57 protein-coding genes (2 of these 57 running past the window's edge) are annotated in these 54,645 nt (G+C 66.4%); 35 read left to right on the forward strand and 22 right to left on the reverse strand.

Features of this window, described 5'->3' with window-relative positions:
• Window positions 1-432 carry the 5' portion of a hydroxyacylglutathione hydrolase gene (gene gloB / locus PVW49_RS06485; protein WP_274590156.1) on the reverse strand. The gene continues 339 nt to the left of window position 1, outside the view, so 432 of the gene's 771 nt are visible here — the first part of the coding sequence; it begins with the start codon at window positions 430-432; the stop codon falls past the left edge of the window.
• A gap of 63 nt (window positions 433-495) precedes the next feature.
• Between gloB and PVW49_RS06490 the strand changes: the two genes are divergently transcribed.
• From PVW49_RS06490 to metG, 8 genes are all read left to right on the forward strand, one after another.
• Complete coding sequence (locus PVW49_RS06490; protein WP_048529818.1) at window positions 496-1,242, forward strand: methyltransferase domain-containing protein; 747 nt, start codon at window positions 496-498, stop codon at window positions 1,240-1,242.
• A gap of 273 nt (window positions 1,243-1,515) precedes the next feature.
• Window positions 1,516-2,082 (forward strand): F0F1 ATP synthase subunit delta, encoded by a 567-nt coding sequence (locus tag PVW49_RS06495; RefSeq protein WP_048529820.1) that lies wholly within the window; start codon window positions 1,516-1,518, stop codon window positions 2,080-2,082.
• Window positions 2,083-3,621: a F0F1 ATP synthase subunit alpha gene (gene atpA, locus PVW49_RS06500; RefSeq protein WP_048529822.1), complete on the forward strand. Its 1,539-nt coding sequence runs from the start codon at window positions 2,083-2,085 to the stop codon at window positions 3,619-3,621.
• 12 nt (window positions 3,622-3,633) lie between these two features.
• Window positions 3,634-4,518: a F0F1 ATP synthase subunit gamma gene (locus PVW49_RS06505; RefSeq protein ID WP_048529824.1), complete on the forward strand. Its 885-nt coding sequence runs from the start codon at window positions 3,634-3,636 to the stop codon at window positions 4,516-4,518.
• Between the two features lie 16 nt (window positions 4,519-4,534).
• Window positions 4,535-5,959, forward strand: a complete 1,425-nt coding sequence (gene atpD, locus PVW49_RS06510; RefSeq protein WP_048529828.1) for a F0F1 ATP synthase subunit beta — start codon at window positions 4,535-4,537, stop codon at window positions 5,957-5,959.
• Window positions 5,960-6,031: 72 nt separating this feature from the next.
• Window positions 6,032-6,466 (forward strand): F0F1 ATP synthase subunit epsilon, encoded by a 435-nt coding sequence (locus PVW49_RS06515; RefSeq protein WP_048529829.1) that lies wholly within the window; start codon window positions 6,032-6,034, stop codon window positions 6,464-6,466.
• 223 nt (window positions 6,467-6,689) lie between these two features.
• Window positions 6,690-7,922 carry a tryptophan synthase subunit beta gene (gene trpB / locus PVW49_RS06520; protein WP_048529830.1) on the forward strand — a complete coding sequence of 411 codons (1,233 nt, stop codon included), beginning with the start codon at window positions 6,690-6,692 and terminating at the stop codon, window positions 7,920-7,922.
• Window positions 7,923-8,131: 209 nt separating this feature from the next.
• Window positions 8,132-9,850, forward strand: a complete 1,719-nt coding sequence (metG, locus tag PVW49_RS06525) for a methionine--tRNA ligase (RefSeq protein ID WP_274590157.1) — start codon at window positions 8,132-8,134, stop codon at window positions 9,848-9,850.
• 122 nt (window positions 9,851-9,972) lie between these two features.
• Here metG and PVW49_RS06530 read toward each other — a convergent pair whose 3' ends face one another.
• The gene (locus PVW49_RS06530) at window positions 9,973-10,407 is read right to left on the reverse strand and encodes an FKBP-type peptidyl-prolyl cis-trans isomerase (RefSeq protein ID WP_048529833.1); all 435 of its coding nucleotides are present in this window, start codon (window positions 10,405-10,407) and stop codon (window positions 9,973-9,975) included.
• A gap of 310 nt (window positions 10,408-10,717) precedes the next feature.
• On the opposite strand from PVW49_RS06530, the gene PVW49_RS06535 reads away from it, so the two are divergent.
• The 7 genes from PVW49_RS06535 to PVW49_RS06565 all read left to right on the forward strand — a co-directional run bounded on the left by PVW49_RS06535 (window position 10,718) and on the right by PVW49_RS06565 (window position 17,207).
• A complete protein-coding gene (locus PVW49_RS06535) occupies window positions 10,718-11,404 on the forward strand; it encodes a haloacid dehalogenase type II (RefSeq protein ID WP_048529835.1) in 687 nt (228 codons plus the stop codon).
• Between the two features lies 1 nt (window position 11,405).
• On the forward strand, window positions 11,406-12,230 hold the full coding sequence (locus PVW49_RS06540; RefSeq protein WP_274565673.1) for an alpha/beta fold hydrolase: 825 nt from the start codon (window positions 11,406-11,408) through the stop codon (window positions 12,228-12,230).
• A complete protein-coding gene (locus tag PVW49_RS06545) occupies window positions 12,227-13,201 on the forward strand; it encodes a threonine ammonia-lyase (protein ID WP_274565672.1) in 975 nt (324 codons plus the stop codon). Before PVW49_RS06540 ends, PVW49_RS06545 begins: the two co-directional genes overlap by 4 nt.
• An 81-nt stretch (window positions 13,202-13,282) precedes the next feature.
• On the forward strand, window positions 13,283-14,488 hold the full coding sequence (locus PVW49_RS06550; protein WP_074834342.1) for an endonuclease/exonuclease/phosphatase family protein: 1,206 nt from the start codon (window positions 13,283-13,285) through the stop codon (window positions 14,486-14,488).
• 39 nt (window positions 14,489-14,527) lie between these two features.
• Complete coding sequence (gene pcaD / locus PVW49_RS06555; protein WP_274590158.1) at window positions 14,528-15,319, forward strand: 3-oxoadipate enol-lactonase; 792 nt, start codon at window positions 14,528-14,530, stop codon at window positions 15,317-15,319.
• Entirely contained in the window at window positions 15,312-16,022 is a 711-nt protein-coding gene (locus PVW49_RS06560; RefSeq protein ID WP_274590159.1) for an alpha/beta fold hydrolase, read from the forward strand. Before pcaD ends, PVW49_RS06560 begins: the two co-directional genes overlap by 8 nt.
• 90 nt (window positions 16,023-16,112) lie before the next feature.
• Window positions 16,113-17,207, forward strand: coding sequence for a zinc-binding dehydrogenase (locus tag PVW49_RS06565; RefSeq protein ID WP_074834348.1), 1,095 nt, complete (start codon window positions 16,113-16,115; stop codon window positions 17,205-17,207).
• Window positions 17,208-17,210: 3 nt separating this feature from the next.
• On the opposite strand, the gene PVW49_RS06570 is transcribed toward PVW49_RS06565, so the two are convergent.
• Window positions 17,211-17,639 carry a GNAT family N-acetyltransferase gene (locus tag PVW49_RS06570; protein WP_170850484.1) on the reverse strand — a complete coding sequence of 143 codons (429 nt, stop codon included), beginning with the start codon at window positions 17,637-17,639 and terminating at the stop codon, window positions 17,211-17,213.
• A 27-nt stretch (window positions 17,640-17,666) separates the two neighbouring features.
• Here PVW49_RS06570 and PVW49_RS06575 point away from each other — a divergent pair, with 27 nt between their 5' ends.
• Together PVW49_RS06575 and PVW49_RS06580 are read left to right on the forward strand one after the other, a co-directional pair.
• Complete coding sequence (locus tag PVW49_RS06575) at window positions 17,667-18,899, forward strand: mandelate racemase/muconate lactonizing enzyme family protein (protein WP_048529851.1); 1,233 nt, start codon at window positions 17,667-17,669, stop codon at window positions 18,897-18,899.
• A gap of 103 nt (window positions 18,900-19,002) precedes the next feature.
• The gene (locus tag PVW49_RS06580; RefSeq protein ID WP_048529853.1) at window positions 19,003-19,281 is read left to right on the forward strand and encodes an ArsR/SmtB family transcription factor; all 279 of its coding nucleotides are present in this window, start codon (window positions 19,003-19,005) and stop codon (window positions 19,279-19,281) included.
• Here PVW49_RS06580 and PVW49_RS06585 read toward each other — a convergent pair.
• Window positions 19,278-20,432, reverse strand: a complete 1,155-nt coding sequence (locus PVW49_RS06585) for a hypothetical protein (protein WP_274590160.1) — start codon at window positions 20,430-20,432, stop codon at window positions 19,278-19,280. The two genes, PVW49_RS06580 and PVW49_RS06585, sit on opposite strands and share 4 nt — an antisense overlap.
• 67 nt (window positions 20,433-20,499) lie before the next feature.
• Entirely contained in the window at window positions 20,500-21,123 is a 624-nt protein-coding gene (locus PVW49_RS06590) for an ImuA family protein (RefSeq protein WP_274590161.1), read from the reverse strand.
• A gap of 168 nt (window positions 21,124-21,291) precedes the next feature.
• Between PVW49_RS06590 and PVW49_RS06595 the strand changes: the two genes are divergently transcribed.
• Window positions 21,292-22,335 (forward strand): aldo/keto reductase, encoded by a 1,044-nt coding sequence (locus tag PVW49_RS06595; protein ID WP_274590162.1) that lies wholly within the window; start codon window positions 21,292-21,294, stop codon window positions 22,333-22,335.
• A 63-nt stretch (window positions 22,336-22,398) separates the two neighbouring features.
• The gene (locus tag PVW49_RS06600; RefSeq protein ID WP_274590163.1) at window positions 22,399-23,070 is read left to right on the forward strand and encodes a thermonuclease family protein; all 672 of its coding nucleotides are present in this window, start codon (window positions 22,399-22,401) and stop codon (window positions 23,068-23,070) included.
• Between the two features lie 125 nt (window positions 23,071-23,195).
• On the opposite strand, the gene scpA is transcribed toward PVW49_RS06600, so the two are convergent.
• Window positions 23,196-25,325: a methylmalonyl-CoA mutase gene (gene scpA / locus PVW49_RS06605; protein WP_074834355.1), complete on the reverse strand. Its 2,130-nt coding sequence runs from the start codon at window positions 25,323-25,325 to the stop codon at window positions 23,196-23,198.
• Window positions 25,326-25,454: 129 nt separating this feature from the next.
• Here scpA and PVW49_RS06610 point away from each other — a divergent pair, with 129 nt between their 5' ends.
• Entirely contained in the window at window positions 25,455-26,003 is a 549-nt protein-coding gene (locus PVW49_RS06610) for a DUF4174 domain-containing protein (protein ID WP_083415904.1), read from the forward strand.
• A 172-nt stretch (window positions 26,004-26,175) separates the two neighbouring features.
• Here PVW49_RS06610 and PVW49_RS06615 read toward each other — a convergent pair whose 3' ends face one another.
• The 7 genes from PVW49_RS06615 to PVW49_RS06645 all read right to left on the reverse strand — a co-directional run bounded on the left by PVW49_RS06615 (window position 26,176) and on the right by PVW49_RS06645 (window position 32,853).
• Complete coding sequence (locus tag PVW49_RS06615) at window positions 26,176-27,009, reverse strand: hypothetical protein (protein WP_139211147.1); 834 nt, start codon at window positions 27,007-27,009, stop codon at window positions 26,176-26,178.
• 7 nt (window positions 27,010-27,016) lie between these two features.
• Complete coding sequence (locus PVW49_RS06620) at window positions 27,017-29,062, reverse strand: acetyl-CoA carboxylase biotin carboxylase subunit (protein ID WP_274565665.1); 2,046 nt, start codon at window positions 29,060-29,062, stop codon at window positions 27,017-27,019.
• Window positions 29,063-29,627: 565 nt separating this feature from the next.
• The gene (locus PVW49_RS06625; protein WP_048529869.1) at window positions 29,628-29,987 is read right to left on the reverse strand and encodes a hypothetical protein; all 360 of its coding nucleotides are present in this window, start codon (window positions 29,985-29,987) and stop codon (window positions 29,628-29,630) included.
• 66 nt (window positions 29,988-30,053) lie between these two features.
• On the reverse strand, window positions 30,054-30,197 hold the full coding sequence (locus tag PVW49_RS06630; protein ID WP_170850485.1) for a hypothetical protein: 144 nt from the start codon (window positions 30,195-30,197) through the stop codon (window positions 30,054-30,056).
• Between the two features lie 214 nt (window positions 30,198-30,411).
• Window positions 30,412-30,783 carry a DUF6497 family protein gene (locus PVW49_RS06635; protein WP_274590164.1) on the reverse strand — a complete coding sequence of 124 codons (372 nt, stop codon included), beginning with the start codon at window positions 30,781-30,783 and terminating at the stop codon, window positions 30,412-30,414.
• Window positions 30,784-30,899: 116 nt separating this feature from the next.
• Window positions 30,900-31,256: a hypothetical protein gene (locus tag PVW49_RS06640; RefSeq protein ID WP_074834360.1), complete on the reverse strand. Its 357-nt coding sequence runs from the start codon at window positions 31,254-31,256 to the stop codon at window positions 30,900-30,902.
• Between the two features lie 64 nt (window positions 31,257-31,320).
• Window positions 31,321-32,853, reverse strand: a complete 1,533-nt coding sequence (locus PVW49_RS06645) for an acyl-CoA carboxylase subunit beta (RefSeq protein ID WP_274590165.1) — start codon at window positions 32,851-32,853, stop codon at window positions 31,321-31,323.
• Window positions 32,854-33,082: 229 nt separating this feature from the next.
• Here PVW49_RS06645 and PVW49_RS06650 point away from each other — a divergent pair, with 229 nt between their 5' ends.
• Together PVW49_RS06650 and PVW49_RS06655 are read left to right on the forward strand one after the other, a co-directional pair.
• Window positions 33,083-34,300 carry a multidrug effflux MFS transporter gene (locus PVW49_RS06650; protein ID WP_274590166.1) on the forward strand — a complete coding sequence of 406 codons (1,218 nt, stop codon included), beginning with the start codon at window positions 33,083-33,085 and terminating at the stop codon, window positions 34,298-34,300.
• Between the two features lie 96 nt (window positions 34,301-34,396).
• Window positions 34,397-35,803, forward strand: a complete 1,407-nt coding sequence (locus tag PVW49_RS06655; protein ID WP_274590167.1) for a helix-turn-helix domain-containing protein — start codon at window positions 34,397-34,399, stop codon at window positions 35,801-35,803.
• A 22-nt stretch (window positions 35,804-35,825) separates the two neighbouring features.
• Here the strand turns inward: PVW49_RS06655 and nhaA are convergent, their stop codons facing one another.
• On the reverse strand, window positions 35,826-37,019 hold the full coding sequence (nhaA, locus tag PVW49_RS06660; RefSeq protein WP_048529879.1) for a Na+/H+ antiporter NhaA: 1,194 nt from the start codon (window positions 37,017-37,019) through the stop codon (window positions 35,826-35,828).
• A gap of 231 nt (window positions 37,020-37,250) precedes the next feature.
• Here nhaA and PVW49_RS06665 point away from each other — a divergent pair, with 231 nt between their 5' ends.
• The 8 genes from PVW49_RS06665 (at window position 37,251) to PVW49_RS06700 (ending at window position 42,630) form a co-directional block, all read left to right on the forward strand.
• Window positions 37,251-38,258 carry an endonuclease/exonuclease/phosphatase family protein gene (locus PVW49_RS06665; RefSeq protein ID WP_274590168.1) on the forward strand — a complete coding sequence of 336 codons (1,008 nt, stop codon included), beginning with the start codon at window positions 37,251-37,253 and terminating at the stop codon, window positions 38,256-38,258.
• Between the two features lie 74 nt (window positions 38,259-38,332).
• A complete protein-coding gene (locus PVW49_RS06670; RefSeq protein ID WP_274590181.1) occupies window positions 38,333-39,223 on the forward strand; it encodes a carbon-nitrogen hydrolase family protein in 891 nt (296 codons plus the stop codon).
• A gap of 71 nt (window positions 39,224-39,294) precedes the next feature.
• Window positions 39,295-39,513 carry a translation initiation factor IF-1 gene (gene infA, locus PVW49_RS06675; RefSeq protein ID WP_011455993.1) on the forward strand — a complete coding sequence of 73 codons (219 nt, stop codon included), beginning with the start codon at window positions 39,295-39,297 and terminating at the stop codon, window positions 39,511-39,513.
• An 11-nt stretch (window positions 39,514-39,524) separates the two neighbouring features.
• Window positions 39,525-40,106, forward strand: a complete 582-nt coding sequence (locus PVW49_RS06680; RefSeq protein ID WP_048529882.1) for a Maf family protein — start codon at window positions 39,525-39,527, stop codon at window positions 40,104-40,106.
• Window positions 40,103-41,122 (forward strand): ribonuclease E/G, encoded by a 1,020-nt coding sequence (locus tag PVW49_RS06685; protein ID WP_274590169.1) that lies wholly within the window; start codon window positions 40,103-40,105, stop codon window positions 41,120-41,122. Before PVW49_RS06680 ends, PVW49_RS06685 begins: the two co-directional genes overlap by 4 nt.
• A complete protein-coding gene (locus PVW49_RS06690) occupies window positions 41,119-41,301 on the forward strand; it encodes a DNA gyrase inhibitor YacG (protein WP_274590170.1) in 183 nt (60 codons plus the stop codon). Before PVW49_RS06685 ends, PVW49_RS06690 begins: the two co-directional genes overlap by 4 nt.
• A gap of 113 nt (window positions 41,302-41,414) precedes the next feature.
• Window positions 41,415-41,735: a hypothetical protein gene (locus PVW49_RS06695; RefSeq protein WP_074834370.1), complete on the forward strand. Its 321-nt coding sequence runs from the start codon at window positions 41,415-41,417 to the stop codon at window positions 41,733-41,735.
• A gap of 109 nt (window positions 41,736-41,844) precedes the next feature.
• A complete protein-coding gene (locus tag PVW49_RS06700) occupies window positions 41,845-42,630 on the forward strand; it encodes an inositol monophosphatase family protein (RefSeq protein WP_074834372.1) in 786 nt (261 codons plus the stop codon).
• A gap of 6 nt (window positions 42,631-42,636) precedes the next feature.
• Here PVW49_RS06700 and PVW49_RS06705 read toward each other — a convergent pair whose 3' ends face one another.
• A complete protein-coding gene (locus PVW49_RS06705; RefSeq protein WP_274590171.1) occupies window positions 42,637-43,641 on the reverse strand; it encodes a zinc ABC transporter substrate-binding protein in 1,005 nt (334 codons plus the stop codon).
• An 84-nt stretch (window positions 43,642-43,725) separates the two neighbouring features.
• Between PVW49_RS06705 and PVW49_RS06710 the strand changes: the two genes are divergently transcribed.
• From PVW49_RS06710 to PVW49_RS06720, 3 genes are read left to right on the forward strand one after another with little or no spacing between them, the layout of a single operon-like run.
• Complete coding sequence (locus PVW49_RS06710) at window positions 43,726-44,208, forward strand: transcriptional repressor (protein WP_048529893.1); 483 nt, start codon at window positions 43,726-43,728, stop codon at window positions 44,206-44,208.
• Entirely contained in the window at window positions 44,205-44,960 is a 756-nt protein-coding gene (locus tag PVW49_RS06715) for an ATP-binding cassette domain-containing protein (protein ID WP_048529895.1), read from the forward strand. Before PVW49_RS06710 ends, PVW49_RS06715 begins: the two co-directional genes overlap by 4 nt.
• On the forward strand, window positions 44,957-45,769 hold the full coding sequence (locus PVW49_RS06720) for a metal ABC transporter permease (RefSeq protein ID WP_274565657.1): 813 nt from the start codon (window positions 44,957-44,959) through the stop codon (window positions 45,767-45,769). The genes PVW49_RS06715 and PVW49_RS06720 overlap by 4 nt, the downstream gene beginning before the upstream one ends.
• Here the strand turns inward: PVW49_RS06720 and PVW49_RS06725 are convergent.
• On the reverse strand, window positions 45,766-46,686 hold the full coding sequence (locus PVW49_RS06725; protein ID WP_274590172.1) for a phytanoyl-CoA dioxygenase family protein: 921 nt from the start codon (window positions 46,684-46,686) through the stop codon (window positions 45,766-45,768). The two genes, PVW49_RS06720 and PVW49_RS06725, sit on opposite strands and share 4 nt — an antisense overlap.
• Before the next feature lie 387 nt (window positions 46,687-47,073).
• Here PVW49_RS06725 and groES point away from each other — a divergent pair, with 387 nt between their 5' ends.
• Both groES and groL read left to right on the forward strand, forming a co-directional pair.
• Entirely contained in the window at window positions 47,074-47,361 is a 288-nt protein-coding gene (groES, locus tag PVW49_RS06730) for a co-chaperone GroES (protein ID WP_048529901.1), read from the forward strand.
• Window positions 47,362-47,421: 60 nt separating this feature from the next.
• Window positions 47,422-49,074 (forward strand): chaperonin GroEL, encoded by a 1,653-nt coding sequence (gene groL, locus PVW49_RS06735; protein WP_048529903.1) that lies wholly within the window; start codon window positions 47,422-47,424, stop codon window positions 49,072-49,074.
• 68 nt (window positions 49,075-49,142) lie between these two features.
• Here the strand turns inward: groL and PVW49_RS06740 are convergent, their stop codons facing one another.
• The 6 genes in view from PVW49_RS06740 to PVW49_RS06765 are tightly spaced (at most 58 nt apart) and all read right to left on the reverse strand, a layout consistent with a single transcriptional unit that may run on beyond the window.
• On the reverse strand, window positions 49,143-50,216 hold the full coding sequence (locus PVW49_RS06740; RefSeq protein WP_274590173.1) for a DUF1513 domain-containing protein: 1,074 nt from the start codon (window positions 50,214-50,216) through the stop codon (window positions 49,143-49,145).
• The gene (locus PVW49_RS06745; RefSeq protein ID WP_274590174.1) at window positions 50,216-51,199 is read right to left on the reverse strand and encodes an imelysin family protein; all 984 of its coding nucleotides are present in this window, start codon (window positions 51,197-51,199) and stop codon (window positions 50,216-50,218) included. The genes PVW49_RS06740 and PVW49_RS06745 overlap by 1 nt, the downstream gene beginning before the upstream one ends.
• Window positions 51,199-52,743, reverse strand: a complete 1,545-nt coding sequence (locus PVW49_RS06750; RefSeq protein WP_274590175.1) for a di-heme oxidoreductase family protein — start codon at window positions 52,741-52,743, stop codon at window positions 51,199-51,201. The genes PVW49_RS06745 and PVW49_RS06750 overlap by 1 nt, the downstream gene beginning before the upstream one ends.
• Before the next feature lie 52 nt (window positions 52,744-52,795).
• On the reverse strand, window positions 52,796-53,281 hold the full coding sequence (gene bfr, locus PVW49_RS06755; RefSeq protein WP_274590176.1) for a bacterioferritin: 486 nt from the start codon (window positions 53,279-53,281) through the stop codon (window positions 52,796-52,798).
• A complete protein-coding gene (locus PVW49_RS06760) occupies window positions 53,268-53,522 on the reverse strand; it encodes a (2Fe-2S)-binding protein (protein WP_074834382.1) in 255 nt (84 codons plus the stop codon). Before PVW49_RS06760 ends, bfr begins: the two co-directional genes overlap by 14 nt.
• A gap of 58 nt (window positions 53,523-53,580) precedes the next feature.
• Window positions 53,581-54,645 carry the 3' portion of an imelysin family protein gene (locus tag PVW49_RS06765; protein ID WP_274590177.1) on the reverse strand. The gene runs 198 nt beyond the window's last position, so the window shows 1,065 of its 1,263 coding nt (coding positions 199-1,263); its start codon lies off the right edge, out of view — the gene reads right to left on this strand; its stop codon occupies window positions 53,581-53,583.

The following is a 54,645-nucleotide window of genomic DNA, read 5'->3' on the forward strand; positions in this document are numbered from 1 at the left end:
GAACAGCCGGCCACAGCCCAGGTGCATCAGGCTGTCCATCGTCACCAGGATGGCCGAGGTCGGCAGGTGGTAGGCGACATGGCCGGTGGTATGGCCCGGCACCTCGATCACCTCGACGCTTTCGCCGCCAAGCGGCACCACATCGCCCTGGCCGACCTGCTGGTCGAGCGAGGGCAGGCGGTGGGCATCGGCGGCGGCGCCGATGACCCGGGCCGGCGCCTTGGCCAGAAGATCGGCGGTGCCCTGCACGTGGTCGGGGTGATGGTGGGTCAGGAAGACATGGCTGAGGCGCCAGCCGCGCGCCTCCAGCGTCTCCAGGATCGGCCCGGCTTCGGGCACGTCGAACACCGCCGTTTCGCCGCTTTTGTCGTCGTGCACGAGATAGGCGTAATTGTCCGACAGACAGGGGATGGTCACAAGCTCAAGGGGCATGGCAATTCGCGGCTCCGTTGCTAGAGTGGCCCTCAAGTCTGACCCAAGCCGACGCGGATCGCAATGCACCTGGATGTACAGGACCTGAGGAATTTCTATTACCGCAGCGCGCTTGGCCGTGCGGCGCAGCGGGCGGTGAGCACCCGGATGCTGCGGCTCTGGCCCGAGGCCAAGGGCCAGACGGTGGCGGGCTTCGGATTTGCCGTGCCGCTGCTGCGGCCCTATCTGGCCGAGGCGCGCCGGGTCATGGCGCTGATGCCGGGGCCGCAGGGGGTGATGCGCTGGCCGGCCGGGATGCCCAATGTCTCGGTGCTGACCGAAGAAACCTCCTGGCCGGTCGAGACCGGGCGGATCGACAAGCTGGTGGTGATGCACGGGCTGGAAACCTCGGAGCGGCCCTCGGTGCTGCTCGAGGAATGCCATCGGGTGCTGGGGCCGGGGGGCAAGATCCTCTTTGTCGTGCCCAACCGCGCCGGGCTCTGGTCGCGCAGCGATGCCACGCCTTTCGGCTATGGCCGGCCCTACACGCAGAGCCAGCTCGAGACCCAGTTGCGCAGCCATGGCTTCATGCCGGAAAAACATGCCTCGGCGCTGTACCAGCCGCCGTCGCCACGGCGGTTCTGGATGAAGACCGGGCGGCTCTGGGAAAGTTCGGGCCAGCGCTTTGGCCTGCCGCTGCCCGCGGGGGTGCTGATGGTCGAGGCCTCCAAGCGCGTGCAGGCGCCGCATGACCCCGGTCTGCGGGTCCGGGTGCCCAGCCCGCTCGACGTCCTCAGCCCGAAGCCCGCAAAAGAGGCAAAGCCCGTTTAGGCGCTAACAGCGGAAAATCCACCCCGGGAATCGTCGCAGTTCACGAAAATGAAAGATTTTTGAGACGCTTGCAGGTGCGCATTCGGTCGCACATGCGGCAAGCTGCTGATAACACTTATTTATCCACGCGGCTTAAAAACCCTCAAGTATGTTGCGGGGTTGAGAAGGCTCTGCTACATCCGGCGTGATTTAGCGCCTTGAGAGATGTCAGGGCCGGGAAACGTCCCCGGACGCCACAGGAATGCGGCAAACCGGGGCCAGACAGTCGGAAGGGTGGACGTGTCCGAACCAGCTTCGATTTCCTCGGGTATTGCCGATCGCTATGCGTCGGCCGTGTTCGAGATTGCCAACGAGAACGGCACTATCGCCGAACTTGAAACCAGCCTCGACGATCTGGCTGCCGCACTCGACAGCAGCGAGGAACTGCGCGACCTGATCGGCAACCCGCTGTATTCCCGCGACGATCAGCAGAACGCCATCATCGCCATCGGTCAGAAGATGAAGCTCCTCCCGGTGCTCGTCAATACCATGGGCCTGATGGCGGCCAAGCGCCGCCTGTTCGTCCTGCCTCACCTGGTCGCCCGGCTGCGCGCCAAGATTGCCGCCCACAAGGGCGAAGTGACCGCGGATGTGACCAGCGCCACGGCCCTGAGCCCGGCGCAGGCCGATGCCCTGGCGGCATCGCTGAAGAAATCCGTGGGCAAGGATGTCAAAGTAAATGCGACCGTCGATGAGAGCCTCATCGGCGGTCTTGTTGTCAAGGTGGGCTCGAAGATGATCGATACCTCGATCCGCTCGAAGCTCAATTCCCTCCAGAATGCAATGAAAGAGGTCGGATAAATGGGTATCCAAGCAGCCGAGATTTCTGCGATCCTAAAGGAGCAGATCCAAAACTTCGGGCAAGAAGCCGAAGTCGCCGAAGTGGGCCGCGTGCTCAGCGTCGGTGACGGTATCGCGCGGGTCTATGGCCTCGACAGCATCCAGGCGGGTGAAATGGTCGAGTTCCCCGGCGGCATCATGGGCATGGCGCTGAACCTCGAGACCGACAACGTCGGTGTGGTGATCTTCGGTTCCGACCGGGACATCAAGGAAGGCGACACCGTCAAGCGCACCAATTCGATCGTGGACGTCCCCGCCGGCCCCGAGCTGCTCGGCCGCGTGGTCGACGGCCTCGGCAACCCTCTGGACGGCAAGGGCCCGATCAAGGCGTCCGAGCGTCGCATCGCCGACGTCAAGGCGCCGGGCATCATCCCGCGTAAATCCGTGCATGAACCGATGGCGACCGGCCTCAAGGCCGTCGACTCGATGATCCCGATCGGTCGTGGCCAGCGCGAGCTGATCATTGGCGACCGTCAGACCGGCAAGACCGCCGTCGCGCTCGACGCGGTTCTGAACCAGAAATCCTACAACGACGCCGCCGGCGATGACGACAGCAAGAAGCTGTACTGCGTCTATGTCGCGATCGGCCAGAAGCGGTCCACCGTGGCGCAGCTGGTGAAGCGTCTCGAGGAATCTGGCGCCATCGACTATTCGATCGTCGTCGCCGCGACCGCCTCCGACCCGGCGCCGATGCAGTTCCTGGCGCCCTATGCCGCGACCGCAATGGCCGAGTACTTCCGTGACAACGGCAAGCACGCGCTGATCATCTACGATGACCTCTCCAAACAAGCCGTGTCCTACCGCCAGATGTCGCTGCTGCTGCGTCGTCCGCCGGGCCGTGAAGCCTATCCGGGTGACGTTTTCTACCTCCACTCGCGCCTGCTCGAGCGTTCGGCCAAGCTGAACGAGGACAACGGCGCCGGCTCGCTGACCGCGCTGCCGATCATCGAAACCCAGGGTGGTGACGTTTCGGCCTTTATTCCGACCAACGTGATCTCGATCACCGACGGCCAGATCTTCCTTGAGACCGAGCTGTTCTATCAGGGCATCCGCCCCGCCGTGAACACCGGTCTGTCGGTCTCGCGGGTGGGTTCGTCCGCTCAGACCAACGCGATGAAATCGGTCGCCGGTCCGGTGAAACTGGAACTCGCTCAGTACCGCGAAATGGCGGCCTTTGCGCAGTTCGGTTCCGACCTCGACGCCGCGACCCAGCAGCTGCTGAACCGTGGTGCGCGTCTGACCGAGCTGATGAAGCAGCCGCAGTATTCGCCGCTGACCAACGCCGAAATCGTCTGCGTGATCTTCGCCGGCACCAAAGGCTACCTCGACAAGATCAAGGTGTCCGAAGTGGGCCGCTTCGAGAAGGGCCTGCTGCAACACCTGCGTTCCAAGCACGCCGATCTTCTGGATTACATCACCGAAGAAGACCCGAAGATCAAAGGTGAAGCCGAGGACAAGATCCGCGCCGCACTGGACGAATTCGCCGCCGACTTCGCATAAGGAGATAAGGCTATGCCAAATCTCAAGGACTTGAAAAACAGGATCGAGTCGGTCAAGTCGACCCGCAAGATCACCAAGGCCATGCAGATGGTGGCCGCCGCGAAACTGCGGCGGGCACAGGAAGCGGCCGAGATGGCGCGCCCCTATGCCGAACGGTTCAATGCCGTGATGGCCGGGCTCGCCCAATCGGTGGGTGACAGCGACAGCGCGCCCAAGCTTCTGTCGGGCACCGGCAGTGACGACGTGCATCTGCTCGTCGTCATGACCGCCGAGCGCGGCCTCTGCGGTGGCTTCAACGGCAATATCGCCAAGCTGGCCAAGACCCGCGCCCGGGAGCTTCTCGACAAGGGCAAGACGGTCAAGATCCTGACCGTCGGCAAGAAGGGCCGCGACGTGCTCAAACGCGACTTCGGCGACCATCTGGTCGGCCATGTCGATCTGAGCGAGGTCAAACGCGTCGGCTATGTCAACGCGCAGGAGATCGCCAAGGACGTTCTCGGCCGCTTCGATGCGGGCGAGTTCGATGTGGCGACGCTGTTCTATTCGAAGTTCCAGAACGTGGTGACCCAGATTCCCACGGCGCAACAGATCATCCCCGCCAGCTTCGAGGCTGACGAGGACGGTGAAGAGACGGGCACCAGCACGCTCTACGATTACGAGCCCAGCGAAGAGGCCATCCTGGCCGATTTGCTGCCGCGCGGGGTGGCCACCCAGATCTTTGCCGGTCTGCTGGAAAACGCCGCGTCGGAGCAGGGCGCGCGGATGTCCGCCATGGACAACGCGACGCGCAATGCCGGCGACATGATCGACAAGCTGACCATCGAGTACAACCGCTCGCGTCAGGCCGTCATCACCAATGAACTGATCGAAATTATCTCGGGCGCGGAAGCGCTCTAAGAACCGGAGACGAAACATGGCAAACGCAACTGGCAAAGTGACTCAGGTCATCGGCGCCGTGGTCGACGTGCAGTTCGACGACCATCTGCCGGCGATTCTGAACGCGCTGACCACCGACAACAACGGCAACCGTCTGGTTCTGGAAGTGGCACAGCACCTGGGCGAAAACACCGTCCGCACCATCGCGATGGACGCGACCGAAGGTCTGGTCCGGGGTCAGGAAGTGGTTGACACCGACGGCCCGATCTCGGTGCCGGTGGGCAACGCCACCCTGGGCCGCATCCTCAACGTCGTGGGCGAGCCCGTGGACGAAGGCGGCCCGGTCTCGGCCTCCGAGACCCGCGCCATCCACCAGCCGGCGCCGGAGTTCTCCGAGCAGTCGACCGAGTCGGAAATCCTCGTCACCGGCATCAAGGTCGTCGACCTGCTGGCCCCCTACGCAAAAGGCGGCAAGATCGGCCTCTTCGGCGGCGCCGGCGTGGGAAAGACCGTTCTCATCATGGAACTGATCAACAACATCGCCAAGGTGCACTCGGGCTACTCCGTGTTCGCCGGTGTTGGTGAACGGACCCGTGAGGGCAACGACCTCTACCACGAGATGATCGAATCCAACGTCATCAAGCCCGACAATCTGGAAGAGAGCCAGGTGGCACTGGTCTACGGCCAGATGAACGAGCCTCCGGGGGCGCGTGCCCGTGTTGCGCTGACCGGCCTGACCCTGGCCGAGCAGTTCCGCGACCAGTCCGGGACCGACGTTCTGTTCTTCGTCGACAACATCTTCCGCTTCACCCAGGCGGGCTCCGAGGTGTCGGCGCTTCTGGGCCGTATTCCTTCGGCGGTGGGCTACCAGCCGACGCTGGCCACCGACATGGGCGCGATGCAGGAACGCATCACCTCGACCAAGCAGGGCTCGATCACATCGATCCAGGCCGTCTACGTTCCCGCGGACGACCTGACCGACCCGGCACCGGCAACCACCTTTGCCCACCTCGACGCCACGACCGTTCTGTCGCGCGCCATTTCCGAGCTGGGCATCTACCCGGCGGTGGATCCGCTGGACAGCTCGTCGCGCCTGATGGACCCGGCGATCGTGGGTGAAGAGCACTACAAGGTGGCCTCGGATGTGCAGAACATCCTCCAGCGCTACAAGTCGCTTCAGGACATCATCGCCATCCTCGGCATGGACGAACTGTCGGAAGAGGACAAGCTGACCGTGGCCCGCGCCCGGAAGATCCAGCGGTTCCTGTCGCAGCCGTTCGACGTGGCGAAGGTCTTCACCGGCTCCGACGGTGTGCAGGTGCCGCTCGAGGACACGATCTCGTCCTTCAAGGCGGTTGTCGCCGGCGAATACGATCACCTGCCCGAAGGCGCCTTCTACATGGTTGGCGGCATCGAAGAGGTGAAAGCCAAAGCCGAGAAGATGGCTGCCGACGCGGCCTGAGGAAACGGCCGGTCGCCCCGATGAGGGCCCGCAGGGGCCCGCAAAGGGGCGACCTCTCCAAAGGAGAAGAACATGGCAGACGAAATGCAATTCGACCTGGTCAGCCCCGAGCGGAGCCTCGCTTCGCAAAAGGTGACCGCGGTCCAGATCCCCGGTGCCGACGGTGACATGACGGCAATGGCCGATCACGCGCCGACCATCACCACGCTGCGCCCCGGCGTTCTGCGGATCGAGGGGGCCGAGACGGCGGAATATGTCGTCACCGGCGGCTTCGCCCAGATCAAGGCCGACGGCGTGACCGTGCTGGCCGAACGCGCGATCCCGCGTGCCGACATGACGCAGGAGCTGCTCGACGAGATGATCGCCGAAGCCGCCTCCGTGCACAAATCGGCCAAAGAGGCGAAAGAGCCCGACAGCAACGCCGTCGACGACGCGGTCAAGCTGGTGGCGGACATGGTCGCCATGGGCGGCGAGATCGGCCTGTCCTCGCAACAGCCGAGCCTCTGAGCCGCACCGGCCCGAGAGTTTGAAACGGCGCGCCTCCGGGCGCGCCGTTTGGGTTTCCGGCGCCCCGCGCGCGGGACCTGATCCGGGGCCCCCGGCGTGCGGCAGGAGGTCCCGGGGCGGGCCCGGGACGGGCGGGGCATGTGGGCAAAGGGCGCCGCACAAAGGCTTTCCTTCCGGGCGTCGCGGCTATATTCAGGGCGGCGAAACCGACACGGGGTGCAGCATGTCCAACGATCTTTTCAATTCCTTCATGACCGGCCCCGACGAAAAGGGCCGCTTCGGCAATTACGGCGGCCGCTTCGTCTCGGAAACGCTGATGCCGCTGATCCTGTCGCTGGAAGAGGAATACGAAAAGGCCAAGACCGACCAGAGTTTCTGGGACGAGATGGACCACCTGTGGAAACACTACGTCGGCCGGCCGAGCCCGCTCTATTTCGCCGAGGGTCTGACCGAGCGCCTGGGCGGTGCCAAGGTCTATCTCAAGCGGGACGAGCTGAACCACACCGGCGCGCACAAGATCAACAACGTGCTGGGTCAGATCCTGCTGGCGCGGCGCATGGGCAAGACCCGGATCATCGCCGAGACCGGCGCCGGCCAGCATGGGGTGGCAACGGCGACGGTCTGTGCCAAGTTCGGGCTGAAATGCGTGGTCTACATGGGTGCGCATGACGTCGAGCGGCAGAAGCCCAACGTCTTCCGCATGCGGCTCCTGGGCGCCGAGGTGGTGCCGGTGACCTCCGGCCGCGGCACGCTGAAGGATGCAATGAACGACGCACTGCGCGACTGGGTCACCAATGTGCGCGACACCTTCTACTGCATCGGCACCGTCGCCGGGCCGCACCCGTACCCGGCGATGGTGCGTGATTTCCAGGCGATCATCGGCAAGGAAGCCAAGGAGCAGATCCTCGAGGCCGAGGGCCGTCTGCCCGACACGATCATCGCCGCCATCGGCGGCGGGTCGAACGCCATGGGACTGTTCTATCCCTTCCTCGACGACAAGGATGTGCGCATCATTGGCGTCGAGGCCGGCGGCAAGGGGGTGACCGAGAAGATGGAGCATTGCGCCTCGCTCACCGGCGGCCGGCCCGGCGTGCTGCATGGCAACCGCACCTATCTGTTGCAGGATGACGACGGGCAGATCCTCGAGGGCTATTCCATTTCCGCCGGGCTCGACTATCCCGGCATCGGGCCGGAGCATTCCTGGCTGCATGACACCAAGCGCGCCGAATATGTGGCGATCACCGACAAGGAGGCGCTGGCGGCCTTCCAGCTCTGCTGCGCCGCCGAAGGCATCATCCCGGCGCTCGAGCCCAGCCATGCGCTGGCGCATGTGATGAAGATCGCGCCGGAGCTGCCCCGGGACCACCTGATCGTCATGAACATGTGCGGCCGTGGCGACAAGGACATCTTTGCGGTGGCCAAGCATCTGGGTTTCGACATGGAAGAGGCCGACTGAGGCCTGCGGGCCGGCGGCGACCGCCCCGGCAGGTTTCGCGGCCGGCCTTGACGGAGGGTGTCGGGGGCTTCGCCCCCCGGCCTGCGGCCGCCCCCCAGGATATTTCCGGCCAGAAGAAGCACCGGATCCGCCAGAGCGCGGTGGTGCTGGCTCTGGCCCCTTGTGCCGGCCTGCGTTAAAGGGAGCGAAACGGTTTTTCGGGGACGCTCATGACACGCCACCTCATCACATCTGCCATTCCCTATATCAACGGGATCAAGCATCTGGGCAATCTCATCGGCTCCCAGCTGCCGGCCGATCTCTTTGCCCGCTACCAGCGTGCCCGCGGGCAGGAGGTGATGTTTCTCTGCGCCACCGACGAACACGGCACCCCGGCCGAACTCGCCGCGGCCAAGGCGGGCCAGCCGGTGGCGGACTATTGCGCCGAGATGCATGGCGTGCAGGCCGAGATCGCCCGCGGTTTCCGCCTCAGCTTCGATCACTTCGGCCGCTCCTCGAGCCCGCAGAACCGTCGGCTGACTCAGCATTTCGCCGGCCGGCTGGCCGAGGCCGGGCTGATCCGCGAGGTCAGCGAGAAACAGGTCTATTCGAACGCCGACGGCCGGTTCCTGCCCGACCGCTACATCGAGGGCACCTGTCCGAACTGCGGCTACGACCGTGCCCGGGGCGACCAATGCGAGAATTGCACCAAGCAGCTCGACCCGACCGATCTTGTCGAGCCGCGCAGCGCGATTTCCGGCTCCACCGATCTCGAGGTGCGCGAGACCAAGCACCTCTACCTGTGCCAATCCGGCATGCGCGACCAGCTGAACGACTGGATCGACAGCAAGGCGGATTGGCCGATCCTGACCACCTCGATCGCCAGGAAATGGCTGAACGACGGCGACGGTTTGCAGGATCGCGGTATCACCCGCGATCTGGATTGGGGCATTCCGGTGAAAAAAGGCGATGCCGACTGGCCCGGCATGGAAGGCAAGGTCTTTTACGTCTGGTTCGACGCGCCGATCGAATATATCGCCTGCGCCGGCGAATGGGCCGAGGCCAGCGGCAAATCCGAGGCCGACTGGGAGCGCTGGTGGCGCACCGACAAGGGCGCCGCGGATGTGCGCTATACCCAGTTCATGGGCAAGGACAATGTGCCGTTCCACACCCTGAGCTTTCCGGCAACGATCCTGGGTTCGGGCGAGGACTGGAAGCTGGTCGATTACATCAAGTCGTTCAACTACCTCAATTACGACGGCGGCCAGTTCTCGACCTCGCAGGGCCGGGGGGTCTTCATGGATCAGGCGCTGGCGATCCTGCCCTCGGACTACTGGCGCTGGTGGTTGCTGAGCCATGCGCCGGAAAGCTCCGATGCCGAGTTCACCTGGGAGAACTTTCAGGCCTCGGTCAACAAGGACCTCGCCGATGTGCTGGGCAACTTCGTCAGCCGGGTGACGAAATTCTGCCGCTCGAAGTTCGGCGAAGCGGTGCCGGAGGGGGGCGGCTGGGGGCCGCGCGAAGACGCGCTGATCGACGATTTGACCCGCCGCCTGCGCGCCTATGAGGCGCATATGGAGGCCATCGAGGTGCGCAAGGCGGCGCAGGAGCTGCGCGCTATCTGGGTTGCGGGGAACGAATACCTTCAGGATGCGGCGCCCTGGTCGACCTTCAAGCAGGACCCGGAGGCGGCGGCGGCGCAGATTCGGCTGGCGCTGAATCTGATCCGGTTTTACGCGGTGATTTCGAGCCCGTTCATTCCCGATGCCTGCGACCAGCTGATGCTGGCGATGCAGAGCGACGACACCGCCTGGCCCGAAGACGTCAAAGCCGCGCTCGAGGGGCTTGCGCCCGGCCACGGCTTCAGCGTGCCGGATGTGACCTTTCGCAAGATCGCCGACGACGAGCGCGTGGCGTGGCAGGAGAAATTTGCCGGCACCCGCGACTGACGGCAGCTGTCGCGGGTGCCCGGGAAACGATCGTCAAGATCGGCCGCGCGATCAACGCGGCGCAGGAAAAAGGCCCGCCGGTGCGCACCGGCGGGCCTTTTCCGTCGCATATGCGGGCGCGCTCAGGCGGCCTTGATCTCGACCAGCTCGATGGCGAACGTCAGATCCTTGCCGGCCAGCGGGTGATTGGCGTCCAGTGTCACCTGTTCGTCGGTCACCTCGATCACGGTCACGGGCATTGCCTGGCCGGTGGGCGTCTGCACCTGCAACTGGGTGCCGATGTCGAGCGGGATGTCGGCCGGAATATCGGCGCGCGGCACCGCCTGGCGGGCGTTGGGATCGGCCTGGCCATAGGCTTCGTCGGCGGGCACGTCGACAACCTTCTTGTCGCCCACTTCCATGCCCGGGATGGCCTTGTCGAGACCCGGAATGATCTGGCCGGAGCCGACGGTGAATTCCAGCGGATCGCGCCCTTGCGAGCTGTCGAAGGTGGCACCGTCGGCAAGGGTTCCGGTATAGTGAATGGCAACGGTGTCGCCCGATTTGACCTGGGTCATGAAAGCTCCGAGATATGGGGGAATGAGAAGGGGAGGCCGCCGCTCTGACGGGTGCTCCGGGTTTATGACGCGACACCCTAGCGTTTTGCGCCCGGATTGGCAAACAGACGGCTGGCCCCCGGTTTGAGCGAGCTGCGGCGACCCGGCCCGCAGCTCGTGCGTATCGTCGAAGTTGACGGCGCAGGGGGATACGATTTTCGTGGTCCGTCGAGCATTTCAGCCTGCCGGCCTGAAACCGGCGCCGCAGGGCTGGCAATTGCCGGCCCTATCGGCATGATGGCCGCATTCACGCACGACGGAAGGCGCCACCATGACCATCACAACCTGCATCTTCGACGCCTATGGCACCTTGTTCGACGTGGCCGCCGCCGCGCGGCTTGCCGCCGAAGAGCCCGGACAGGACGATTGGGCCGCGAAATGGCCGGCGCTGGCCGCCGACTGGCGGGCGAAACAGCTACAATACACCTGGCTGCGCGCGATCACCGGCGAGCATTGCGATTTCTGGCAGGTCACCCGCGACGGGCTCGACTGGGCGCTGGAACGGCAGGAGCTTGACGGCAATCCCGAGCTGCGTGAGCGGCTTCTGGCGCTGTACTGGGAGCTTCAGGCCTATCCCGAGGTGCCCGAGATGCTGGCGGCGCTGAAATCCGCCGGGCTGAACACCGCGATCCTGTCGAACGGATCGCCCGACATGCTGAACGGCGCGGTGGGCAGCGCCGGGCTGGAGGCGCTGCTCGACGATGTGCTCTCGGTCGAGAGCGTCGGCATCTTCAAGCCGGCCCGCCAGGTCTATGATCTTGTCGGCCAGCGGTTCGGCTGCACGCCGGAGCAGGTGCTGTTTGTCTCGTCGAACGGCTGGGACGCGGCCGGGGCCTCGGGCTATGGCTTCCGCACCGTCTGGGTCAACCGTGCGGGCGAGCCGGTGGACCGGCTGCCGGCCCGCCCCGGCGAGGTGCTGAGCGATCTGACCCGTATCCCCGATCTCGCAGGGGCCTGAAATGGCGACTTTCACCACCTCCGACGGGCTGTCGCTCTATTACGACGACCGGGGCGAGGGCCTGCCGCTGCTCTGTCTTTCGGGGCTGACCCGCGACAGCCGCGACTTCGAATATGTCATGCCGCATCTGACCGGCTGTCGGGTCATCCGGCTGGATTATCGCGGCCGCGGCAAGTCCGATTTCGCCGAAGACGCGCTGAGCTACACGATTCCGCGCGAGGCGCAGGATGTGCTGGAGCTGCTGGCGCATCTCGGGCTGGCGCGCGTGGCGGTGCTGGGCACCTCGCGCGGCGGTCTGGTGGCAATGGCGCTGGCGATGGGCGCGCCGGATGCGCTCATCGGAGTGGCGCTGAACGACATCGGGCCGGCGATCGCGCCCGCGGGGCTCGAGGTGATCATGGGCTATCTCGGCCGGCAGCCGGTGTGGAAAACCTATGACGAAGCCGCCGCCGCCCGACCCGGGGTGATGGCCGGCTTTGCCAATGTGCCCGAGCGCCGCTGGCGCGCCGAGGTCGAGAAGTTCTATGACCAGACCGACGATGGCCTCAGGATCACCTATGACCCGAAGCTGCGCGACGCGGTGATTGCCGCCGGGGCGCAGCCGGTGCCCGACCTCTGGCCGATGTTCGATGCGCTGGAGGGCAAGCCGCTGGCACTCATCCGTGGCGCCAATTCCGATCTGCTGTCACCCGAGACCCTGGCCGAGATGCAGGCCCGCCGGCCCGATGCGCATGTTGCGGTGGTGCCCGACCGCGGCCATGTGCCGTTTCTCGATGAGCCCGAGGCGCTGACCGCGCTGGGCGCCTGGCTGAAGGACATGGCATGAATATCGACCGGATCAACGCCGCCCACGCCCGCATTTCGGGGGCGATCCGCCGCACGCCGCTGCTCTCGGCGCCGCTGCTGGACGAGATCGCCGGCCGCCGGGTGCTGGTCAAGCCGGAGTGTCTGCAACTCACCGGAAGCTTCAAGTTTCGCGGCGGCATGTCGGCGGTTTCGGCGCTGCCGCAAGAGCTGCGCGCCCGCGGCGTCATTGCCTTCTCTTCGGGCAATCATGCCCAGGGCGTGGCGCTGGCCGCGCGGCGGTTCGGCGTGCCTGCGGTGATCATCATGCCGTCCGACGCGCCGCAGATGAAGATCGCCAACACCCGGGCCTATGGCGCCGAGGTGGTGCTCTACGACCGCGGCCGCGAAGACCGCGACGAACTCGGTGCGCGGCTTTCGTCCGAGCGCGGGCTGACCCTGATCCGCCCCTTCGACGAACCCGAGGTGATTGCCGGGCAGGGCACCTGCGGGCTGGAGATCGCCGAACAGGCGGCCGAACTGGGCATTGCCGAGGCCGAGGTGCTGGTCTGTTGCGGCGGCGGCGGGCTGACTTCGGGCATCGCCCTTGCGCTCGAGGCGAAGGCCCCCGGCCTGCGCGCCCGCCCGGTCGAGCCGGAGGGCTATGACGACACCGCCCGGTCGCTGCGCTCGGGCACGCGCGAGCGCAACCGGTCCGAGGCCGGCGGGCTTTGCGATGCCATCCTGACGCCAAGTCCCGGCCAGCTCACCTTTCCGATCATGAATCGGCTCTGCGGCCCCGGCCTGGTGGTGAGCGAGGAGGACGCCCTGCGGGCCATGGCGCTGACCTTTGCCCATCTCAAGCTGGTGGCCGAACCCGGCGGCGCGGTGGCGCTGGCGGCGGCGCTCTTTCATGGCACGGAGCTCGCGGGCGACACGGTGATCTGCACCATCTCGGGCGGCAATGTCGATCCGCAGGTCTTTGCGCGGGCGCTGGAGCGGGGGCCGGGCTGAAGCCGGGCCTACGGCCGCAAACGGGGCTTGCGCGCCGCGGCGGCGGGTGCTTCCCTCGGCCTGGAGCCATGGGAGCGCGCGATGAGAGACTTCACGATTGCCTCGTTCAACGTCAAGAACCTGATCGGGCCGGACCGGGAATACTATCGCTTTCAAAGTTACACCCCCGAGGAATTCGCCTGGAAGAAGGACTGGCTGGCCGATCAGCTGCTGACCATGGATGCCGATATCGTGGGCTTCCAGGAGATCTTCGAGGAAGAGGCGCTGACCGAGGTGATCGAAGAGGCCGATGCCCGCGGCGCGGCGCTGAACGCCGCCGCCATCCCCGATGCCTCGCGGCGCTACCACAAGAAGGCGATCTTTCGGAAGCTGGCCTATCGCGCCTATGAGGATGCGTCGCTGGCCTTCGCGCCCAATGCCGCCGACGCGGGCATTGCCGGCCAGCGCCGGCCCGGCGTGGCGATCCTGTCGCGCACGGGTTTTGCCGAAGAGCCGGAGGTGATCCAGGATCTCGACACCCCGCTCACCATCCCCTTTCACCCGCTGCGCGGGCTCGAGGGCGGTGAAAGCGGCGCCTTCACCCTGCACCGCTTGTCCCGCCCGATCCTCAAGGCGCGCATTCCGGTCGGCGATCAGGTGATCACCGTCTTCAACTGTCACCTCAAGTCGAAGCTGGGCGAATATGTCACCCCCGAGGGCGCCGGTTTCGCGCCGGAACAGGACCTCACCCGGTATGACCCGCTGGGCCGGGTGATGGGCAGTCTGCGCGCTGCCACCCGCCGCATGGCCGAGGCCTGGGTGCTGCGCCGCGAAATCCTCATCGAGCTTGACGCCGGGCACCCGGTAATGGCGCTGGGCGATTTCAACGACGGCGAACATGCGGTCAGCTCCGAGATCGTCACCGGCGAGGTGCCGTTCCGCAATTATGCCTGGATGTTGCGCCACGATGCCCGCCACCATTCCGACCGTTACAGCGCCGAGGAAGCCCGACGGATCACCGAGGATGTCGAACGTGTCCGCCTGCATTCGGCGGAAAAGCTGTTTGTCCGCAAGAGTCTGCGCGACATGGTCTATACCGCGGCCTTTGGCGGCAATTTCGAGTCGATCGATCAGATTTTCCTGTCGCGGCATTTTCACCCCGATCACCCGGGGCGCATCGGAGAGATGGACTATTTCAGCGTGCTCAACGATCATCTGACCGACGGCAGCCACCCCGAAGCCCCCTACAACAAGCTCGCGTCCGACCATGGCCAGATCATCGCCCATATGCGGCTGAACGACGGCTGAGAAGGCGCGGCCATCCCGCCGCCCGCGAAGGAGACCCAAATGCGCCATTTCATCGAGGCCAATGGCATCGGCCTGCACATTGCCGACACGGGGCCGAAAGACGCCCCGGCCGTCGTCTTCGGCAATTCTCTGGGCTGCGACATGCGGATCTGGGACGGGGTGCTGCCGCATCTGCCCCGGGGGCTGCGGCTGATCCGCTATGACAGCCGCGGTCACGGGCTTTCCGACTGTCCCGCGGGCCCCTACGCCATGGGCACCTTGGTGCGCGATGCCGAGGCGCTGCTCGATGCACTCGAGGTAAGTGATGCGGTCTTTGTCGGGCTGTCGTTGGGTGGCATGGTGGCGCAGGGCCCGGCGGTCAAGCGGCTCGATCTGCTGCGCGGCATCGTGCTGTCGCATACCGCCGCCAAGATCGGCACGCCGGAGCAATGGCAAGAGCGGATCGATACGGTCAGGGCGAGCGGGCCGGAGGCGCTGACCGAGGCGCTGATGCCGCGCTGGTTCACCCGCGCTTTCCGCGATGGCCCGGAGGCGCGGATGATCCGCAACATGGTGGCGCGCCAGCCGGCCGAAGGCTATGCCGGCGCCTGCGCCGCCATTTCCGGCACCGATTTCTACACCCCGACCTCCGGCCTGCGTCTGCCCTGCCTCGGGATCGCCGGCAGCGACGATGGCTCGACCCCGCCGGACCTGGTGCGCGAGACGGTGGACCTGATCCCCGGCGCCCGCTTCGAGCTGATGCGCCGTGCCGCGCATCTGGCACCGGTGGAACAGCCCGAGGCCTATGCGGCGCTGCTCTCGGGCTTCCTCAAAGACATCGGCCATGTCTGACATCCTGCTGATCCATGGCTCCTGTCATGGTGCCTGGTGCTACGAGGGGCTGATCACCGAGCTGACGGGTCTGGGCCACAACGCGCGTGCCATCGACCTGCCGGGTACGGGCCAGGACACCACGCCGTACCCCGCGGTCACGCTCGACAGCTATGCCGAGGCGATCTGCGACGCGCTTGGCCCCCGCACCCTGCTGCTGGGCCATTCCGCTGCCGGTTTCGCGATCACCGCCGCCGCCGAACGGCGGCCCGAGCGGATTGCGCGGCTGGTCTATCTCTGTGCCTATGTGCCGGCGCCGGGCCGCACCATGCTCGATCTGCGTCGGGCCCAGGCGCGCCAGCCGCTCAGCGGCGCGCTGGTCAAGCGGGACGACGGGCTGAGTTACACGCTTCGCCCAGAGGTGGCCGCGCGGGTGTTCTATCAGGATTGCAGCGAGGAACAGCGGCGTTTCGCCCTTGCGCGCCTCGGGCCGCAGCCCATCGCGCCACAGTCCGCCGTGGTGCGCGTGAGCGACGCCTCGCAATCGTTGCCACGCAGCTACATCCTCTGCCGCGACGATCAGACCATCCCGCCGGAGTTCCAGGCGCAGATGACCGCCGACTGGCCGCGCGAGGATGTGCATGTTTTCGACGCCGGCCATTCGCCATTTCTTGCAGCCCCCGCAGCGCTGGCCGCACTGATCGACCGGCTGGCCGAAACATGACCTGACGTCACGGCCCGGCACAGGCGTTTTTCCGGCTTTTCACATCCCGCCCGGTTTGATTGGGTGAAGCCTTCAACGAGGAGGTGGGACATGCCGCAAATCAAAGCCGCCGTGCTCAGGGCCTTTGGCGCGCCCCTGGCGATCGAAGAGGTGACGCTGCGCGACCCCGAGGCCGGCGAGATCGAGGTCACGCTCGACGCCGTGGCGATCTGTCATTCCGACATTTCCTTTGCCGAAGGTGGCTGGGGCGGGGCGCTGCCGGCGGTCTATGGCCACGAGGCAGCCGGGCGGGTGAGTCGCCTCGGGGCCGGAGTGACCGGGTTGGCCGAAGGCGATTTCGTCGTCGTCACCCTGATCAAGCCCTGCGGCACCTGTCCCAGCTGTGGTTCCGGCAAGCCCACGATCTGCGAAACCCCGACGATCGAGCCGCCCAAGCTGACCGACGCCGAAGGCACCAGCATTGGTGCGGCGATGAACTGCGGTGCCTTTGCGGAACGTGTGGTTGTCAGCGCCAGTCAGGTGGTGGCGCTGCCCGATGACCTGCCGGCCGACAGCGCGGCGCTGCTGGCCTGCGGCGTCATCACCGGCGTCGGCGCGGTGGTCAATGCCGGCCGGCTGCACGCCGGCGAGGATGTGGTGGTGATCGGTGCCGGCGGTGTCGGGCTCAATGCCATCCAGGGCGCGCGCATCGCCGGCGCGCGCCGCATCGTCGCCGTCGACATGAGCGAGCAAAAGCTCGCAATGGCGCGCGACTTCGGCGCCACCCATGGCGTTCTGGCGACCGGCGAAGCACCATGGAAAGACGCGATGGCGGCGCTGGGCGGGCGCGGGGCGGATGTGGTGGCGGTGACCGTCGGCGCGACCCGGGCCTATGACGAGGCGCAGCGCTATCTCGGCTGGGGCGGGCGGATGATCATGGTCGGCATGCCGCACACCGGAGCGATGGCGCAATATGAACCGGCGGTGAATGCCTATATGGGCTCGTCCATGGTGGGCTCGAAGATGGGTGACGTGGTGATCGGCCGCGATATTCCCTGGATGGCCGATCTCTACCGGCAGGGGCGGCTCAAACTTGACGAGCTGGTGTCGGGTCGCTGGCGGCTCGATCAGATCAACGAGGCGATCGCCGACACCAAATCCGGCGCCGCGCGGCGCAATGTCATCCTTTTCGACCGCGAGAGCTGAGGACTAATCGAGATCGAAGGCGCCATCCCAGCCGAAGCCCGCTATGACCTGTTCCGCGCCGCCGAGCGCGCGGTAGAGCGCCAGCGCGGGGACATTGTCGGGCTCGGTTCCGAGCCAGATGCCGTTGCAACCCATCGCGCGGACATGGGCGAAGAGCGCCTCGGTCACCGCCCGGGCCAGTCCCCGGCGCCGGTGGCTCTCGCGGGTGCCGACCTCGTTGACGAAGACCCCCGGCGGCTTGTCGGGATGCAGGAGCACGGTGCCGGATGCAAAGGACACCAGATCGCCGCCCGCGATTGCCGCGGCCATCACATGCAGCGGGCTGCCAAGGAAGGCGCGCGCCTGATCGGGCCGGACCGGGTGATCGAAAAGCCCCGGGGTGACATTCTGCAACAGCGCGATATCTTGCGCGCCAAGGACACGAACCTCCATCGCCAATCCCCCAACTGAGAACATGCCATGAAACTCGCCGATCTCGACGTGATTGTCACTGCGCCCCCTGCGCCGGGCTGGGGCGGCCGCTACTGGATTCTGGTCAAGCTGACCACGGCCTGCGGCATCACCGGCTGGGGCGAATGTTACGCCGCCTCGGTCGGGCCCCGGGCGATGGAAGCGGTGATCCGCGACGTCTTCGAGCGCCACATGGCCGGCGACAGCCCCGAGAATGTCGAGCGGATGTTCCGGCGCGCCTATTCCTCGGGCTTCACCCAGCGCCCGGACCTGACCGTCATGGGGGCTTTCTCGGGCCTGGAAATCGCCTGCTGGGACATTCTCGGCAAATCGCGCGACCGGCCGGTCTGGGCGCTGATGGGCGGCATGATGAACGAGCGGTTGCGCGCCTATTCCTACCTCTACCCGCTCGAGCGCCACGCGCTGCCGGAGTTCTGGGTCTCGCCCGAGATGGCGGCGGAAAGCGCGCTCGACTTGGTGGCGCGGGGTTATACGGCGGTCAAGTTCGACCCGGCCGGCCCCTATACCATGCGCGGCGGCCATCAGCCGGCGCTCTCCGACATTTCGATGTCGATGAGCTTTTGCGAGGCGATCCGCGAGGCGGTGGGCGACCGCGCCGACCTGCTGTTCGGCACCCACGGCCAGTTCAACACCGGCGGCGCAATCCGACTGGGGCAGGCGATCGAGGAATACCAGCCGCTGTGGTACGAAGAGCCGATCCCGCCGGACAACCTGCTCGAGTTCCGCAAGGTGGCCGAGGCGGTGCGCATTCCGTTGGCCACCGGTGAACGGCTGACCACCCGGGCCGAGTTCGGCACCCTGTTGCAATCCGGCGGGGCGAGCATCCTGCAACCGGCGCTGGGTCGCGCCGGCGGGCTCTGGGAGACCCGGAAGATCGCCGCCCTGGCCGAGCATTTCAATGCCCAGGTGGCGCCGCATCTCTATGCCGGGCCGGTGGAATGGGCCGCCAACATCCATCTGGCCGCGACGATTCCCAACCTGCTGATGATCGAGACCATCGAGACGCCGTTCCATGACGCGCTGATCTCCGGCGCGCTGACGGTCGAAGAGGGCTTCGTCACCCCGCCCACCGCGCCCGGCCTCGGCATCGAGGTCGACGAGGCGCTGGCGCGGGCGCATCCCTACGAGGGCGACGGGCTGCATCTCGAGATGCGGGAAGCGCCCTGCGATTATGTTTCGGGCAATGTCTTTGCCGGCGGCGCACCGGTTCGGGAAAGCTGATTGCCGCTGGGTAAGGCGCCATGGTAGGCGTGAACCGATTTCACCTTTCAGATACGAGTTGTGCCTCGTGAGCGACACATCCCCCGACCCGAGCCCCCGCGACATGGCCGAAAGCGCCAAGGCCGCCGCGGGCTATCTCAAGACCCTGGCGCATGAAGGGCGGCTGATGATTCTGTGCCATTTGGGGCAGGGCGAGATGTCGGTCGGCGCGTTGGAAGAGACGTTGGGCATACGGCAGGCGGCTGTCAGCCAGATGCTGGCCCGTCTGCGCGACGAGGGGCTGGTGGTCACCCGGCGCGAGGGCAAGACGATCTATTATTCCCTGGCCGATGAACGGACCCAGCGGATGATCGGCCTGCTGTACGAGTATTATTGCAGCTAGGTTTCGGTCCAGAGTCCGAAGACGGGGCTGAAATCGCCCTCGGCCAGCGCCCGGAGCGGCAGGCAGATCTCGAGCGCATCGGCGCCCCAATCCCATCCCGCATGCGGCAGGGACGGCAGGCGCAGCAGCACCGCGACCGGACCGTCGCCGGTGCTGCGGACATCGCCCATGCTCACCGGTTCGGCCGCGTCGCGGGATTGCACCTGCGCCGTCCAGAAGGCGCGGGCGGCGGGGGCCATCGTTTCGGGTGCGGAATGCACCAGGGCGCAGGCGCGCGTGGCCAGCTCGGCCTGCCAGTCCTCGGCCCAGGGGCTGCTTGGCGCGCCTTCGGGGCCCCGCGCCGAGCGGCTGGCGGGGACATTGCGCTGATAGATGCGCAGCGGCGCAGGCGCGCCGTCCGTGGCCGGAACATCGGGCGCGGCTTCGGCGAGAAAGAACGGCAGCTCGACATGGGCCAGGGCGGCCGCGATCAGGGCCGGTGCCTCGGGCGGCAGGGCGCTGTGCAACCGGTCCAGCGTCTCGAACAGCCGGTCGAGCACGGCCTGGGCGGCGGCAATGTCCTTGCGGCCTGTGACAAGGATGCCGGGATTGGCGATGACGCGCGGTGTCGGGCGCGGCGCGGGCCGGCTGCGCAGCATGCGGCCCCAGATGCCGTTTGATCCGGCCGGGTCCGGCGTGGCGGGCCGGGCTTCGGCCTCCAGCCTGTCGAGCACCGCCGCCGACGCGGCCAGCTCATTGCAGAGCCGTCCCAGCAGATCGAGCGCCGTCGACAGATCGACCGGCTGAGAGCGGGGGTGGCCGAGATCATAGCCGAGATCGGTCGGAGCCACCGGGGCGGCCTGTCGCGGCGTCGGCGTCAGCCGCCAGAGCGGCACGCGCGAGCGCACCGGCCCGCGGGCCGCGGCGCTGTAGAACACCACCGGTTCGCCCAGGGCGTCGAGGGACAGACGCAGCCAGCCGCGGCGGGGGCCATAGCCGCGCCAGAGCGTCTCGGGCAGGGCGCCGAGATCGATCTCGGCGGCCAGGCGCGGTGGGCTGTCGGAGGAGGGGGCGGCCTCGGCCCGGACCCAGCCGACGCTGTCGGCGGGCACTCCGGAACCCGGGTGCAACCAGATGATGGCTTCCTCGAATGCGCGCGCCTGCTGTTCCATTGCCCTCTCCCTTTGGGAGACCGGTTAACCATCCGATTGCGGAGGAATTGCGGCATTGCCGTGGCAATCAGCCGGTGGCCCCGGCCAGTTCCGGTCCGGCCGCGCCCTGCCGCACCTGCCAGTCACGGACGGGCGCGGTGCGCGCCCGGAGCCGGGTCAGCCGCCAGCCCGCCGCCTCCGGCCGATGCGCCGGATCGAGCCGCCAGCGGCTCTCCACCCCCGGGGCGCCGCCCGCCTGGCCCGGCGTCAGCAAGAGCCCCAGCGGCCGGCCGCCCGAGGCCGCGGCCCCGGTTTCGGCCGCCAGATGCAGGCGCCGCACCTGGGTCAGCCCGGGCAGGCCCGGCAGATCGCCCACCACCAGCGGTGCCGCGCCCGACCGCAGCACCTCTTCCAGCGTCCAGAGCACATCCTCGGGGCGCGTGGGATGGACAAAGACAAAGCGTTCGGACGCACAGAGCCCGGCCAGCCCCGGCGCAAAGAGCGCATCCTTTTCCCAGGCCGGCGCGACCCAGATCACCGGGCCGGGCGCGGCCGCCTGCACCGCGCCCGCCACCCAGGCCGCCAGGGTGCGCCGCGCCCGGCCGCAGAGCTCATGCACCCGCATCTGGGCAAAGGACAGCTCGCCCATCACCGACAGGGGCGGGCGCGCCTGATGCGGCGCACGGGTCAGAAGGGCATGGGGACGACTCATGCCTCCATTGTAAATGTTCGCTCTATGTTCTCAAGGGCGGCGGGGCGCCCGGCGCCAGATTTGTCGTTTTGCAAGGAAAGGCGCGAACCCGGCCGCCGCCGCGATCCGGGGTTTAACTTTCCGGCGCGGGCGTTAGGTTCCGGCGCAACTGAACGGGGAAAATGATCGATGAAGATGACCACGCTGGGCCGCACCGGGCTCTCGGTTTCGCAGCTGTGCCTTGGCACGATGACCTTTGGCACCCAGACCGCGCCCGAGGTGGCCCATGCCCAGATCGACCGGGCGCTGGCGCGCGGGGTCAATTTCATCGACACCGCCGAGATGTATCCGGTCAATCCCAAGTCGCCCGAAACCGTGGGCCGCACCGAGGCTATTCTCGGCGACTGGATCGCCGCCAGCGGCCGGCGGCAGGAGGTGGTGCTGGCCACCAAGCACCTGGGCAACGGCTCCGACCAGTCGCCCGACGGCGGGCCGATCACCGCAAAGACCATCCCGCGGTCGATCGAAGGCTCGCTCAAGCGGCTGAAGACCGATGTGATCGATCTCTATCAGTTCCACTGGCCCAACCGCGGCTCCTACATGTTCCGCAAGAACTGGCACTTCGATCCCACCGGTCAGGACCGCACGGCGGTGATCGCCGACATCGAGGAGTGCCTCGGTGCCTTGCAGCGCGAGGTCGAGCGCGGCACGATCCGCGCCTTCGGTCTCTCGAACGAGAGCGCCTGGGGCACGGTGCAATGGATCGAAGCGGCAAAACGGCTCGGCGGGCCGCGCGTCGCCACGTTGCAGAACGAGTATTCGCTGATGTGCCGGCTGGCCGATACCGATGTGGCCGAAATGTGTTGGAACGAGGATGTCGGGTTCTTGCCGTTCTCGCCTTTGGCCTGCGGTTATCTGACCGGCAAATACAGCGGGGGCGCGGTGCCTGAGGCCTCGCGCATGACGCTCAACCCCGACATGGGCGGACGGCAGGGCGACCGGGCGCTGGCGGTGGCGGATGCCTATGTGGCGCTGGCGCGCAAACACGGCATCGACCCGGTGCACATGGCGCTGGCCTGGACGGTGCAGCGGCCCTTCGTGGCCGCCGCGATCTTTGGCGCGACGACGCTGGCACAGCTCGACCATGCGCTCGACGCCGCCGATGTCACCCTGTCTGACGATCTGCTGGCCGAAATCGACGCGCTGCACCGCGCCAACCCGATGCCCTACTGAGGGGGCGGACCTTTCTGGACAAACCGGCTTGTGCGGCCCGGGTTTCCGCCGCACATTCGCCGCATGTTAAGATTTTGTTTACCTTTTGCGCTCCTGGCGGCGGCGCTTTTGCCGTCGCCGCCCTCGGAGGCCGCCCAGGCCGAGATCACCGGCATCGCGCGGGTGATCGATGGCGACACGCTCGACCTCGGCGACACCCGCATCAGGCTGTTCGGCATCGACGCGGTCGAACGCGACCAGACCTGCCGCCATCCCACCCGCGGCGACTGGCCCTGCGGTGCCGAGGTGGCCCAGGAGGTGGCCTTCTGGCTCAACGGCGAACGCCTCACCTGCACGCCCGAAGACCGCGACCGCTACGGCCGCGTGGTGGCCACCTGTTACCTGCGCGACGCGGATGTCGGGGCGGTGCTGGTCGAGGCCGGGCTGGCCTTTGCCTACAGCAAGTATTCCCCCCGGTACGAGGCGCTCCAGGCCCGCGCCCTGGCGGCCGGACGCGGGCTCTGGACCTCGGTGGTTGTGCGGCCCGAGCGCCATCGCCGAGGCGAGGATCCGGTGGTGCCGGCCCAGGCCGGCTGCCGGATCAAGGGCAATATCTCGTCGAAGGGCGTGCGCATCTATCACCTGCCGGGACAGGCGTGGTACGCCAAGACCAGGATCTCCCCCGGGAAGGGCGAGCGCTGGTTCTGCTCCGAGGCCGAGGCCCGCCGCGCCGGCTGGCGCAAGGCACGCCGCTAGGCCACCTCAAACCCGACGGGGCTCTCCTCGCCACGCCCCCTGCTTCCTCTTGCTCAAAATACCCTCGGGGGGCGGCCGCAGGCCGGGGGGCAGAGCCCCCAAGCCCCGCCCCGCCGCCCGGCGCCTCAGCCCCGGGCATCGCGGATCAGCCGCAGGATATCCTGGGCCGCCGTGGGAATATTCGTCCCCGGCCCGAAGATCGCCTTGACCCCGGCGGATTTGAGGAATTCGTAATCCTGCTGCGGGATCACCCCGCCGCAGATCACGATGATATCGCCGGCATCATTGGCCTTGAGCGCCTCGATCAGCTGCGGCGCCAGAGTCTTGTGGCCAGCCGCCTGGGACGAGATGCCCACCACATGCACATCATTGTCGACCGCGTCCTGTGCCGCTTCTTCCGGGGTCTGGAACAGCGGCCCGACATCGACGTCGAAGCCGATGTCGGCAAAGGCGGTGGCGATCACCTTGGCGCCCCGGTCATGCCCGTCCTGGCCCATCTTGACCACAAGCATGCGCGGCCGCCGGCCTTCTTCCGCGGCGAAATCCTCGACCGATTTCTGGATCGCGGCAAAGCCTTCGTCGCCCTCGTAAGCCGCGCCATAGACGCCGGCGAGGGTTTTCACCTCGGCGCGGTGCCGTCCGAATACCTTTTCCATCGCCATGCTGATTTCTCCCACGCTGGCCCGGGCCCGGGCGGCTTCGACCGCCGCTTCCAGAAGGTTGCCGCCCTCGCCGGCGCGGCGGCTGAGTTCCGCCAGCGCGGCATCGCAGGCGGCCTGATCGCGCGTGCCGCGGATGCGTTCGAGCCGGGCGATCTGGCTGTCGCGCACCTTGACATTGTCGACATCCAGAATGTCGATCGGGTCTTCGCGGTCCTTGCGGTATTTGTTGACGCCGACGATCACCTCGTCGCCCCGGTCGATCATCGCCTGCCGCGTGGCGGCGGTTTCTTCGATGCGCAGCTTGGGCATGCCCGAGGCCACGGCCTTGGTCATGCCACCCATCTCCTCAACCTCCTCGATCAGCGCCCAGGCCTTGTCGGCCAGCTCCGCCGTCAGGCTCTCGACATAGTAGGAGCCGGCCAGCGGATCGACGACATTGGTCACGCCGGTCTCTTCCTGAAGGATCAGCTGGGTATTGCGCGCGATCCGGGCCGAGAAATCCGTGGGCAGGGCAATCGCCTCGTCCAGCGCATTGGTGTGCAGCGACTGGGTGCCGCCCAAGACCGCCGACATCGCCTCATAGGCGGTGCGGATGACGTTGTTGTAGGGGTCTTGCTCTTGCAGGCTGACGCCCGAGGTCTGGCAGTGGGTGCGCAGCATCTTGGAGCGGTCGTTCTTGGCCCCGAATTCACTCATGATCCGGTGCCAGAGCAGGCGGGCGGCGCGCAGTTTCGCGGCCTCCATGAAGAAGTTCATGCCGATGGCAAAGAAGAACGACAGCCGCCCGGCAAACTTGTCGACGTCCATCCCGGCCTCGATGGCGGCGCGCACGTATTCGCGGCCGTCGGCCAGCGTATAGGCCAGCTCCTGCACCAGGTTCGCGCCGGCCTCCTGCATGTGATAGCCGGAGATCGAGATCGAGTTGAACCTGGGCATCTCGGTCGAGGTGAACTCGATGATGTCCGAGATGATCCGCATCGAGGGTTCGGGCGGATAGATATAGGTGTTGCGGACCATGAACTCCTTGAGGATGTCGTTCTGGATGGTGCCCGACAGCAGCGCCTTGTCATGACCCTGTTCCTCGCCCGCGACGATGAAGCTGGCCAGGATCGGGATCACCGCGCCGTTCATCGTCATCGACACCGAGACCTGATCCAGCGGGATGCCGTCGAAGAGGATCTTCATGTCCTCGACCGAATCGATGGCCACGCCCGCCTTGCCGACATCGCCCACCACGCGCGGGTGATCGCTGTCATAGCCGCGGTGGGTGGCCAGATCGAAGGCGACCGAGACGCCCTGTTGCCCGGCGGCCAGGTTGCGGCGATAGAAGGCGTTCGATTCCTCGGCGGTGGAAAAACCCGCGTATTGCCGGATCGTCCAGGGCCGGCCGGCGTACATCGTCGCCTTGGGGCCGCGGGTGAAAGGCGCAAAACCCGGCAGCGACCCCATGTGCGGCAGATCGGCGGTATCCGCTTCGGTATAAAGCGGGCTGACGTCGATCCCTTCCAGCGTTTTCCAGGTCAGGTCGTCGAGCGGGCGGCCGCGCAATTCCTTTTCCGCCAGGGCCTTCCAGTCGTCCTTCGTCTGGCTCATCACGTTGTCCTTTCCTCTGCGGCAGGGCGGCGGGCGCGCCTGCGAAATCCGTTGCATTGGCGCGGGCTCACGCCATTCTCAGTCGTAATCGGGTGGCAATTGCCTATATGCTGGGTACGAGGAGGACCCATGGCCCAGATGTACCGCGTTCTGACGATGATCTTTGCCGCCGCCGCCAGCACGGGCGCGGCACAGGAAGTGGCCGTCGCCCAGGGCGAGCCGGTGGCCGAAGAGGCGCCCGGGGCGGCCGAAGAGCCACCAGAGGTCGCCGTCGAGGCGCCGGAAACGGCGGTCGAGCAGGAAGTCGCGGCGGAGCCGGTGATCCAGCCGGCCGGGGTGCATGAGCTCGAGGAATACCTCTGGCTCAAGCGGCCGGTGGTGGTCTTTGCCGACAGCCCCAACGATCCGAGGTTTCGCCAGCAGATGGACCTGATCGAGGACCGGCTGGACGACCTGGCCGACCGCGATGTGGTGGTGCTGACCGATACCGATGCCTCCGTGCTCACCCCGATGCGCGAAAAGCTGCGGCCGCGCGGCTTCATGCTGGTGCTGATCGGCAAGGACGGCTCGGTGTACCTGCGCAAGCCCTTTCCCTGGTCGGTGCGCGAAATCGGCCGCTCGATCGACAAGATGCCGCTGCGCCAACAGGAGATCCGCGACCGGCGCACCGGGAACTGAGCGCTGTCTTCATTGATTTTCCGGCGATATATGCCTATATATGCGGTGTATCCCGCGCGTGTCGCGGGCCAACCAGATGAGGTGCGCGGATGCTGAAAGCGCGGTATCAGCCGAAACAGCCCGAAAAGACGCCCGGCGGCCCCGGTGGCGGCGGCGATTTCTGATCGCGCGGTCATAGCGTCACATCCTCGTTCTTGCCCGACCGCGGAATCGCTTCCGGATTCGGCACGCCGATCTTCAGATTGATGTCCTCCAGCGCCCGCAGCCCCCAATAGAGGGTCGCGCGTCTTTGCTGTGTCAGCTCCTTGTGCAGGGTGATGCGCCGCCGGGCTTCTAGCCGGGGGAATTCGGCGCGGTGGGTGTCGGCGACCATGGTGCCCAGTTCCGAAAAGGCCGCATAGAACCGCAGGACCGGTTCCAGCGTCGCGGCATTGATCACATGCAACTGGCCCGACACGGCGTCATAGACCGTGGCCGGGCTTTCCGAGGCGGAAAACGGAAAATAGGCCCCCGTCGGATCATCGCCGCCCATGGCGATATTGCGCTCCACCTCTTCCGCCTGCCGGGTGATCGGGTGCTTGTCGAGCTTTTCGACGATGGTAAAGACCTCGCTGCGCAGCGCCATCAACAGGTCAAGCTCCTGCTCGCTGCGGTCGCGCTGGCGGCGTTCCTCCTGAAAGATGAAGGTGGCCAGCCAGCCGGTGACGATGATCAACCCGGCCAGCGCCGCCTGCCGCAACCGCACGTCCAGCCCGTCGCCGGAGAACACCAGAACGATCGGCACCAGTGCCGCCAGCAGGATCGGCAGGAGCACCATCCCGCCGCGTCGCAACATGCGCAACAGGTCGACCTCGCCGCGCCACCGGTAGACCGCCAGCAACGCAACCAGCAAGAGCAGAACGGCCGCCAGCAGCGCCATGGGGTCGGGCAGCGCGATGCCGGTGGTGGTGGCGCTCAGCGCCAGCCAGACCGCCAGAAAGATCGCTATCCACCCCAAAGCAGACATGGCCGGGTTACTCGAATTCCATGATCACGTCGTCCACCGCCAGGCTGTCGCCGGCGCCGGCATTGATCTTGGACACCACGCCGCTGCGTTCGGCGCGCAGGATGTTCTCCATCTTCATCGCCTCGACGGTGCAGAGTGCCTGACCCTCCTGGACGTCCTGCCCGACCTCGACATCGACCTTCACGATCAGCCCGGGCATCGGGCAGAGCAGCATCTTCGAGGTGTCCGGCGGCAGTTTCTCGGGCATCAGCGCGGCCAGCTCGGCCTGACGGCGCGAGCGCACATGCACCTTCATGTCGGCGCCACGCGAGCGGATGCGGAAGCCATGTGTGATCTTGTCGACCTTGAGCACCAGCGGCTTGCCGTCCACGGTCATTTCGGCCAGCGTCCTGCCCGGGGTCCAGTCACCTTCGACCCGCAGCGAACCGCCGTCTTCAAAGCTGACATCGGCACCGCCGGAGTAGGGGGCGATGGTCACGTTGTAGGTCTGGCCCTGAAGCGTGACCGTGGCCTGATTGTCGACCCGGCGCTCGTGGTTGTCGAGCCGGCCGGACACGCGGGTGCGGCGGATTTCGGCAACCCGGTTCATCGCCGCGGTGCAAGCCGCGATCTGGCGCAGGGCGGCGTCCTCCAGCGTCACACCGGCGAAGCCGTCGGGATATTCCTCGGCAATGAAGGCGGTGGTCATCTCGCCCGAGACGAACTTGGGGTGATCCATCACCGCGCTGAGGAAGGGGATGTTGTGGCCGATGCCCTCGACCTCGAAGCTGTCGAGCGCCACCCGCATCGCCTCGATCGCCTCGGCCCGGGTCGGCGCCCAGGTGCAGAGCTTGGCGATCATCGGGTCGTAATACATGGAGATCTCGCCGCCCTCGAAAACGCCGGTGTCGTTGCGCACCGCATTGGGCCCCGAAGGCGCCTCGCCCTGCCATGTGTCATTGGCCAACAGCGGGCCGGCGGCCACCTCGGCCGGCGGGCGGTAGCGGGTCAGGCGGCCGATCGAGGGCAGGAAATTGCGGTAGGGGTCTTCGGCATAAAGCCGGCTTTCCACCGCCCAGCCGGTCAGCTTCACGTCCTCCTGGGTGATCGACAGCTTCTCGCCGGCGGCGACGCGGATCATCTGTTCCACAAGATCGACGCCGGTGATCAGCTCGGTCACCGGGTGTTCGACCTGAAGCCGAGTGTTCATCTCGAGAAAGTAGAAGTTCTTGTTGCCGTCGACGATGAATTCCACGGTGCCGGCGCTGGCGTAGCCCACCGCCTTGGCCAGGGCGACGGCCTGTTCGCCCATCGCCTTGCGCGTGGCCTCGTCGAGAAAGGGCGAGGGCGCCTCTTCGATGACCTTCTGGTTGCGGCGCTGGATCGAGCATTCCCGCTCGCCCAGATAGACCGCGTTGCCATGGCCGTCGGCCAGCACCTGGATTTCGATGTGACGCGGCTGGGTGACGAATTTCTCGATGAAGATGCGGTCATCGCCAAAGCTCGAGGCGGCTTCGTTCTTGGATGACTGGAAGCCCTCGCGGGCCTCGTCGTCATTCCAGGCGATGCGCATGCCCTTGCCGCCACCGCCGGCGGAGGCCTTGATCATCACCGGATAGCCGATCTCGTTCGAGATCTTCACCGCCTCCTCGGCGTCCTCGATCAGCCCCATATAGCCCGGCACGGTCGAGACATCGGCCTCCTGGGCGATCTTCTTCGAGGTGATCTTGTCGCCCATCGCTTCGATCGCGCCCTTGGGCGGGCCGACAAAGGCCACCCCGGCGGCGTCGAGCGCCTCGGCGAATTTCGGGTTCTCGGACAGGAAGCCATAGCCCGGGTGCACCGCCTGGGCGCCGGTCGCCTTGATCGCGGCCATGATCTTGTCGATCACGATATAGGACTGGTTGGCCTGCGGCGGGCCGATGTGCACGGCCTCGTCGGCCATTTTCACATGCAGCGCGTGCTTGTCGGCATCGGAATAGACGGCCACGGTCTGGATGCCCATCTTGCGGGCCGATTTGATGACACGGCAGGCAATCTCGCCACGGTTGGCGATCAGGATCTTGTTGAACATGGGTGGTCCTTCTTGGTCTGGCTGAACACGGCAAAACGGCCTCGCGGCGCATCAGACGCCGGAGGCCGTGCAAAGGTGGTGAGAGGAGACGGAATTAACGGTGCAGCGACCCGGTCATCGCATGGCTGCACGCCGATGGCATGGCCACTGCGGACACCAATACCACAATCAACTGACTCTGTCTGACCGCTCTCATGTCTTGCCTCTTTTGCCAGAAGCTTCTGACACGGGAGAGTAACGAGATTACTGCGCCACGTAACCCTTTGCGTGTGCAAAGCGCGCCGAAGTGATGCTGATTGGCGACAGGCAGGGCGGGGCCCTGTGCCTGGGGTCGCGGCAAATCGGGCCGGGGCAAAAGACGCGGGCGGTTGCGAAGGGGACACGCAAGACCGCCCGCAGGTCAAAGGGTAACGGTGATCTGCCGGGAACGATTGGACACCCGACCACACAGTTATCCCGGCGACACTGCGGCGGGCCCGCGCCGGTGCCAAGGGCCGGGGCGCCGGTCGGCGGTGATCGGCAAGGCTCCGCGCGTTTGCGGCCGGGGTGCGCGTAAAGACGCTCATCACCAGGTGCCGCCGTCTTCGAAGGCGTCGGGAAAGGCGCGTCGGGCGGCCTCTTCGTCGATGATCAGGCGGGCCTCGTAGTCCTCGGGGTCGAACGGATCGTCATAGGGCAGCACCTCGCGGCCGAAGAGCCAGCTCAGCCGGCCGGCGTCGAGGTTGCCGCGTTCGAAAGGTTCGGCGCCGAATTGCTGCCAGAGCGCGGCAAGAAACCACAGATCGGCGCGCCGGTCGGGGGCGCGGCGGTCGCGGTAGCGTTCGCGCCGGATGATCGGCGTTGCGCCCTTGGGATTGGGGCGGCGGACGGTAAACTGAAAATCGGTGCCGGGAAGGCGGCCGGGGAAACCGCGATGCTTGATCATGCCGCGCCCTCCCGGAAAGAGGCGGGCAGAAGCGGAACAGGCCCGGGGGCCTGTTCCGATCGTGTCTTACTTGTATTTGCCGGTATAAACGGGCTCGACCGAAATCGGCTCCGGATCGACAACGATGAATTCCTCTTCCTGCTGCTGGGCGCATGCCGCGACAACGGTGAAGAGGCCAAGTGCTGCGATGAGCTTGAGGCTCTTGGACATAAATTTCTCCTGTCAGTCACAACGGCAGGGATCCGCGCACACGGCGAGGCCCCATACCGACACAAAGGTAAGGTCACTTGGGTGTAACCCGTCTTAACTTTAGTAGATAACATCCCGGAAATATACGGGTTTTCGACGGGTCCACACTCATGTGGCGAGAAAGCCGCAATATCGGGGAACTTCTGCGAGGACTCCGCAAGATATAGTAGGCGCATCAGAACAACTCCCAGATGCAGGTGGCATCCTCGATGGAGTAGCTCTCGAAGAACTGTGCCACATCGGGTGCGATTGTGCCGAATTCGAGCGGCTCGGAACTAAGTGATACGACGACGCGTTGGGCGGGGAGGCTGCGGGTTGCGAGCTCGGGCAGGGCGACCGTATTGCAGAGGTATTCCATGTCGGAAAACACCGCTTCCATGGTCTCGGCGGCCTGCTCGAGATCGGGGGCGACGAATCGGGCGCGGAAGATGGCGAGCGGTGTATCGGTCTCGTCGCGGTAGTCCTGAAGCACGACCCGAAGCCCTGACGGCGCCTCGATCTGCGTCGGATCGGTAGCGGCGGCCGGGGCGGTGGTGGCCCAGAGCATTGCAATCGCGGGTAAAATCAAGTGGCAGCCCCGCCCTCGTTTCCGAGCTCCTCCCGGCGGGGCTGCGCGGCGTGTGGTTCCCCCTCGCGCCGCAGTAAACTTGACGTGAATAAAGGTCATATCAGAACTTTCCCCCCGGTCAACAGGGCACATCGTTGCCAGCGCGCCCGCAGTTCGGGGTCGTGCAGCAAGTCTCCGATCTGTGCTTCGGTCCGCGCCTTGGGAAAGGCCGCGGTGACGCTGCCGCCGGCGGTGACGGTGAGGCCGGCACCGGTTCGTGTGACCTGCACCGCCGGTGCGAATCCGCGCAGGCGGCGCAGCCGGCGCCACATGTCCTGACGGATCATATGCGCCAGGGGCAGCATCCGCAGCGGCGGAAACTCGGCCCGGGCCGCAACGTCGAACCGCGCCTCCGGCCGGCGGGACAGGGTCAGCCCACAGGCGTCGCGCCGGATGTGCCAGGTCTTGCTCACGCGAGCGTCTCCTCGGGCCGTCGCAGGCCCTTCTCGGGTCGGGTGGGCCGGCCGTTAAGGCCGGTTACAGCGGAATATTGTCGTGTTTCTTCCATGGGTTGGTGAGCTTCTTGCTGCGCAGGGCGGCAAAGGCCCGGCTCACCCGCTTGCGGGTGGAATGCGGCATGATCACCTCGTCGATAAAGCCCCGCTCGGCCGCCACGAAGGGGTTGGCGAAACGGTCCTCGTAATCCTTGGTGCGCTTGGCGATCTTGTCCGGGTCGCCCAGTTCCGAGCGATAGAGGATCTCGGTCGCCCCTTTGGCGCCCATCACCGCGATCTCGGCGGTGGGCCAGGCATAGTTCATGTCGCCGCGCAGGTGCTTGGACGCCATCACGTCGTAGGCGCCGCCATAGGCCTTGCGGGTGATCACGGTCACCTTGGGCACCGTCGCCTCGCCATAGGCGAACAGCAGCTTGGCGCCGTGCTTGATGACGCCGCCATATTCCTGGCTGGTACCGGGCAAGAAGCCGGGCACGTCGACGAAGGTGAGAATCGGCACCTCGAACGCATCGCAGAATCGCACGAATCGTGCCGCCTTGCGCGACGAATCGATGTCGAGACAGCCGGCCAGCACCATCGGCTGATTGGCAACGACGCCGACGGTCTGGCCTTCGAGACGGATGAAGCCGGTGATGATGTTCTTGGCGAAATCCTCCTGGATCTCGTAGAAATCGCCTTCGTCCGCCGTTTTGTGGATCAGCTCCTTCATGTCGTAGGGCGTGTTGGCGTTTTCCGGCACCAGCGTGTCGAGGCTGTTTTCCAGCCGGTTCACATCGTCGAAGAACGGCCGCACCGGAGGCTTTTCGCGGTTGTTGAGCGGCAGGAAATCGACCAGCCGGCGCACCTCGGCCAGCGCTTCGACGTCATTTTCAAAGGCGCCGTCGGCGACGCTGGATTTGCGGGTGTGGGTCGTGGCGCCGCCCAGCTCTTCGGCGGTGACCTGTTCGTTGGTCACGGTCTTCACCACGTCGGGGCCGGTGACGAACATGTAAGAGCTGTCTTTCACCATGAAGATGAAATCGGTCATCGCCGGAGAATAGACCGCGCCGCCGGCACAGGGCCCCATGATGACCGAGATCTGCGGCACCACACCCGAGGCCATGATGTTGCGCTGGAAGATCTCGGCATAGCCCGCCAGCGCGTCGACGCCTTCCTGGATGCGGGCGCCGCCGCTGTCGTTGAGGCCGATTACCGGGGCGCCGTTCTGCACCGCCATATCCATGATCTTGCAGATCTTCTGGGCGTGGGTGGCGCTGACCGAGCCGCCGAGGACGGTGAAATCCTGGCTGTAGACATAGACCATGCGGCCGTTGACCGTGCCCCAGCCGGTCACCACGCCGTCCCCGGCGGGGGCATTGTCCTCCATGCCGAAATCGGTGCAGCGGTGGGTGACGAACGTGTCGTATTCCTCGAAACTGTCCTCGTCGAGCAAGAGCTCGATCCGCTCGCGTGCGGTCAGCTTGCCCTTGGCGTGCTGCGCGTCGATGCGTTTCTGTCCGCCCCCCATCCGGGCGTCCTGGCGGCGGTCTTCGAGTTCCTGAAGAATGTCGGTCATCATCGGCCCCTTGCATGTTTCCGCGAGACCATACTGCGATGCAGCGACGACACAAGGTAAAGGTGGAATATTTGCAAATAAGCTCGCGGCTGATTTGGAATATTTGCAAAATACACGTTTGACGCGAGTCGGCCTTTGCAAAAATGCACAGGTCATTGTGCGGATCGGGCCTACAGTTTGCAGGGGCGAGATAATGGACATGCCTGCAAAGCGGGCGTAAGCCTTTTTCATGGCTGTTTCCCCCGTGGTCAGATTTCTTGACCGAACCACCCCGCCGCATATCCTGACGCTGATCCTGCTTGCTGGCATGGCGGCTCTGGCGATGAACATCTTCCTGCCGTCGCTGCCGGGGATGACCGCCTATTTCGACACCGACTACCGGCTGATGCAGCTCTCGGTCGCGATCTACCTTGGGGTGAATGCCTGTCTTCAGCTTGTCGTCGGGCCGATGTCGGATCAGATGGGCCGCCGGCCGGTGATCCTGGGCGGGCTGGTGATCTTTGTCCTTGCGACGCTAGGCTGCATCTTTGCCCCCAATGTCACGATTTTCCTGATCTGCCGCATGGCCCAGGCCGCCGTGGTGGTGGCCATGGTGCTGAGCCGGGCGGTGGTGCGCGACATGGTGCCCCAGGATCAGGCGGCCTCGATGATCGGCTATGTCACCATGGGCATGGCGGTGGTGCCGATGATCGGCCCGATGATTGGCGGGGTTCTCGACGAGCTCTGGGGCTGGAAGGCCTCGTTCTGGCTGCTCTTTGTCACCGGGCTGGCGACCCTCTGGCTGGCCTGGCGCGATCTGGGCGAGACCAAGATGCGGTCAGGCCAGACCCTGCTGCGGCAGTTCCAGGACTATCCCGAGCTGATCCGCGCGCCGCGCTTCTGGGGGTATGCCCTTGCGGCGGCTTTTTCGTCGGGCTCGTTCTTTGCCTATCTCGGCGGCGCGCCCTTTGTCGGATCGGTGGTGTTTTCGCTCGACCCCGCGCTGCTCGGCCTGCTGTTCGGCGCGCCGGCGGTGGGCTACATGATCGGCAACGGTATCTCGGGCAAGTTCTCGGTCCGGGTCGGGATCAACCGCATGATCCTCTGGGGCTGCTGGGCCAACACCGTCGGATTGCTGCTGTCGATGGCGGTCTTTGCCGCCGGCCACGGCTCGGCGCTGAGCTTCTTCGGCTTCATGACCTTCGTCGGCTTCGGCAACGGTCTGTGCATCCCCAATGCCACCGCCGGCACGCTTTCGGTCCGGCCGCATCTGGCGGGCACCGCCAGCGGGCTTGGCGGGGCGATCATGATCGGCGGCGGCGCCGGGCTCTCGGCGCTGGCGGGCGTTTTGCTGCAACCCGGCACCGGGCCGTGGCCGCTGCTGTGGCTGATGTTGCTCACCGGACTGCTGGGCATGGCGGCGATCACCCTGGTCATCCGGCGCGAACGGCGGCTGGGGATGGTCTGATCCGGCGGTGCAGGGGATCTGCGGCCGCGTGGCACCTTGCCCGGCTGGATTTGCAAAGCTAGCCTGCGCGCGACGCAAATTCGCAAAGGCACGCTCATGGCCACACAGAAACTCTATGCCGGCGCCAAGCTGCGGGAAACCCGCACGCGGCTGGGGCTGACCCAGAAGGATTTCGCCGGCAAGCTTGGCGTCTCGCTGCCCTATCTCAACCAGATGGAGAACAACAACCGCCCCGTCAGCACCACCGTGGTGCTGGCGCTGGCGCAGGAGTTCGGCTTCGATGTCACCGAGCTCAGCTCCGGCGATGCCGAGCGGCTGGTCTCGGACATGCGCGAGGCGCTGGCCGATCCGGTGTTCAACCAGGACGAGGCCGGTGCGCCGCCGCTGGCCGATCTGCGGCTCACCGCGTCGAACGCCCCGGCACTGGCGCGCGCCTTTCTCGAGCTGCACCGCGCCTATCGCCAGACCCATGAGCGGCTGGCCTCGCTCGATGCGGCGCTGGGGCACGAGGGCGGCGGCTTGCAGCTCAGCCCCTGGGAGGAGGTGCGCGACTTCTTTCACTATTGCGACAATTACATCGATGCGGTCGACCGGGCGGCCGAGAATTTCGCCGCCACTGCCCGGCGCGGTGATGTGCCCGCCGCCGCCGAGGCCTGGCTGAACGGGCAGGGGATCACGCTGCGCATTGCCGCCACCGACACCCTGCGCCAGTTCGACCGCGCGACCGGCACGGTCACGCTTTCGGACCGGGCCGCGCCCGAGACCCGCAACTTTCAGCTCCTGCTGCAAATGGCGCTCTTGCAGCAGGACAAGCTGTTGCAGGCGACGCTCGACCTGGCCCGCTTTCAGTCCGACACCGCCCGCGCCATCGCCCATATCGGGCTGGCCAACTACTTTGCCGGTGCCGCGCTCATGCCTTATGGCCCCTTCCTCGCCGCCGCCCGCGAGACCCGGCATGATCTCGAACGCCTCGCCACCCGTTTCGGCGCCTCGATCGAACAGGTGGCGCATCGGCTCTCGACTTTGCAGCGGCCGGGCGCCAAGGGCGTGCCCTTCTTCTTTGTCAGGGTCGATCAGGCCGGCACGATCACCAAGCGCCACTCGGCCACCCGGCTGCAATTCGCCCGCTTCGGTGGCGCCTGTCCGCTGTGGAACGTGCACCGCGCCTTTGAAACCCCGGGCCGGTTCCTGCGGCAGCTGGCCGAGACACCGGACGGGGTGCGGTACATCTCCATCGCCCGCGATATCTCCAAGAGCGGCGGCCGGTACGGCGCACCGGTGCGGCGCTATGCCATGTCGCTGGGCTGCGAGGTCGAACACGCCGGCCAGCTTGTCTATGCCGACGGGCTCGACCTCGGGCAGGAGGCGGATTTTGAACCGATCGGCATTTCCTGCCGGATCTGCGAGCGCACCCATTGCCACCAGCGCGCCATCCCGCCCCTCGAGCAGAAGCTGCACATCCAGCCCGACAGCCGCAAGGTGCTGCCTTACGAGATCGAGTGACGGGGGCGGCGGCTGGGCTGGCTCAAGCCGCCTCGGCCGCCTCCGGTTCGGCCTCTTCGCGCGCATCCGAGGCGAGCATCAGTGCGCCATAGCCGATCAGACCGGAAACCAGCGATCCCGAGAGCACGCCAAGCCGCACCTGGTTCATCAGGAGCGCGTCGTCAAAGCTGAGCGAGCCGATGAAGAGCGACATGGTAAAGCCCACCCCGGCCAGACAGCTCAGCCCGTAGATGTGCAGCCAGTTGGCGCCATGCGGCATGCGGGTCAGCCCGCTCCTGACCAGGACAAAGGTGACCCCGAAGACTCCGAGCTGCTTGCCGAGGATCAGACCGAGCGCGATGCCCAGCGGCAGGGGGGCGAGCAGGGCGGACAGGCTCATGCCCTGAAGCACCACGCCGGCATTGGCGAAGGCAAAGACCGGGACGATGAAATAGAGCACGTAAGGCGCCAGCCCATGTTCCAGCGAATGCAGCGGGCTCTTGCCCCATTTGTCGGTCATCGGAATGCAGAAGGCGGTGATCACCCCGGCCAGCGTGGCATGGACGCCGGATTTCAGCACGAAATACCACATCACCGCGCCGAGCAGGATCATCGGGGCCACCCGGTGCACCCGCTTGTAGTTGAGAAACAGCAGCAGCGCCAAAGGGATGAGGGCAGAGAACAGGTAGTCCACCTTGAGGTCGGCGGTGTAGAACAGGGCAATGATGACGATGGCCCCCAGGTCGTCGAGAATGGCCAGGGTGAGCAGAAAGACTTTGAGCGAAGAGGGCGCGCGGCTGCCCACCAGGGCGAGAATGCCGAGCGCGAAGGCGATGTCGGTGGCCGCCGGAATGGCCCAGCCGGCCAGCGTTGCCGGATTGCCCCAGTTGATCGCCACATAGACCAGGGCCGGCAGCGCCATGCCGCCGATGGCGGCGGCACCGGGCAGGATGACGTCACGCGGGTTCTTGAGCTTGCCTTCGAGGATCTCGCGCTTCAGCTCGAGCCCGATGAGAAAGAAGAAGACCGCCATCAGCCCGTCGTTGATCCAGAGGATGGCCGGTTTCTCGAGCCCCTCACCATTGACCATCAGCCCGAGGCGGGCGTCGAGAAAGCTGTCGTAGATCCCGGCAAGGCCGGAATTGGCCACGACAAGCGCCGCGACCGCCGAGAGCATCAAGAGAATGCCTCCCGATGCTTCGTGGCTGAAAAAACGGTCGATGGCGCGTAACAGCATCGAAATCCTCCCGAATTAATAATGATTTCGCATGGATATGCGTCGGCGTGGCGAATTTTCAACCGGCCAAGCCGTCGCAGGGGGAGACCAGGTGCGGCGGCGGGCGGAAAAACCGTCTTTTGGGCGCCGCGCGTGGTTTTTGCGCAGATCTGCGCGGCGGGGGCGATCAAGGCCGCGCTTGCGGCGAGATCGCGGGATGGCATAGTGCGCGGGGAGAGGCCGGAGGCGGGGATGCGGATCGCGACCTACAATGTGGAATGGTTCGACGCGCTGTTCGATGACGCGGGCCGGTTGCTGGCCGATGACGCATGGTCGGCGCGCCATGAGGTCACCCGGCGCGATCAGATCGAGGCGCTGGCGATCGTCCTGACCGCGCTCGATGCCGATGCGGTGATGGTGATCGAGGCGCCCGACAGTCACCGGGCCCGCGACGGGGTGCGGGCGCTCGAGACCTTTGCCGCGACGTTCGGGCTGCGGGCGCGCCGGGCGGTGATCGGATTTACCAACACCACTCAGCAGGAGATCGCGCTGCTTTATGACCCGGACGCGCTTCGGGTACGTCACGATCCGCGGGACAGCGCCGGGGCGCCGCGGTTTGACGGCACCTTCGAGATCGATCTCGATTTCGACGCCCGCCGCGACCGGGTGCGGTTCTCCAAGCCGCCACTGGAACTGTCGGTGGAGACCGCGGGCGGGCAGCGGTTTCGGATGATCGGGGCGCATCTGAAATCCAAGGCGCCGCATGGTGCCAAGACCCGCGATCAGATCATGCGGCTGTCGATCGCCAGCCGGCGCAAGCAATTGGCGCAGGCGATCTGGCTGCGCCAGCGGGTCGAGGAGCATCTGGCGGCGGGCGAGAGCCTGATCGTGCTGGGTGATCTGAACGACGGGCCGGGGCTTGATGAATATGAGGCGCTGTTCGGCCGTTCGTCGGTCGAGATCATCCGCGGCGAGGGCCGCGACGGGCCGCGGCTCTACGACCCCAATGCCAGCATCGCGCTGCAACGCCGGCTGGGCGCGCAGCCGACGACGGCGCGGTTTTACATTGCCGGGCAGGACAGCTATTTGCAGGCGCTGCTGGATTATATCTTTGTCTCGCCCGATTTGTGTGCCAGGCGGCCGGACTGGCGGATCTGGCATCCGTTCAACGACCCGGCCTGCTGGCGCACACGGGAGCTGCGCGAGGCGCTGGTGACGGCCTCGGATCATTATCCGGTGACACTGGATATCGCGATCTGAGGTCGGGGGCTCTGCCCCCGTCGCCCGGGGCGACTCCCCCGGGATATTTTTGACCAGAAGAAGGTGCGATTATGGTGAAACTTGCGACGGCGGCCTATCCGATGGGCGTGCTGGAGAGCTGGGCGGATTATGAGGCGAAGATCTCTGGCTGGGTGGCCGAGGCGGCCGGGCAGGGGGCGGAGCTGCTGCTGTTCCCGGAATATGGCGCGATGGAACTGGCGACGCTGGACGGGCCGGAGGTGGCGGGGGATCTGGAGCGCTCTCTGCATGCGGTGTCGGACCGGGTGGCGGCGGCGGATGCGTTGCACGCCCGGCTGGCGGCAGCGCATGACGTGTATATCTGCGCCGCCTCGGCGCCGGTCTTTGCCGGCGGCGCGCGACCGGTGAACCGGGCGCGGCTGTTCGCGCCCTCGGGGGAGATGGCGCATCAGGACAAGCAGATCATGACCCGCTTCGAGCGCGCGCCCTGGGGGGTGGTGGCGGGCGATCCGCTCTGTCTGATCGAGACGGATCTGGGGCGGATCGGCATTTTGATCTGTTATGACAGCGAGTTTCCACTGCTCGGGCGGGCGCTGTCCGAGGCCGACATCCTGCTGGTGCCCTCCTGCACCGAGGCGCTGGCCGGCTATTGGCGGGTGCGCATCGGGGCGATGGCCCGGGCGTTGGAGAGCCAATGCGTGGTGGCGATGGCGAGCACGGTGGGCGCATGCCCCTGGTCCGAGGCGGTGGACACCAACACCGGGGCGGGCGGCGTCTTTGGCCCGCCGGACCTCGGGTTTCCGCCGACCGGGGTGCTGGCGGAAGGGGCGCTGAATGTGCCGGGCTGGACTTATGCCGAAGTGCCGGAGGGGGCGGTGGAGACCGTGCGGCGCGCCGGCGTCGTGGCCAATCGCGCGCATTGGGTGGAGCAGCCGCAGGGCGCGGGAGCTGTCACAAAGCGTGATCTTCGCACACATAGCCCTTGAAAATCGTGCCGCAAGCGCTCATTTAGAGCGCGCCCGGCCTGTGTGCCGGGGTGTGTAACAAAGGAGAGACCATGGCCAAGGAAGAGATGCTCGAATTTCCCGGTGTCGTGAAGGAACTCCTGCCGAATGCGACGTTTCGGGTCGAGCTGGAAAACGGCCATGAGATCATCGCGCATACGGCAGGCAAGATGCGCAAGAATCGCATCCGCGTTCTGGCCGGCGACAAGGTTCAGGTGGAAATGACCCCCTATGATCTGACCAAGGGTCGGATCAACTATCGATTCAAGTAACCGGCGTTCCCGTGAGGTTCATCCTGGGATCGGGGAGCCCCAGACGGCGCGAGCTGCTGGGGCTTTTGGGCGTCGTGCCGGACGAGATCCGGGCGCCGGAGATCGACGAGACGCCCCTGAAAGGCGAGCTGCCCCGGGCCTATTGCGCCCGTATCGCGCGGCAGAAGGCCGAGGCGCTGGCGGTGGCCGGGGGCGAGGTGCTGCTCTGTGCCGATACCACGGTGGCGCTGGGCCGGCGCATTCTCGGCAAGCCGGCCGATATCGGCGAGGCCGCGGAATTCCTGACCAAGCTTGGCGGGCGGCGCCACCAGGTGATCACCGCCGTGGCGGTGAAGACCGCCGAAGGTCTCTGGGAGCGCGAGGTTGTCAGCGCGGTCAAGATGAAACGGCTGAGCGATTTGGAGCTGAACGCCTATCTTCAGTCCGGCGACTGGCGCGGCAAGGCCGGCGGCTATGGCATTCAGGGCATGGCCGGCGCCTTTATCCCGTGGATCCAGGGGTCTTACCCGGCGATCATGGGGCTGCCGCTGGCCGAGACCGCAGGAATTTTGCAAGCGGCGGGCTATCCGCTTTATCGGGAGTGTGCCGCATGAAGGGCCGCCAGATCGTTCTCGACCATTACGCCGGCCGCGAGGCGGCGGCGCTGCTGGTCGATGGCCGGCTCGAAGACCTGCTTATCGACGGCGAGGGCGTGCGTGTGGGCGCGATCTATCGCGCCCGGGCCGACCGGCCGATGAAGGGTCAGGGGGGAATGTTCCTTTCGACGCCCGACGGGCCGGTCTTTCTGCGCCAGGTCAAGGGGCTGAAACCCGGCGAACCGCTGCTGGTGCAGGTCACCGGCAGCGCCGAGCCGGGCAAGGCGGTGCCGGTGACGCAGAAGCTTTTGTTCAAGAGCCGCCATGCCATCGTCACGCCCGGCGCGCCGGGGTTGAACATCTCGCGGCAGATCCGCGACGAGGCGCTGCGCGACGCGCTGCTCGAGATCGCGCATGAGGCGATGCCGGAGCGTGACATGGGGCTGATCCTGCGGTCGTCCTGCGCCGAGGCGGATGCCGAGGAGATCGCCGAGGACATCCTCGCCATGCTGACGCTGGCGCGGCAGGTTCTGGCGGATGCGACGGGCGCGCCGGAAAAGCTGACCGAAGGCGACGGGCCGCATGTGCTGGCCTGGCGCGACTGGGTCGAGCCGGCGCAGGTCGAGACCGCCGAGGGCAGCTTCGAGGCCCTGGGCGTGCTGGACCTGATCGAAGGCCTGCACAGCCCGATGGTGCCGCTCAAGGGCGCCGGTCACATGTATATCGAGCCGACCCGCGCGCTGGTGGCGGTGGATGTGAACACCGGTGGCGATACGTCGCCCGCGGCCGGGCTCAAGGCCAATATGGCGGCGCTGCGCGATCTGCCGCGGCAGTTGCGTCTGCGGGGCCTGGGCGGGCAGGTCGTTGTCGATCTGGCGCCGATGGCCAAGAAGGACCGGCGCCCGGTCGAGACCGAGCTGCGCCGCGCGCTCAAGGCCGATGCGGTCGAGACCACGATGGTGGGCTGGACCAACCTCGGCCATTACGAGCTGCACCGCGCACGGGTGCGCATGCCCTTGCTGGAGGCGTCATGAGCTGTCCGATCTGCGCCAAGCCGTCCGATCCGAAATACCGGCCGTTCTGCTCGAAGCGCTGCGCCGATCTCGACTTGGCGAAATGGCTGAGTGGCGGCTATGCCGTGCCGCTCGAGGAGGAAGACGAGTTCAGCGACTCGCAAGATCCGGTCGACACCCCCCAGCGCCGGACCCATTGAGAGAAACCTGACATTTATCAGGCGGTTGCACAGGCTTTCGTTGACTCGCCGCGGGAAGGGGGTAGCCTTGGGACAATTCTCTTGCGCGATTGCATCCTGACACGGGGGATTCCATGACTTTGACGAAAGCGACATTGATTGCCGGTTTGCTGGCGCTCGGGCCCGCGCCGGCGCTGGCCTGGAATGACATCTACACCGGTGACGGCACCACCAGGGCGGGCAAGACCCTGGTCTATCCCTATCCGGGCGTGGCCAATTTCTGCCCGGCCGGGCTTCAGCCGGTGCTGGCCAATGGCGAGATCTGCTGTGGCACGCCCAATACCACCGCACGTTTCCACAATGCGCCGGGCGGGCGCAAGCATCTGGCCAAGCGCCGGGCCCATGCCCCCAGGGCCTATGCGCCCGAAGGCTACAAGGGTGTGATCTACAAGTAATCCCGCTGCGCAATCGGCCGATCCGGCCTTGGCAAGCCCGGCCGGGCCGCGTATACGCGCGGCCTGATGCTTTTCGCCCGGGCCAGGGCGACCCCCGAAGGAGCCGGATATGCAGGGCAGCGCCAATCTCAACATCATGATGAAAACCGCGCGCAAGGCGGGGCGGTCTCTGGTCAAGGATTTCCGCGAGGTCGAGAACCTGCAAAGCTCGTCCAAGGCGGCGGGCGACTTCGTGACCCGCGCCGATATCGCCGCTGAAAAGATCATCCGCGACGAGCTGATGGAGGCGCGTCCGACCTATGGCTTCCTCGGCGAAGAGGGCGGCGAGACGGCAGGGCAGGACCCGACCCGTCGCTGGATCGTCGATCCGCTCGACGGCACCTCGAACTTCATGCACGGCCTGCCGCATTGGGCGGTGTCGATCGCACTCGAGCACAAGGGCCAGATTGTCTCGGCGGTGGTCTACGATCCGGCCAAGGACGAGATGTTCTTTGCCGAGAAGGGCGGCGGCGCCTGGATGAACGACACCCGCGTGCGGGTCTCTGACCGGCGGGGCATGACCGAAGCGCTGTTTGCCACCGGCGTGCCCTTTGGCACCCGCCGCGGCTTGCCCGAAACGCTCAAGGATCTGGGCCGGCTGATGCCGGTCTGCGCCGGTGTGCGCCGCTGGGGCGCCGCGGCGCTTGACCTGGCCTATGTCGCCGCCGGCCGTTTCGACGGCTATTGGGAGCGTGAAGTGCAGGTCTGGGATGTGGCCGGCGGGCTGTTGATTGCCCGCGAGGCCGGGGCGCTGGTCGAAGCGATCACCCCGGACGAAGACCCGCTCGAAGACCGCACGGTGGTCTGTGCCAACGAGCGGCTCTTCAACCAGTTTGCCAAGGTGATCCGCGGCTGATGTGCCTCAGCCTTTGAGGCAGCCCGCCATGTCTTCCGCCATCGTGGTGATCAGCGCCGGATAGAAGCCGGCGCCGGTCTCGATCCCGCTGCCCAGCGGGTCGAGCGTGGCAATGCGGGCCGTGGTGCCTTCGGCCAGGGTCTCGATCAGCCCGCGATCGAACTGTGGTTCGGCGAAGAGGCAGGCAATGCCTTCCTTGGCGACGCGGTCCTGCAATGCGCGCACCCGCGCCGGTCCGGGCGCCGAGGCGTCGCCCAGCGAGACCGAGCCGGCCGCATGAATGTCGAAGCGTGTTTCGAAATAGTGATAGGCGTCGTGGAAGACGAGGAACGGCGTGTCGCGATGCGGCGCCAAGAGCGCCTCTGCGGCCTCGGTGGCGGCGGCGATTTCCTCGACCGCGGCGGCGGCATTCGCCTGGTAGGTGGCGGCATTGTCGGGATCGGCGGCTGCGAGCGCTTCGGCAATCAGCAAGCTCCAGGCCTGGGCGTTCTCGGGATCGAGCCAGCTGTGCGGGTCGGTGTCGCCGTGATCATGGTCGTCGTGATCGTCATGATCGTCGTGCCCGTGTTCCTCATGTTCCGCGTGACCTTCCTCGTCGTGGGCCTCATGCGCATCCTTGTCGTGTTCGTCGTCGTCATGCGCGGGATGGCCGTTTTCATGTTCGTCGTCAAAGCTGGCGCGCCAGTCCAGAATCTCGGTTTCGGGCCGGGTGTTGAGGTTGATCACCGCGCCCAGCGAGAGGCTGTCGAGCGTCCGGTCGAGCCAGGGAGCGAGCGCCGGGCCCATCCAGACCACCAGGTCGGCGTTCTGCAAGGCGCGGGCCTGCGACGGGCGCAGCGCGAAATCATGCGGCGTGGCGCCGGCCGGCACGATCAGCTCGGGCGTGCCGACGCCCTGCATCACCCGGGACACGAGGCCGTGCACCGGCGCGATATCGGTCGCGACCTGCGGCACATCGGCCAGGGCGGTGGATGCGGCGAGGAAAAAGGAGAGCGAAAGCAGTTTCTGCATGGGAGTATGTTACCTTATAACGTTTCCCGCTTGATACAGAGCATGTTATTACGTATCAAGTCGAAACACGCAGAAAGGCAAAATATGGACCCGGTGGGCTTTCACCAGCACGATCACGAGACTTGCAAGACCGGTGGCGTTGCCGCCGCCGACGCCTATTGCGTCGCCAGGGGGCTGCAATTCACTCCGGTGCGGCGCCGCACGCTCGAGGTGCTGCTCTCGGAGCATCGTGCAATGGGGGCCTATGACCTGCTCGAGGTGCTGGGCGCCGAAGGGTTCGGTTCGCAGCCGCCGGTGGTGTACCGGGCGTTGGATTTCCTGGTGAAGAACGGCTTTGCCCACAAGATCGAGCGGCTCAATGCCTTTGTCGGCTGCGTCCACCCCGGCGCCGATCATACGCCGGCCTTCCTGATCTGTCGCGCCTGCGACACCGTGGCCGAGACCCGCGCCCGCCCCGCCATGACGCTTTTGCGCGATCTGGCCGACGAGGCGGGCTTTGCCGTCGAACGCGCGGTGATCGAAGCCGAGGGCCTGTGTCCCAACTGCCGGGAGGCGGCACCGGAATGAGCCTGATGTCGATGCAGGGCGTGAGCATCCGTCATGGCAGCTTTCCCGCCCTGAGCAATGTGGATTTTGCCATCGAACAGGGCGAAATCGTCACCGTCGTCGGCCCCAACGGCTCGGGCAAATCGACGCTCTTGCGGGCGTTGATCGGCGCGGTGAAACCCTATGAGGGGCGGATCACCCGGCAAGACGCCATGCGAATCGGCTATGTGCCGCAAAAGCTGCACATCGATCCGACCCTGCCGATGCAGGTGGCGCGCTTTCTCGCGCTGCCCGGCCGGGTCTCTTCTGAGGCCCGCGCCACGGCGCTGCACCGGGCCGGTGCGGCCGATCTCGGCGCGCGGCCGATGGCCGGGCTCTCCGGGGGACAGCTGCAACGGGTGCTGCTGGCCCGGGCGATCCTGCACGAGCCGCAGCTGCTGCTGCTCGACGAGCCGACCCAGGGCCTGGATCAGCCCGGTGCGGCTGCTTTCTATCGCCGGATCGAGGACCTGCGCGCCGAGATCGGCTGTGCGGTGCTGATGGTGAGCCACGATCTGCACGTGGTGATGAGCGCCTCTGACCGGGTGATCTGCCTCAATGGCCATGTCTGCTGTGAGGGCCACCCCGAGAGCGTCGCCTCGGCCCCGGCCTATCGCGCGCTCTTCGGCTCCGGCACCGGCGGGGCACTGGCCCTTTATCGCCACGAACACGACCACGAGCATGACGCCGGCTGCGACCACGACCATGCCCATAATCCCGAGGCAGCCGAATGACCCTGCTTGATGATTTCATTGTCCGCGCGGTGCTGGCGGGCCTTGGTGTGGCCCTGGCGGCGGCGCCGCTGGGCTGTTTCGTGGTCTGGCGGCGGATGGCCTATTTCGGCGATGCCACGGCGCATGCCTCGATCCTCGGGGTGGCGCTGGCGCTGGCGTTTTCGGTCTCGCCCTTTCTGGGTGCGCTGATCGTGGCGCTGGCGATGGCGACCACGGTTTCGGTGCTGTCGGGGCGCGGCTTTGCCATCGACACCATGTTGGGGGTGCTGGCGCATTCCTCGCTCGCCTTCGGCCTGGTGGCGGTCTCGATGCTCGACGGCGTGCGGATCGACCTGATGTCGTATCTGTTCGGCGATATCCTCGCGGTGGGCCGCGCCGATCTTCTGGTGATCTGGGGCGGTGCGGCGGCGGTGATCGGGCTGATGCTCTGGCGCTGGCAGGCGCTGCTGACCGCGACGCTCAGCGACGAACTGGCCTGGGCGGCCGGCATCGATCCCCGGCGCGAGCAGATAGTACTGACCCTGGCGCTGGCGTTGGTGGTCGCGGTGGCGATCAAGGTGGTGGGCGTGTTGCTGATCGCCGCCATGCTGATCATCCCTGCGGCGGCGGCGCGGCCCCTGTCCTCGACGCCGGAGACCATGGCCGCCATTGCCGCGATGGTGGGCGGCGGCGCGGTGCTGGGCGGGGTGCAGCTGGCACTTGTGCTCGATTCGCCGACCGGCCCGACCATCGTCTGCGCCGCCGCGCTGCTCTTTGCCGCCAGCGTCACCGTCTCGCTGCTGCGGGGCCGGGCGGCTGATCCGCGCTAGCCTGCCTCGCGCAGATCGGCGGGGACCGGGTAATCGGGGTGTTCGACCGGCTGATGGCAGTAATGCGCCGGCAACGGCGACTCGTGCAGCGCGGCGATGGCCGCCACCTCGGCCGCGACCGGGCCGGCCTCGGGCAGTGCGGCGCGCCACTCTGCCGGCCAGTCCAGAGGATCGGCCCGCGCCGCCACCAGCGCCATCCAGCGGCGCCGCAGCTCGGCCCAGTCCTGCGATTTCAAGTCGTCGGCGACAATCGCTGTCGAGGGCCGTATCTCGATATAGATCGTGCGGCGCACGCCGGGGCGGCGCTTGGGCAGCGAGGAATGCAGCACCATCATGTCCTGCACCAGGATGTCGCCGGCCTTCGTCGGCACATCGACCGAGCCGGGGATGTCCCATCCGTGTTCGCCGGAGAGGGCGCAGATATCGACCTTGTCACCCTGGGTTCCGGGCACATAGCGCAGGCAGCCATCGTCGATCGGGGCGTCGTCGAGGTAGACGCCGATGTTGAGGTAGGGCCAGCGCCGCGAATGCTGGGCGCCCTGATGCCAGATCACATAGCCGTTCGGATGCTGGCGCTTGTACAGCAGGTCCATCTCCATCGGCACCGCGGTCTCGCCGCAGAGCTCGCGGGCGATGGCCATCATCGCCGGGGTGGCCAGCAGGTCCAGCACCGCCTCCGGGCTCCATTCCAGCAGCTTGTCGATCCGTTCCAGCACCGGCCCGGTCGCGGTGTCGAAGACCGCCGCCTTGCCGGTCTGGCGGGCCTCGGCATGTTCCTCGAGCGCGCGGGCCTCGAGCCGGTCGGCCATGTCGCGCAGCCGGGCCAGAAGTTCCGGTGGCACGGCGCCGGGAAAGGCGACATAACCCGGGCCGTCCAATTCCGCCTTCTGCTGGGGTGAGATCATAAAGTTTGCCATGCCGCGGATCCCCTGATGAAAATTCGAGAGTGGCGACTGCGTCCGGCTGCGTCAACCCGTGCGCGCGATACGGCTAATCCGTTGGGCTTGCTGGCAATCCCGCCAGCCATTATGGCGGCGTGGACACATCGGCGCCGCGGCACGGGGCCCATCCGCCTTTCGCGCCATCAAGGTTGCATCCGGCCGTTCCGGGCCCCAGATGGAAAGCGTGTCGCACAGGCCGGCGCCGCCCGGCTTTCCCGGCGCATTTTTTTCCCGCTCCACTTGTTGACAGAGCTTCGTGAACTGCCTAGCTATGCGCCGTTAGCACTCAAACAGGGTGAGTGCTAACGCCTCTCCGAGGGGAGGCGAGACTGGAACAGAACTTTGAGCCAAGGAGCTGCAAAGATGGCATTTACACCGCTGCATGACCGCGTGCTGGTGCGTCGCACTGAGAGCGAAGAGAAAACCAAAGGCGGGCTGATCATTCCTGACAGCGCTAAGGAAAAGCCGCAGGAAGGTGAAATTGTGGCCGTGGGCGCAGGCGCGCGCGACGACGACGGCGACCGGATCGCCCTGGACGTCAAGGCCGGCGACAAGATCCTGTTCGGCAAATGGTCGGGCACCGAGATCACGCTGGACGGCGAAGAGCTGCTGATCATGAAGGAAAGCGACATCATGGGCGTCATCGCCTGAGTGTCGCCGGGTGGTGCGCCACCTGAATCCCAACGAAATTCAAGTCAAGGAGAGACATAAATGTCTGCCAAGGACGTCAAATTCGATACCGATGCCCGCAACAAGATGCTCAAAGGCGTCAACATCCTCGCCGATGCGGTGAAGGTGACCCTCGGCCCCAAAGGCCGCAACGTCGTGCTCGACAAATCCTTCGGCGCGCCGCGCATCACCAAGGACGGTGTGTCGGTTGCCAAGGAAATCGAACTGGAAGACAAGTTCGAGAACATGGGCGCGCAGATGGTGAAGGAAGTCGCTTCCCGCACCAACGACGAAGCCGGTGACGGCACCACCACCGCGACCGTTCTGGCTCAGGCCATCGTGCGCGAAGGCATGAAGTCGGTCGCAGCCGGCATGAACCCGATGGACCTCAAGCGCGGCATCGACCTGGCGACCGCGAAAGTCGTCGAGGCGATCAAGGCGGCCGCACGTGACGTGTCGGACAGCCACGAAGTCGCGCAGGTTGGCACCATCTCCGCCAACGGCGAGAAGGAAATCGGCCAGCAGATCGCTGACGCGATGCAGAAAGTCGGCAACGAAGGCGTGATCACCGTCGAAGAGAACAAAGGCCTCGAGACCGAGACCGATGTCGTCGAAGGCATGCAGTTCGACCGCGGCTACCTGTCGCCCTATTTCGTCACCAACTCGGACAAGATGATTGCCGAGCTGGAAGACTGCATGGTGCTGCTGCACGAGAAGAAACTGTCGTCGCTCCAGCCGATGGTTCCGCTGCTCGAGCAGGTGATTCAGTCGCAGAAACCGCTGCTGATCATTGCCGAAGACGTCGAAGGCGAAGCGCTGGCGACCCTGGTGGTCAACAAGCTGCGCGGCGGCCTGAAAATCGCGGCCGTCAAGGCACCGGGCTTCGGCGATCGCCGCAAGGCCATGCTCCAGGACATCGCGATCCTGACCGGCGGCCAGGTGATCTCGGAAGACCTCGGCATGAAGCTCGAGTCGGTCACCATGGACATGCTCGGCACCGCCAAGAAAATCTCGATCACCAAGGACGAGACCACTATCGTCGACGGTGCTGGCGAGAAAGCGGAAATCGAAGCGCGCGTCGCCCAGATCCGCAACCAGATCGAAGAGACCACCTCGGACTACGACCGTGAGAAGCTGCAAGAGCGCGTTGCCAAACTGGCAGGCGGTGTTGCCGTGATCCGCGTCGGCGGCATGACCGAAGTCGAAGTGAAAGAGCGCAAGGACCGTGTCGACGACGCTCTGAACGCGACCCGCGCAGCCGTGCAGGAAGGCATCGTCGTCGGCGGCGGTGTGGCCCTGGTGCAAGGCGCGAAGACCCTCGAAGGTCTGACCGGCGAGAACAACGACCAGAACGTCGGTATCTCGATCGTCCGCAAGGCGCTGGAAGCGCCGCTGCGTCAGATCGCAGAGAACGCCGGTGTTGACGGTTCGGTCGTGGCCGGCAAGGTCCGCGAAAGCGATGACGTCAAGTTCGGCTTCAACGCCCAGACCGAAGAATATGGCGACATGTTCTCCTACGGCGTGATCGACCCGGCGAAAGTGGTGCGCACCGCACTGCAAGACGCAGCCTCGATCGCCGGCCTGCTGATCACCACCGAAGCGATGGTGGCCGACAAGCCCGAGAAGCCGGGTGCCGGCGGCGGCGCAGGCATGCCCGACATGGGCGGCATGGGCGGCATGGGCGGCATGATGTAAGTCACGCCATCCTGTCGGATGATTTGGGGGTCGCCTTCGGGCGGCCCCCTTTTCGTATCAGGGGTGTGTCAGCCGATCCGCACCAGATGATTGTCCCAGGCGCGGTCGGCCCGGGTCAGCGGCGAGAGCCGCGCCGCGTCGCCCTGCAAGACGCCACCCAGCCCGTCGGTGGCCAGAAAGCCCCGCGCGCCGGCGGCCAATCCGCAGATGTCGGCCCGGTGGTGAACGGCAAGGAATTGGCCCTGTGTGTCAAAGACATGCAGTCGGCCGCCGCGCGGCGAGGTTATGCCCACCTGCGCGCCCTCGGCGGAAAAGGCGATGCTGCCGGCATAACCCTGCATTGCCATCTGCTCGGCCAGGCCGGCCTCTGCCAGCACCGGCGCCGCGCCGCGGCGGTGCAGCCCCAAGAGCGGCACGCCATCCTCGGGCGCGCCCTGCCACTGCATGGCAAAGGCGACCTGCCCGTCGGGGGCCACCGCCAGATGGCGGATCGAATTGCGCCAAAGCTCGGGTGGCAACTCGACCTGCTCCAGCATCTCGCCCCGGGTCGAAAGGTAACTGAGGTTTGGCCGCATGGTGGCGAGGTTGAGCTTGTCGCGGCCCTGGTCGGGGTGGGTGCGGATGCCGCCATTGGCGATCGCCAGCACATCGCCGGGCAGGGCCTTGATCTCATGCGGGCCGATCCCGCCGGAGCGATATTCGCCGATCCGCGCATAGCCATCGGCACGCGACCAGAGGCCGATCATGCCGGCGCCGGTCTCGATCTCGTTTTCGCTGGTGGCCAGGATGTCGCCTCCGGCCAGAAAGGCGCCATGGCCGTAGAAATGCCGGCCCTCGGGCGCGTCGAGCCGCCGGATCTCGCGCCCAACAAGGCAGTCGATCACCAGCGCAAAGCGGCCGGGCCGGCGGGCAAAGGCAACCGCTTCCGGTGCAGAAGGGTGGGCGGCGGCGGCATGGCCGCGATCGGGCAGGGGGATGCGAAAGATGTCCTGCCCCTCGGCGCCCAGCCCAAAGAGCGCGTGGCCGCCCGAGGGCGCGCGCGCGGCGGCGAGATAGGCGGGGTCTCCGGCGTCGGCCCAGCTCAGCCGCGGCGTACCGGTGGCGGCAACCAGCCCGGCGAGGAAGGCCCGGCGCGAGGGCATCAATCGCCGTCCGTCGCGTTGAAGCCGACGCTGACGCCAAGCGCGGTGCCGATTTCCCGCGCCGCGGCCGCACGGGTCTCCTCGATGCGGTTCTTCAGCACCTCGACGCGCAGCCGCCCCGACGGATCGGCGACCCCGGCCAGCAGCGGATCGTCGAGCGCCCGCGCGGTTTGCAGCGCCGTGGCAAAGGCGGCCTCGGTCTCGGGGACCGGCTGGTCGGCGAGCGCAAGCGCCAGACCGCGGAGTGCCTCGAGCGACAGGATGACATTGCGCAACGGCCGTCCCGAGCGGCGCGCCTCTGCCACCTGCGGCCTGGGGGCGTCAAAGCGGCCCATGGGGCGGCCAAGCCGCTGGTCAGCGGTAAACTCGAGACCGGTGACCAGTGCCGTATACAGGGCCTGCGAGGCCTCGCGCGCGGTCAGAAAGCGGCTGTTGCCTTCGGCGCCGGCATTCAGCAGCTGATCCGCGAAATCCGTCCGCCAGCCGGTCTCGATCTCCTGCGCCAGCCGCGACAGATCGCCGGCGATGGCCTGCGCCAAGCGGCAGGTGTACTCCCCGTTGCCGTCGTTGTCTGGTTCGTAGAGCAGCCGCTCCAGCGCAAACAGCCCGCGCCCGGCGATCGAGACTTCGGCAAAGCGCTCGGGCCGGTCGACGGCGGCATCCTCTTCGGCCCGCAGCCGCTGCACCGTGCGGCCCACCAGCCCGCGGCTGTCCGGCCAGAAGGCGATGGTCAGCGCGCGGCCGTCCTCTTCCAGCGGGCCGAGGCCGAGATGCGACAGGCCCATCCAGGCATCAAAGGTCGCCTGATAGGCCGGGCGCAGGGTGTCGGCCCGGCAGTCTTGCGCGGCGGCGGCGTCAAGCGCCTGCGCCGCCTGGGCAAAGCCTGCGACACGGGGCAGGGCGTGATCCTGCACCACCTCGCGGGTGCCGGCTGTGGCGGGCAGGGTGAGCAGGCAAAGGGCAGCGGTCAGAAGGTGGCGCATCAGAGGCTCTCCAGATAGCGGATCAGGGCGTCACGGTCGGCTTTCGGCATCGTCGCCACGGCATCGCGGGCGGCCTGGGCCTCGCCGCCGTGCCAGAGCACGGCTTCCAGCAGCGACCGCGCGCGGCCATCGTGCAGGAACTGGCTGTGGCCATTGACCTGCTCGGTCAGGCCGATGCCCCAGAGCGGCGCGGTCCGCCATTCCCGCCCCGTGGCACGGCCTTCGGGGCGGTTGTCGGCCAACCCCTCGCCCATGTCGTGCAGCAGGAGGTCGGTCATCGGCCAGATTAGCTGAAAGCTCTGCTCGGGCTGGCCCTGAAGCCGGTGAGTGACAAATTTCGGTGTGTGGCAGGCGGCGCAGCCGCTGTCGTGAAACATCCGCTTGCCGCGCAGCACCTGGCTGTCATCGACATCGCGGCGCGCCGGCACGGCGAGGTTGCGGCTGTAGAAGGTCACGAGGTCGAGGCCGGCGGCGTCGATCTCGAATTCGCGCGCGTCGCCGTCGCCATGCGGAGCCCGCTGGCAGGCCGGCTGGCCGGCGGCGCAATCGCCCCAGGGGGCGGGAAACAGCGGCGAGGAGATCCCGATGTCGCCGGCAAAGGCGCTGGCCGATTGCTCGCGCACCGTCGGCGCCCCGGCCTTCCAGCCGAAACGGCCCAGCATCGGCCGATCATGTTCAAACGACCAGACGATCTGGGCCCGGCCGGAAATGCCGTCGCCATCGGCGTCTTCGGGGTCTTCCAGCGCCAGAATGTCTGCGGCGGGGATCGCTTCGAGCAGGCCCAGCCCGATCATCGGCGGCGCGACACGGGGGCTCAGCATGGCGCCCTCGGCCAGCGGGCCATATCCCAGATCCTCGGCGCTGTAGCTGGGCTGACGCAGCCAGGCGGTTTCGCCATCGGAGAGCGCGACCTCGATCTCGTCGTACCGCAGGCCAAGCCGGTATTCGGCCCGGTGCCCGGCAACGGCGAAGTCCTGCAATTGCTCGCCATAGGTCGGATCGGGCCGGGTGCGCGGCGCCGCGTCGCCCAGCGACAGCAGGAAGGCCTCGATCCGACTGATCTCCGTCTCTGGCGCCGCCGGCACCGAGATCCGCAGAAACATCGAGATCGCGTCATCCTCGGGCCCGTCCGGCGGATGGCCGCGCCCGTCCTTGAGATGGCACCGCTGGCAGGAGCGGGCGTTGAACACCGGGCCAAGCCCGTCCGAGGCCAGGGTAGAGGCGGGCGAGGAGACCCAGAGCTTCTTGAACAGCCCGTTGCCGACCTTGAAATCCAGCTCGCGCTCGAAGGCGATATTGCCCGAGGGCTGCGAAAAGGCATCGGGCGTGGTGCGGGCGCGCACCGTGGCGGCGCCAGCCGGGTTGGTCTCGAAGGCTTCCGGCTGCGTGAAATCCCCGGGCGGCGCGGTAACACCGGCGATGCGCGCGCGCTCGGCCTCGGTGCGGGGCAGGACGCTGAGATGCGGCTCGGCCAGCTCGGGGGTGGCGGCAAAGCTCGCCAGTCCGGCGCCGGTCAGGGCCAGTGTCAGTAGGGGAAATCGCATGTGAAGGGCCTTGGCCAAAGGCGCGCCCCGTCAGGCGGGACGCGCGACGGAATTACTCGGCCTCGTCGGTCGCCTTGGCCTGAAGCTGGCCATAGACCGCATCGCCCAATTCGGCCTGCAACGACAGCTGGGTCTCGAGAAAGTCGATATGGCCTTCCTCATCGGCAATCAGCTCTTCGAACAGATTCTTGGAGACGAAGTCGCCGACCTGATCGCAATGGTTGCGGGCCTCGATGTAAAGCGTGCGCGCCTCGTGTTCGGCGGCGAGATCGGCCTCCAGACATTCCTTGACGGTCTCGCCGATACGCAGCGGGTCGAGCTTTTGCAGGTTGGGGTGGCCTTCGAGAAAGATGATCCGCTCGATCAGCTTGTCGGCGTGGTTCATCTCTTCGATGCTTTCCTCGCGCGATTTCGAGGCGATCCGGCCGTATCCCCAATCTTCCTGAAGCCGGTAATGCAGCCAATATTGGCTGACCGCCGTCAGCTCCGAGCGCAGGGCTGCGTTCAGGTATTCGATGACTTTCTTATCGCCCTTCATTGACGGGTCTCCTTGTCTTGCGGTCCCGCAGGTTTTGCAGGTTGGCTGGAACTTCGTAACTCTCGGTGGTTGCCATGGTATCCAGAAACAGCGGCAGACATCCACCGCAGTCCGCGCGTTTGCCCAGGGCGCGATAGATCTTGCCCGGGGTGATGATCGTGTCGGGGTCGGCGGCGCGCATCCAGTCCATCGCGGCGCGGATCTCGGTGTCGCGGATGTTCATGCACTGGCAGACGATCATGGCTGCGGTCCTTTGCTCGGGCAGGCGGGCGGCCGTCCGGTCGGGCCGCCCTGAGGGGTTAGTGGAAAACGGCGTCGGGATCGTCGAGGCTGTCGGAGCCTTCGAAGGCGATCTGATCGACACCAAGCACGCTGACCGCGCGTTCGATGCTGCGGGTCTGATCGACCAGCGCTTCGACCGCGCCCATGATCAGCGCCTCGCCTTCGGCATTGCCGCGCGCCAGCATCATGTCATAGCTGAAGCCCGCCTCGGCGGCGGATTTGATCTGGCCCAGCTCGACCATGGTGGCGTTCAGCCTGGCGCGCAGCGCTTCGTCGACGCCGGCATCGGCCGCCGCCACCAGATCAGAGAGCGCCGGGCCGGAGACCCGCGACCCATCGATTCGCAGATATTCGCCCAGATAGACATTCCGCACGCCCAGACCGTCATAGTAATGGCTGTTGTGGGTGTTGTCGGAGAAACAGTCGTGCTCTTCCTCGGGGTCGTTCAGCATGACGCCGAGCTTCATCCGCTCGCCCGCCTGTTCGCCATAGGATAGCGAGCCCATGCCGGTGAGAATCGCGTTGATGCCGGCATCCTCATCCTCGAGCACCGCGGCGCGGGCGTCGCCGCCTTCGGCCCATTGACCGGCCATCCAGTCCAGGTCCGAGACCAGCAGATCGGTGGCGGCCTTGAGGTACTGGCCGCGGCGGTCGCAATTGCCGCCCGAGCAGGCCGCGTCGGTGGCGTAATCGGTCCAGGGGCGGTTGCCGGCGCCATAGTCGGTGCCGTTGAGATCCTGCCCCCAGAGCAGGAATTCGATGGCGTGATAGCCGGTGGCGACATTGGCCTCGACCGCGCCCGCCTCGTGCAACTGGCCTTGCAACAGGGCGGGGGTGATCTCGGTGGCATCGACCTCTTGGCCGCCGAGGGTGAAGACCGGATTGGCCACCACGTTCAGCGCCGCAAGCTGGTTTTCGTCGGTCGCGCCGCCATAGGAGGCATCGACATAATCGATCAGGCCCTCGTCCAGCGGCCAGGCGTTCACCCTGCCTTCCCAATCATCGACGATGGCATTGCCGAAGCGGAAGACCTCGGTCTGCTGATAGGGCACCCGCGCCTCGAGCCAGGCCGCCCTGGCCGC

Origin of the sequence: Marinovum sp. PR37 (assembly GCF_028807375.1) — a bacterium.
GTDB classification, from domain to species: domain Bacteria; phylum Pseudomonadota; class Alphaproteobacteria; order Rhodobacterales; family Rhodobacteraceae; genus Marinovum; species Marinovum algicola.

Excerpts from the sequence above, each read along its gene's own strand:
- PVW49_RS06490 (WP_048529818.1), top strand. The coding sequence starts at position 496 with ATGCACCTGGATGTACAGGACCTGAGGAATTTCTATTACCGCAGCGCG.
- atpA (WP_048529822.1), top strand. The coding sequence starts at position 2,083 with ATGGGTATCCAAGCAGCCGAGATTTCTGCGATCCTAAAGGAGCAGATC.
- PVW49_RS06505 (WP_048529824.1), top strand. The coding sequence starts at position 3,634 with ATGCCAAATCTCAAGGACTTGAAAAACAGGATCGAGTCGGTCAAGTCG.
- atpD (WP_048529828.1), top strand. The coding sequence starts at position 4,535 with ATGGCAAACGCAACTGGCAAAGTGACTCAGGTCATCGGCGCCGTGGTC.
- PVW49_RS06515 (WP_048529829.1), top strand. The coding sequence starts at position 6,032 with ATGGCAGACGAAATGCAATTCGACCTGGTCAGCCCCGAGCGGAGCCTC.
- trpB (WP_048529830.1), top strand. The coding sequence starts at position 6,690 with ATGTCCAACGATCTTTTCAATTCCTTCATGACCGGCCCCGACGAAAAG.
- metG (WP_274590157.1), top strand. The coding sequence starts at position 8,132 with ATGACACGCCACCTCATCACATCTGCCATTCCCTATATCAACGGGATC.
- PVW49_RS06530 (WP_048529833.1), bottom strand. The coding sequence starts at position 10,407 with ATGACCCAGGTCAAATCGGGCGACACCGTTGCCATTCACTATACCGGA.
- PVW49_RS06535 (WP_048529835.1), top strand. The coding sequence starts at position 10,718 with ATGACCATCACAACCTGCATCTTCGACGCCTATGGCACCTTGTTCGAC.
- PVW49_RS06540 (WP_274565673.1), top strand. The coding sequence starts at position 11,406 with ATGGCGACTTTCACCACCTCCGACGGGCTGTCGCTCTATTACGACGAC.
- PVW49_RS06545 (WP_274565672.1), top strand. The coding sequence starts at position 12,227 with ATGAATATCGACCGGATCAACGCCGCCCACGCCCGCATTTCGGGGGCG.
- PVW49_RS06550 (WP_074834342.1), top strand. The coding sequence starts at position 13,283 with ATGAGAGACTTCACGATTGCCTCGTTCAACGTCAAGAACCTGATCGGG.
- pcaD (WP_274590158.1), top strand. The coding sequence starts at position 14,528 with ATGCGCCATTTCATCGAGGCCAATGGCATCGGCCTGCACATTGCCGAC.
- PVW49_RS06560 (WP_274590159.1), top strand. The coding sequence starts at position 15,312 with ATGTCTGACATCCTGCTGATCCATGGCTCCTGTCATGGTGCCTGGTGC.
- PVW49_RS06565 (WP_074834348.1), top strand. The coding sequence starts at position 16,113 with ATGCCGCAAATCAAAGCCGCCGTGCTCAGGGCCTTTGGCGCGCCCCTG.
- PVW49_RS06570 (WP_170850484.1), bottom strand. The coding sequence starts at position 17,639 with ATGGAGGTTCGTGTCCTTGGCGCGCAAGATATCGCGCTGTTGCAGAAT.
- PVW49_RS06575 (WP_048529851.1), top strand. The coding sequence starts at position 17,667 with ATGAAACTCGCCGATCTCGACGTGATTGTCACTGCGCCCCCTGCGCCG.
- PVW49_RS06580 (WP_048529853.1), top strand. The coding sequence starts at position 19,003 with ATGGCCGAAAGCGCCAAGGCCGCCGCGGGCTATCTCAAGACCCTGGCG.
- PVW49_RS06585 (WP_274590160.1), bottom strand. The coding sequence starts at position 20,432 with ATGGAACAGCAGGCGCGCGCATTCGAGGAAGCCATCATCTGGTTGCAC.
- PVW49_RS06590 (WP_274590161.1), bottom strand. The coding sequence starts at position 21,123 with ATGAGTCGTCCCCATGCCCTTCTGACCCGTGCGCCGCATCAGGCGCGC.
- PVW49_RS06595 (WP_274590162.1), top strand. The coding sequence starts at position 21,292 with ATGAAGATGACCACGCTGGGCCGCACCGGGCTCTCGGTTTCGCAGCTG.
- PVW49_RS06600 (WP_274590163.1), top strand. The coding sequence starts at position 22,399 with ATGTTAAGATTTTGTTTACCTTTTGCGCTCCTGGCGGCGGCGCTTTTG.
- scpA (WP_074834355.1), bottom strand. The coding sequence starts at position 25,325 with ATGAGCCAGACGAAGGACGACTGGAAGGCCCTGGCGGAAAAGGAATTG.
- PVW49_RS06610 (WP_083415904.1), top strand. The coding sequence starts at position 25,455 with ATGGCCCAGATGTACCGCGTTCTGACGATGATCTTTGCCGCCGCCGCC.
- PVW49_RS06615 (WP_139211147.1), bottom strand. The coding sequence starts at position 27,009 with ATGTCTGCTTTGGGGTGGATAGCGATCTTTCTGGCGGTCTGGCTGGCG.
- PVW49_RS06620 (WP_274565665.1), bottom strand. The coding sequence starts at position 29,062 with ATGTTCAACAAGATCCTGATCGCCAACCGTGGCGAGATTGCCTGCCGT.
- PVW49_RS06625 (WP_048529869.1), bottom strand. The coding sequence starts at position 29,987 with ATGATCAAGCATCGCGGTTTCCCCGGCCGCCTTCCCGGCACCGATTTT.
- PVW49_RS06630 (WP_170850485.1), bottom strand. The coding sequence starts at position 30,197 with ATGTCCAAGAGCCTCAAGCTCATCGCAGCACTTGGCCTCTTCACCGTT.
- PVW49_RS06635 (WP_274590164.1), bottom strand. The coding sequence starts at position 30,783 with ATGCTCTGGGCCACCACCGCCCCGGCCGCCGCTACCGATCCGACGCAG.
- PVW49_RS06645 (WP_274590165.1), bottom strand. The coding sequence starts at position 32,853 with ATGACCGACATTCTTCAGGAACTCGAAGACCGCCGCCAGGACGCCCGG.
- PVW49_RS06650 (WP_274590166.1), top strand. The coding sequence starts at position 33,083 with ATGGCTGTTTCCCCCGTGGTCAGATTTCTTGACCGAACCACCCCGCCG.
- PVW49_RS06655 (WP_274590167.1), top strand. The coding sequence starts at position 34,397 with ATGGCCACACAGAAACTCTATGCCGGCGCCAAGCTGCGGGAAACCCGC.
- nhaA (WP_048529879.1), bottom strand. The coding sequence starts at position 37,019 with ATGCTGTTACGCGCCATCGACCGTTTTTTCAGCCACGAAGCATCGGGA.
- PVW49_RS06665 (WP_274590168.1), top strand. The coding sequence starts at position 37,251 with ATGCGGATCGCGACCTACAATGTGGAATGGTTCGACGCGCTGTTCGAT.
- infA (WP_011455993.1), top strand. The coding sequence starts at position 39,295 with ATGGCCAAGGAAGAGATGCTCGAATTTCCCGGTGTCGTGAAGGAACTC.
- PVW49_RS06685 (WP_274590169.1), top strand. The coding sequence starts at position 40,103 with ATGAAGGGCCGCCAGATCGTTCTCGACCATTACGCCGGCCGCGAGGCG.
- PVW49_RS06690 (WP_274590170.1), top strand. The coding sequence starts at position 41,119 with ATGAGCTGTCCGATCTGCGCCAAGCCGTCCGATCCGAAATACCGGCCG.
- PVW49_RS06695 (WP_074834370.1), top strand. The coding sequence starts at position 41,415 with ATGACTTTGACGAAAGCGACATTGATTGCCGGTTTGCTGGCGCTCGGG.
- PVW49_RS06700 (WP_074834372.1), top strand. The coding sequence starts at position 41,845 with ATGCAGGGCAGCGCCAATCTCAACATCATGATGAAAACCGCGCGCAAG.
- PVW49_RS06705 (WP_274590171.1), bottom strand. The coding sequence starts at position 43,641 with ATGCAGAAACTGCTTTCGCTCTCCTTTTTCCTCGCCGCATCCACCGCC.
- PVW49_RS06710 (WP_048529893.1), top strand. The coding sequence starts at position 43,726 with ATGGACCCGGTGGGCTTTCACCAGCACGATCACGAGACTTGCAAGACC.
- PVW49_RS06715 (WP_048529895.1), top strand. The coding sequence starts at position 44,205 with ATGAGCCTGATGTCGATGCAGGGCGTGAGCATCCGTCATGGCAGCTTT.
- PVW49_RS06720 (WP_274565657.1), top strand. The coding sequence starts at position 44,957 with ATGACCCTGCTTGATGATTTCATTGTCCGCGCGGTGCTGGCGGGCCTT.
- PVW49_RS06725 (WP_274590172.1), bottom strand. The coding sequence starts at position 46,686 with ATGGCAAACTTTATGATCTCACCCCAGCAGAAGGCGGAATTGGACGGC.
- groES (WP_048529901.1), top strand. The coding sequence starts at position 47,074 with ATGGCATTTACACCGCTGCATGACCGCGTGCTGGTGCGTCGCACTGAG.
- groL (WP_048529903.1), top strand. The coding sequence starts at position 47,422 with ATGTCTGCCAAGGACGTCAAATTCGATACCGATGCCCGCAACAAGATG.
- PVW49_RS06740 (WP_274590173.1), bottom strand. The coding sequence starts at position 50,216 with ATGCCCTCGCGCCGGGCCTTCCTCGCCGGGCTGGTTGCCGCCACCGGT.
- PVW49_RS06745 (WP_274590174.1), bottom strand. The coding sequence starts at position 51,199 with ATGCGCCACCTTCTGACCGCTGCCCTTTGCCTGCTCACCCTGCCCGCC.
- PVW49_RS06750 (WP_274590175.1), bottom strand. The coding sequence starts at position 52,743 with ATGCGATTTCCCCTACTGACACTGGCCCTGACCGGCGCCGGACTGGCG.
- bfr (WP_274590176.1), bottom strand. The coding sequence starts at position 53,281 with ATGAAGGGCGATAAGAAAGTCATCGAATACCTGAACGCAGCCCTGCGC.
- PVW49_RS06760 (WP_074834382.1), bottom strand. The coding sequence starts at position 53,522 with ATGATCGTCTGCCAGTGCATGAACATCCGCGACACCGAGATCCGCGCC.